Origin of the sequence: Streptomyces sp. NPDC005648 (assembly GCF_040605395.1) — a bacterium.
In the GTDB taxonomy this organism is placed as follows: Bacteria; Actinomycetota; Actinomycetes; order Streptomycetales; family Streptomycetaceae; genus Streptomyces.
Genome location: NZ_JBEXCS010000064.1, coordinates 1 through 55,655 on the forward strand (window position 1 = coordinate 1; position 55,655 = coordinate 55,655).

Here is a 55,655-nt window from a genome sequence, read left to right on the forward strand (position 1 = left end):
GCGGCTCGGAGGGGAGCCGCCGCGGCCGGCGTGCGGGGAAATCCCGTGGACGGGCCGCCTCGCCTCCATGAGGATCTGACCCATGAGTTGGCTGCCCGAGGACTTCGTCCACCCCGTCCATGTGCCCGTACCCGGCACCGCGCTCCATCTGCGGCCGATCCGCGAGGCGGACACCCCGATCGACTATCCGGCCGTGATGGGCTCCCGGGAGCGCCTGTGGGAGATCTTCGGCCCGGCATGGGGCTGGCCGAGCGAGACGATGACGTACGAGGCGGACCGCGTCGACCTGCTGCGCCACGAGCAGGAGATCGCCGCGCACGAGTCGTTCAACTACGCGCTCCTGGACGCCGGGGAGACCGCGCTCCTCGGCTGCGTCTACATCGACCCGCCCGAACGCGCGGGCGCCGACGCGGAGATCTCCTGGTGGGTGGTGGACGACCTCGTGAACAGTGCGGCGGAAAAGGCCCTCGACGCCCTCGTCCCCCACTGGATCACCACCGACTGGCCCTTCCGCCGCCCCCGTTGCATCGGCCGGGACCTCACCTGGCGGGAGTGGCTGGCACTGCCGCCCGCCTCCTAGGTCAGCGATCCGGGCCGCCGGCTCGCTTCCTCAGCTCCCCCTTCACCACCTTCCCGCTCGCGTTCCGCGGCAGCTCCGCCACGAACTCCACCGCCCTGGGGACCTTGTAGTTCGCCATCTCCCGGCGGGACCAGGCGATCAGGTCGTCGGCCGTCAGGACCGCTCCGGGCCGCCGGACCACATAGGCCCTGCCGACCTCCCCGAGCCGCGGATCCGGTGTCCCGATCACCGCGACGTCCGCCACCTCCGGGTGCAGACCGAGGAGTTGCTCGATCTCCGCCGGGTACGCGTTGAAGCCGCCGACGATGAACATGTCCTTGATGCGGTCGGTGATCCGCAGGTTCCCCCCGCCGTCCAGCACTCCCACGTCCCCGGTCCGCAGCCAGCCGTCCTCCGTCACCACCTCCGCCGTCGCCGCCGCGTCCTCGTAGTAGCCCCGCATGACGTTGAAGCCCCGCACCAGGACCTCTCCGGGCTCGCCAGGCGCCGCCTCGACGCGGACCTCCGTGCCCGGTATCGCCCGGCCGGACGTCGAGGCGATCACCGTGGGGTCGTCGCCGCGGCGGCACATCGTGACGATGCCGCTGGCCTCCGAGAGGCCGTACGCCGTCAGGACCGTCTCCACGCCCAGCTCGCCGCGCAGCCGCTCCACCAGCCGCAGCGGCACCACCGCCGCGCCCGTCACCACCAGCCGCAGGGCGGACAGGTCATGGGCGTCCCGCGCCGGATGGTCCAGCAGGGACTGGTGGAGGGTCGGCGGGCCCGGCAGCACGGACACCCGTTCGGCGGCGATGTTGGCCAGCACCGTGTCGACACCGAACACCGACTGGGGAATCATCGTCGCGCCCCGCATGAGGCACGCCAGCACACCGGCCTTGTAACCGAAGGTGTGGAAGAAGGGGTTGACGATGAGGTAGCGGTCGCCCTGCCGCAGTCCCGCCAGATCGCACCAGATCTCGTACGCCCTGAGCGTCTGCGCATGGGTGATGACCGCCCCCTTGGAGCGCCCGGTCGTACCGGAGGTGAACACGATGTCCGAGGGCATCGAGCCGTTCAACAGGCCGACGCGCGCCGCTACTTCGGCGGCGCCCACTCCCTCCCCGCCCGCCAGGAAGTCCTTCCAGGTGAGGAAGTCGGCCGGCGCGTCGTCCGACAGCACCACCACCCGCTCCAGGCCGGGCACCCCACCCCCCTCCGCGAACGCCCGCCGCAGCGACGCCACATACGACGTCCCCAGGAAGGTCCCGGTCACGAACAGCAGCCGCGCCCCGCCGCGCCGCAGCACGTCCGCCGCCTCGCCGCCCTTGAACCGCGTGTTCAGGGGCACCAGCACCGCCCCCGCCGACACCGCGCCCAGCGCCGCGACCATCCAGTCAAGGGAGTTGGGCGCCCAGACGCCCACCCGGTCACCGATCTCGACCCCGCTCGCGATACAGGCCGCCGCCGCGCGCTCGATCCGGACGCCCAGCTCCGCGTACGTGACCCGGACCCGCCCGTCCACGACCGCCTCGGCGTCCGCGTACCGCTCCACCGCCGACCGGACCAGGCCCGGAATGGTCTGCCACTCCATGTCTCCGCGCATCGCAGCCTCCCCGAACCCAGTAGCTGACTACCCGTCAGATTAGCTGTAGCCTGACGCTCTGTCAGCTGCCCATGACTGCCCCGGCATCAAGCGGAGGTCCCCCACCATGGCCGGAATCAAGGACGCCACCGCGATCGTCGGCATAGGTCAGACACCCTTCGCCAAGAACCTCCCCGACGACGAGAGAACCCTCGCCTGCCGTGCCGTCCTCGCCGCCCTCGACGACGCCGGCATCGCCCCGAGCGAGGTCGACGCGCTCGCCTCGTACACCATGGAGGAGACGGACGAGGTGGAGCTGGCGAAGGCCGTCGGCTTCGGGGACCTCACCTTCTTCAGCAAGGTCGGCTACGGCGGCGGCGGTTCCTGCGCCACCGTCGCCCATCTCGCCGCCGCCATCGCCTCCGGCCAGGCCACCGTCGGCGTCGCCTGGCGGTCCCGGAAGCGCGGCAGCGGCCCCCGCCCGTGGACCAGCACCACGGTCCAGCTCCCCACCCCCGCCCAGTGGACCCGCCCCTTCGGCCTGCTGCGCCCGGCCGACGAGATAGCCATGCTCACCCGCCGCTACATGCACGAGTACGGCGCGACCCGCGACCACCTCTTCAACGTCGCCCTCGCCTGCCGCAACAGGGCCAACCAGAACCCCGCCGCCGTCATGTACGAACGCCCCCTCACCCGCGAGATGTACATGACCTCCCGGTGGATCAGTGAACCCCTCTGCCTCTTCGACAACTGCCTGGAGACGGACGGGGCGCTGGCCTGTGTGGTGGTCGGCGCGGAGCGGGCACGGGACTGCCGGCGAACGCCCGTCCACATCCACTCCGCCGCCCAGGGCCTGCCCGCCCAGCACCACGGCATGGTCAACTACTGGAACGACGACCCCCTCACCGGACCCGCCTGGACCGCCGCCCGGCACCTGTGGAAACACGCCGACTTCACGCCCGAGGACGTCGATGTCGCCCAGATCTACGACGCGTTCACCGCCCTCATCCCGCTCTCCCTGGAGGGCTACGGCTTCTGCGGGCGCGGGGAGGGCGGGGCGTTCACCGAGCAGGGGGCCCTGGAGATCGGCGGACGGCTGCCCGTGAACACCAGCGGCGGCGGGCTCAGCGAGGCCTATGTGCACGGCTTCAACCTCATCAACGAAGGCGTACGGCAGCTCCGCGGCACCAGCACCGCCCAGGTCCCGGACGCCGCCACCTGCCTGGTCACCGCGGGCGAAGGAGTGCCCACCTCCGCTCTCCTCCTGAGGAGCTGACATGCTGACCCCCGTCACCGACGCCGACGGCGCCCCCTTCTGGGGCTACGCTCGCCAGGGCGAACTCCGCGTCCAGGCCTGCGCCGACTGCGGCGAGCTCCGCTTCCCGCCCCGCCCCTGCTGCCCGCACTGCCAGTCCTTCGTCCACGAGTGGCGCCGTATGGAGGGGCACGGGCGGATATGGTCCTACGTCCGCCCCCACCCCCCGCTCCTGCCCGCCTACGCCGAGCAGGCCCCGTACACGGTGATCGTCGTGGAGCTCAGCGACGCGCCCCGTATCCGTCTCGTCGGCAACCTGGTCTCGCGGGCCGGCGCCCGGCTGGACTCCGTACCGCCGGGGCGGCTGCGGATCGGCGCGCGGGTGCAGGTCGTCTTCACCGGGGACGGGCTGCCGCAGTGGGTCCTGGAGCGGTCGTGACGACCGTACGGGTGCTGGCCGACAAGGACACCGGTGTCGCCGTCGTCACCCTCGACCGGCCCGGGCGGCTCAACGCCATCGACCTCACCATGCGGGACGAACTCCAGTCGGTCTGGCGGGAGTTGCGGTTCGACGACACCGTACGGGCCGTCGTACTGACCGGCGCCGGAGACCGCGCCTTCTGCACCGGCCTGGACCGGGACGCGGCGGTGCCCCAGCCCAACTCCCCCTATATGGCGGACGATCCGCTCCTGCGTGTCGGCCCCAAGTCCAACGACCTGTGGAAACCGGTGGTCGCCGCCGTGAACGGCATGGCCTGCGGGGGCGCCTTCTATCTCCTCGGCGAGTGCGACTTCCTCGTCGCCGACACCACCGCCACCTTCTTCGACCCGCACACCACCTACGGGATGGTCAGCGCCTACGAGTCCGTGCTGCTCGCCCAGCGAATGCCGTACGGCGAGGTCGCGCGCATGATGCTCATGGGCACGGCGGAACGCGTCTCGGCCCGGCGCGCCCACGAGATCGGTCTGGTCTCCGAACTCACCGAGCCCGGCGGGGCGTCGGCGGCGGCCGAGCGGTGTGCCGCCGTCATCGCCGGCGCTCCGGCCGAGGGCGTCCAGGGGACCGTGCGCGCGCTGTGGGCGGCGAAGGAGAGCGCCGTCGCCGCCGGGTTCGCCCAGGCGGCCCATCTGGTGTCGCTGGGGAACCTGCCGGACGAGCGGCAGGCCGAGTTGTTCGCGGGGCGCGGAACGTCCTTCCGCACCCGGTGACTCAGCCGGCCGCCGGAGCCAGATCCCGGACGTCGCAGTGGTCGAGATGCTTGAGGAGGGCGGCACCGGCGTCGACTCGGACCGTCTCGGTGCCGTTCGCGGGCACCTCGACCTTCGGGTGCGCGACGGACAACAGGTGACCGCCTTCGTCGTCGAAGTTCACGGTGACCTCGAAGGTGCCCGCCGTGCCGTTCGGGTTGCTGACCTCGACGGTCGTGTACGGCTGCTTCACGGTCGCACAGCTCAGCAGGACCGCCATCGCCGGCGAGGCGGAAGGGGTCGAGCCGCCGCCTCCGGTCGTCGTGGTCGTGGTCGTGTGCGACGAGGTGTCGTGGTCCTGCGACGAACTGCTGCACCCGCCACCGCTGTGATGCTTGCCGATGCCGTGATGGCGGCCCGTGGCGAAGCCCGTGAGGGACAGGACCACGAAGCCGGTGACCGCCGCGAAACGAAGAGTGCGCCCCCGTGAATGCATGCCGTCACACTAGCGAACCCCTGTCACGGGCATGCCACCGCGTGGCGACCGCCCCGCACCCGGCGTACCGTCTGGGAGGACGGCCGCCGTCCACACCCCTCCGTGACATCGGTACGACGGCCGTCACCGGCACACTCAGGCGGTCCGGGCGGTTCCCGTCCCCTTCTCCGCGTCCAGCGCGTACACACAGCGGTCCTTGCTGCACGCGTACACGACGCCGTCCTTGACCACGGGTGACCCGGTGATCTCGCCGCCGGTCGCCAGCTTCCAGCGCAGCCGGCCGTCGTCGGCCTTCAGGGTGTAGAGCAGATGGTCGGTCGAGCCGAAGTGGATACGGCCCTCCGCGACGGCCGGGGCGCCCACGATGTCGCCGCCCGACTGAAACCGCCACTTGGGCGTGCCCGTGACCGCGTCCAGGGTGTAGAGCCCCTTGCCGCTGCCCACGTGGACATGGCCCGCGGCCACCAGCACCGGGTCGATCGAGGACCGGGACTCGGTGGCGATGCGCCAGCGGTCGCGGCCGTCGGCGGCGTCCAGGGCGTAGACCGTGCCGAGGTAGTCGGCGAGGTAGATGCCGCCGCCCGTGACCGCCGGGCCCGGCGCGAAGGCCGGCGGCGAGAGGAAGACCGCCGGGGCCTCGAAGTGCCACTTCACATGGCCGCTCGCGATGTCCAGGGCCAGCACCCTGGTGCCCGCCGACACATACACATAGCCGTCCGGCGCGTGGGTCACCCGGACCGGGACGCCACCGCAGGAGGCCGCGTCGCCGATCGGGTACGACCAGCGCTCCTCGGCCGTACGGGCGTCCAGGGCGCGCAGCCGGGCGTCCTGCCAGACGTAGACCGTGCCGTCGTGGACGGCGGGGCCGGCCTCGGGGGACTCGAAGTCGGTCTGCGCGCCGGTCAGCTCCCACAGCTTCTGGCCGTTGGAGGCCTCCCAGGCCTGGACACCGCCGCCGCGGGTGCCGGTGACGACCGTGCCCCGGTCGGCGTGCAGGGAGTACACCCAGGCGTCCGTCTGCAGCCGCCACAGGTCGGCGCCCTCACGGGCCTCCAGGGCGAACAGGGTGGGGCCGTCGGAGGCGTGGATACGGCCGTCCGCGACCGCCATCGACCAGGCGACGTCCCGGGTCTTGAAGCGCCGGCGGCCGGTCCCGACGTCCAGGGCGTGCACCTCGAAGGAGGTCACATAGACCAGGTCACCGGCGACGGAGGGGGTACCCCAGACGTCGTTCGACATCCGGAAGCGCCAGGGCCGCCAGCCCGCCGCCGTCTCCGGGGGCGCGGGCGGGGACGGCACGACGGCGCCCACGGCGGGGTCGGCGCCGTTGACACCGGGGCGGGGCTTGGCCCAGGAGGCGGCCAGGGCGGCCTCCGGCGGGGGTGCCTTGACGGCGGCGGCGCGGACGTCGGCGACGCGCGGGCCCGGGCCGATCGGCACCTGGGCGCCGGCCAGCCGGACCGGACCGGTGTCGGGGGCGCCGACGGGGACGGGCGCCGGGATCACCGGGTCGTGCGAGGGCGGGGGCGGCAGCTGCGGCTGGGCCGGGCGGCCGCCGGTGCTGCGGCCGGGGCCGCCCTGCGCGGGCCGGTTGGCGGGGCGGCCGCCGCGTCCGCGGTCCTCGATGAGGGTGACCGCCTTGTCGGGCAGCCAGGCCGACGCCGTACCGCTGTCGTCGGTGCCGGAGCCGAACAGATGGGGTGCCAGCTGGGCCTGGAGGTCGGCCGGGTTGGGGCGGGCGGTGGCCTCCATCTGCATGCAGGACTCGATCAGCGGGCGCAGCTCGTTCGGGAGCCCTTCGAGGTCGGGGCCCTCGCGAAGCAGCATGAAGACCGTCTCGACCGGGTTGGCGCCGTGGAAGGGCGGATGTCCGGTGGCGGCGAAGACGAGCATGGAGCCGAGCGAGAAGACATCGCTCGCGCCGGTGACGGACCGCGAGTCCTTCGCCTGTTCCGGCGACATGTAGGCGGGGGTGCCGACGGCCACGTTCGTCATGGTCAGACGTGTGTTCGAGACACCCGAGGCGATACCGAAGTCGATCACCCGGGGGCCGTCCTCGACCACCAGCACGTTCGACGGCTTGAGGTCGCGGTGGACCAGGCCGGCGCCGTGGATGGACTGGAGGGCCTCGGCCACGCCCGCCGCGAGCCAGCGCACGGCCTGGGCCGGGAGGGGCCCGCACTCGTTCACTATCTCCTCGAGCGAGGGCGCGGGAACGTAGGCGGTGGCCAGCCACGGCACGGCCGCGCGCGGGTCGGCGTCGACCACGGCCGCCGTGTAGAAGCCGGAGACCGCCCGGGCCGCCTCCACCTCGCGCGTGAAGCGCACACGGAAGAGCTGGTCCTCGGCGAGCTCCGTGCGGACCGTCTTGATCGCCACGCGCCGGCCGGACGCCGAGCGCGCGAGATAGACCAGCCCCATGCCACCGGCACCCAGCCGTCCCAGCACCTCGAACGGCCCGATGCGCCGCGGATCGTGCTGCGTCAGCTGATCGACCACTTGCCTGCCACCTCCCCGTACGGGCCCCGTCCACATACATATGTACGCGACCCCGTGCAGCGTCTCACCACCGCACCGCCATGGCGGCACGCACCCCGATTCTTCCTGGCCCCGGCACTGGTTGCGAACTCAGGATCAAATCGGGGTGTCTCATCCCAAAACGGTAGGTTTCCCGGCCCGGGATCAGTGCTCCGCCCGCTCCAGTACGGCGAACGACGCTCCTTGATTGTCGGTGACGACCGCCACCTTTCCGTACGACGTCTCGAATGGTGGCGCCTGGACCCGGCCACCGAGCCTGCTCACCGTCCCCAGGACGGCCTCACAGTCCTGGACCGCGAAGTGGACGACGAAGTGGGGCGGCATTTCGGCCGGAAACACCTCCGACACCGCCGCCCGGCCGAAGTCCGGCTCGGCGTCCGGCCCGAACAGGGCGTCGTGGAAGAGCTCGCCGTAGAAGGTGTTGGCGGCCTCGGTGTCCCTGGCGTACAGCTCGGCCCAGACGAAGGTGCCGAACTCGTGCCGCTTGCCGAAGCCGGGGTGGGTGCCCGGCTCCCAGAGGCCGAAGACGGCGCCCTCGGGGTCGGTGACCAGGGCGGTCGTGCCCAGATCGCCCACCGGCAGGGGCGCGGTGACGACCTGCCCGCCCGCCGCCCAGACCCGGTCGGCGAGCGACTCCACGTCCGGCGTCGCGAAGTACACCGTCCAGACGGTGGGCATACGCCCGTCCGCCTTGCGCGCGAGCGCGGCGACCGGCTCCCCGTGGTGCAGCGCCCAGACGGAGCCGCCGTACGGCTGCTCCCGGAAGGTCCACCCGAAGAGCTCACCGTAGAACCGCTTCCCCGCCTCTACGTCGGGAAGCTGCGCGTCCACCCAGCAGGGGACGCCCTCTCCGTATGCGGATGCCCTGTTTTCGGCCATACCGCCAAACTAACGGCGCCTTGCGCACCCCGCAGGACCAGGCACACCCGCCTCCATACACCCATGCACCCCATTTGCAGTCGGCCGAATCGCGCTCCGATCACCCCTCGGTAAGCTGACGGCATGACAGGACAAGTGCGTACCGTCGACGGCCGCGTGGCCGGCCGGCGTGGGCAGGCGACCCGGCAGAAGCTGCTCGACTGCCTCAGCGAGATGCTCAGCTCCTCCCCTTACCGGGACGTCAAAGTCATCGATGTCGCCCGGAAGGCGGGGACTTCACCCGCGACCTTCTACCAGTACTTCCCGGACGTCGAGGGCGCCGTCCTGGAGATCGCCGAGCAAATGGCCACCGAGGGCGGGCAGTTGACCGAACTGCTCGAAGGCCGCTCATGGGTCGGCAAGGCGGGCTGGCAGACCGCGCAGGAACTCGTGGACGGATTCCTGGAGTTCTGGCGCAAGAACGACGCGATCCTCAGGGTCGTCGACCTCGGTGCGGCCGAGGGCGACAAACGGTTCTACAAGATCCGTATGAAGATCCTGAACTCCGTGAACAACTCCCTCGCGGACTCGGTCGCCGAACTGCAGTCCAAGGGCAAGGTCGACAAGGACGTGAACCCGGCCGCCGTCGCCGGTTCACTGGTCGCGATGCTCGCGGCCGTCGCCTCGCACCAGAAGGGCTTCCAGACCTGGGGTGTCAAACAGGCCGAACTCAAGCCCAACCTGGCGCTGTTGGTGCACCTGGGCGTGACCGGAAAGAAACCGACCAAGTAGGACCAGCACCTTTCAGGCTCCCCGTCCTGTCTGGCAGGCGGTGGCTCACCCAGGTGGGCCACCGCCTGCTGTGTTACCGCCGTACCGCGCTGAACGGCCGACGGCCGCGTTCCGTACATATAGGGGAATACCTCGCGAAAGGAGAGGCGATCATGAACCTCCTGAAGCACTCGGCCGTCGCCGTGGCCTCGGTCGCCCTGGCCACCGGGGGCGCGGGCGTCGCCTTCGCGGGCCAGCCCGGCCAGTCCTGCGAGGACACCCCCCACCAGCCCGGGAACTCCGTCAGCGCCCCCGGCTCCGCCTTCAACCCCGACGGTATCGCCGGTACCCGTTACGCGGGGTCACCGGGCACCCCCTCCCTGAACTCGGGCAACACCCACGCGGTCTCCCAGTACGACGTGGCCTGCACCACCAACCAGTCCGACTGACACCGCGGCCGTTCATCTCCGTACGATCCTGAACAGCCGTATTTCCCGCTCCACCCGAGCCTGATATGTGGCGTAGGGCGGCCAGAAAGCGAGTGCCGTCCTCCACACCGCCGCCCGTTCCTCGCCCTCCAGCAGGAAGGCGCGGACGGGAACGTCCTCGCCCCTCCAGCTGACCTCGGCCTCGGGGTGGGCGAGGAGGTTGTGCGTCCAGTTGGGGTGGCCCGTGCGGCCGAAGTTGGAGCCGATCAGGATCCAGCTCCGGCCGCCGTCCTCGGGCATGCACGCGAGCGGCGTCCGGCGCGGCTGCCCGCTGCGCGCGCCCGTGGACGTCAGGATCACTCCGGGCAGCATCTGCGCGCTGAGCAGCACCTTCCCCCGCGTCAGCCGGTGCACGGCGCGATCCAGCGCCGGAATGACATGCGGGGCCACCTTCGCGAAGCCCCGCGTGGACGAGACCCTCTGCACCACACGTTCGCCGATCACACCGACACCTCCCGGCCCTCGAAGAGTCGCGCCGCCGCGGCCGCGTGCGCCCGCAGCCGGTGGACCGGCCCGAAGAGCAGCTCGTCGCCGGAGGCGCGCTTGAAGGAAAGATGGGCCTCGTGCTCCCAGGTGAAACCGATACCGCCGTGGAGCTGTATCCCCTCGGCGGCGGCGGAGCGCAGCGCTTCGAGCGCCTGCGCGAGAGCCAGCCCGCCCACCCTCTCCTCGTGCGCGCACGCCCAGGCCGCGTAGTACGCCGCCGAGCGCGCCGCCTGCACCTGCACATACACATCCGCCAGCCGGTGCTTGACCGCCTGGAACGATCCGATCGCCCGCCCGAACTGCTCCCGCTGCTTCACATACTCGACGGTCCGCTCCAACGCCCGGTCGGCGGCTCCGACGGCCTCGCACGCGAGGAAGGCGGCGGCCTGATCCCCGACGGCGGCGAGGGCACCGAGGACATCCGTCTCGCCGTTCCCGTCCGCCCCATCCGCCCCGGATTCCCCGTCCTGTCCATCCGCCCCGAGCAACTCCGCTTCCACGTCACGGAGTTGGACGCGCGCCTGCGGCCGGGTCGCGTCGAGCGCCGTCTGCCGTACGCGCACCACCCCCTCGGCGTCCCCCGCCACGAGGAACAGCAGCGTCCGCGACCGGGCGAACCCCCCGGCGTGCGCGGCCACCACCAGCACCCCCGCGCTGTGTCCGTCGAGCACCTGTTCGGCCTGGCCGTACAGCCGCCACCCCTGCCCCACCCGTCTCGCCTGCACTCCCCCCGCCCGGCCGCCGCCCGCCCACTCCCCGCCGTTCTCCCCGGTCAGGGCGAGGGCGGTGGCGAGCGCGGCGCCCGGGACGGCGAGGGCGGCGGTGAGGGAGCCGGCGGCGAGACGGGGCAGCAGGGCGGCGCGCTGGGCCTCGGTGCCGAGGGCCAGGATCAGGGGGCCGGCGAGGACGGCGGTGGCGAGCAGGGGCGTCGGCGCCAGCGCCCGCCCCATCTCCTCGGCCGCCAGGGCGAGTTCGGTGAACGAGCAGTCCACGCCCCCGTACCGCTCGGGAAGGGCGAGTCCGGGCAGCCCCAACTGGTCGGCGAGAAGGGTCCACAGCGCCGGGTCGCAGCCGTCCGGGGTGTCGACGGCGGCCCGCAGCTCCTTCGCCCCGCAGCGCTTGCGGAGCAGTTCGCGCAGGGTGCGCCGGATCTCGTCCTGTTCGGCGGTGAAGCTCGCGTCCATGGCTCTTCCCTCCGGATCTGACGGCCCGTCATATTAGGGGGGCCGGAACGAGATGCCCAGGGGCAGGAGACCTCTCATGACGCGCGGGAACCGCAAAGTCGCCGTGGTCGGCGTCGCCCTGTCCGACTGCGGGCGGGTGGACGACGCGACCCCGTACACGCTGCACGCCCAGGCGGCCCGCCGTGCCCTCGCCGACGCGGGCCTGGAACGCCGCCATGTCGACGGCTTCGCCTCGGCGGGCCTGGGCACCCTGCCGCCCGTCGAGGTGGCCGAGTACCTGGGCCTGCGCCCCACCTGGGTCGACTCCACGGCGGTCGGCGGCTCGACCTGGGAGGTCATGGCGGCGCACGCGACGGACGCGATCGCCGCCGGGCACGCCGACGCCGTACTGCTGGTCTACGGCTCCACGGCCCGCGCCGACATCAAGGCGGGCCGCCGTACGGGCGATCTGTCCTTCGGGGCGCGCGGGCCGCTCCAGTTCGAGGTCCCCTACGGTCACACCCTCATCGCCAAGTACGCGATGGCCGCCCGCCGCCACATGATCGAACACGGCACCACCGTCGAGCAGTTGGCTCAGGTGGCGGTACAGGCGAGGGCGAACGCCGCCCTGAACCCGGACGCGATGTTCCGCGCCCCGGTCACCGTCGACGACGTCCTGTCCGGCCCGATGATCGCCGACCCCTTCACCAAGCTGCACTGCTGCATCCGCTCCGACGGCGGGGCGGCGGTACTGCTGGCGGCCGAGGAGTACGTACGGGACTGCCGTACCGCCCCCGTGTGGGTGCTGGGCACCGGGGAGCACGTCTCGCACGCGGCGATGTCGGAGTGGGAGGACTTCACGGTGTCCCCGGCGGCGGTCAGCGGCCGGCTGGCGTTCGAGCGGGCGGGGGTGGGGGCGGCGGAGATGGACTTCGCGCAGCTCTACGACGCCTTCACGTACATGACCCTGGTGACCCTGGAGGACCTGGGCTTCTGCGCGAAGGGCGAGGGCGGGGCGTTCGTGGAGAAGGGGCGGCTCAGGGTCGAGGGCGGGGAGCTGCCGGTCAACACGGACGGGGGCGGGCTGTCGGCCCAACACCCCGGGATGCGCGGGCTGTTCCTGCTCGTGGAGGCGGTACGGCAGCTGCGGGGCGAGGCGGGGGCGCGCCAGGTGCACGCGCGGGACGGGGCGCTGCCGCGACTGGGCGTGGCCTCCGGGACAGGCGGCTGGTTCTGCTCCTCGGGCACGGTGGTCCTGGGCCGGGACTGACCCGGGCTCCCAAGCCGGAACCTGGGGCGCCGGGTCAGCTCACGCTCGTGAGGAGCTGTCCGACGGGGTGGCGCCCGTCGTAGGCGTAGACGTGGATCCGTGCCGTGGTGCCCTCCTTCACCGGGACGAGGGAGAAGTCGACGATCCGGCCGGAGCGGTCCTCGGCCACCTTCAGGAGCCGCACGGACGACACCGGGGTCACGACGACCGTACGGCCGTGGGAGCAGTCGTCGGAGAGGGAGACGATGTGGGGCGGGAGCGGGGTCGGGGACCGGGTGAGGCGGGCGGGGAGGTGGGACCAGCCGTCGGCGGGGGCGGGCGGCATGCCCCGCGTGGACCGGCTCAGGGTGTCCGCGCCGATGCCCATGGCACCGCTCCAGAAGGTGACTCCGCAGCGTTTGAAGGGGGGCGCGGCGTGCACGATCTCGGGGTTCCCGCAGCCGGAGCAGCCGATGACGACGGGGAGGAGACAGGCGGCGAACAGGGAGACCCTCGTACGGACGCTGATGTGGACGCTCATATGAAGGGGACGGAGGAGCGGGGGGATTCGTTCGCCGCCGCCGGGTGATACTCGGCGCATGAGCCACGAGCACCAGGACCATGAAGACGCCCAGGACCGGGACCTGCACGGGCTGCTGCGATCACTGCGGGTCTGGGACCCGGAGGTCACCACGCTTCCGCCCTTCGATCCGGCGTCGGCCCCCGACGCCCCGCTCCCCCTCTTCACCACCTGGTTCGCGGAGGCGGTCGCGGCCGGACAGGCCGAGCCGCACACGATGTCCCTGGCCACCTCGGACGACGCCGGCCTGCCGGACGTACGGATCGTGATGCTGCACGGCGCGGACGAGGACGGGTGGGCCTTCGCGACCCACTCCGGGAGCCGCAAGGGACGGCAGCTGGCGAGCCGTCCGTACGCCGCCCTCGGCTTCTACTGGCCGGCGCTGGGCCGCCAGGTCCGCCTGCGCGGCCCGGTGACGGCCGCCCCCGCCGCCGAGTCGCAGGGCGATCTGCACGCCCGCTCCACCGGCGCCCTGGCCGCCGCGCTCACCGGCCGCCAGAGCGAAGTGCTGGGCTCGGCCGAGGAGTTGGCGCGGGCCTCCCAGGAGGCCTGGGAGCGGGCGCGCCGCGAGCCGGACGCGCCCGTACCGAGCTGGACCCTGTACCGACTGCGGCCGGACGAGGCGGAGTTCTTCCAGGGTGACGAGCGACGACGGCACGTACGGCTCAACTACTGGCGGGAGGACGGGGGATGGGTGAGGGAGCTGCTCTGGCCGTGAGGCGCCCCGAGAGGCGGCACGGATTCAGGGGAGCCGGGGCTCCGGGTCGGTCGTCAGGCGGCCGTGCAGATGCATGTCCCGGAACGTGTCGTACCGTCCCGCCTCGAACATCGCGCCGCGCAGGGTCCCCTCGTAGCGGAAACCGCATCGCTCGGCTATCCGGCAGGACGCCTCGTGTCCGACCGCGTGGTCGAGTTCGAGCCGGTGCAGCCCCAGTTCGTTCAGGGCCCAGCGGGACGCCACGGCCAGGGCGTGGGTGGCGACGCCCCGCCCGCGGGCCTCGGGCAGCACCCAGTAGCCGACGCGGGCGTTGCTCAGCACCGGGTTGATGAGGTTGACGCCGATGTGGCCGAGGGCCGTGCCGGTCTCGGCGTCGGTCACGCAGTACGAGGCCGAGGAGCCCTCCACGGCGCTCACCACCTTGGCGCGCAGCGACTCACGGGCCGACTCCAGGTCGGTGACCGGGTGGAGCGGGGTGTTCCAGCGCCGGAAGTCCGGGTCGGTGAGGCCGCGCAGCCAGGTCCGCAGATCGGCCTCGGAGCCCGAGTCCCACAGCCGCAGCCGGAGGCCGTGGCCGTGCAGTACGGGGAAGGGGGACACCATGCGGCGCGTGTGGAGGGAGGCCATCGCTCCATTCAAGCCCGTTCCGATGGGCCGTGCGGCGCCTTTGCGGCGGGGAGGGCTGCCTCCCCCGGCCGGAACACCGGCGTGCCGTCCCGGAACGTCACCTCCAGCTCCATCCCGGCCCGCAGCCCGCCCGGCTCGCACCCCACGACCTCGGTCATCATCCGCGGCCCCTCCGCCAGATCGACCACGGCGGCGACGTACGGCGTCCGCTGCCCGAAGGGCGGCAGGTCGTTGCGGTGCACCACGGACCAGGTGTAGAGCGCGGCCCGTCCGCTCGCCGGCTCCCAGGTCACGTACTCGCTCCAGCAGTACGGGCAGAACTCCCGCGGATAGTGGTGCGCCCGTCCGCAGGCGCCGCAGCGGCGGATCAGCAGCCGGCCCTCGGCGGCGGCGTCCCAGTAGGTACGCGTGAAGGCGTCGGCCTCGGGCACGTCGAAGCGCGCGGTCATCCGAACCACCCGACCGCCGCGTCCACCGACCACACCTGCCACGACATCCCGAACAGCCCGACCACCGACATCAGGGCCATCATCGAGTTCTGCCCCTGCTCGGCGACCTCGTGGATCATGAGCGTGAAGTAGAGGACGTTGAGGAGCAGCCCGCCGACCAGCGCGACGGGCGTCAGGAACCCGGCGATCAGCCCGAGCCCGGTCGCCAGCTCCGCGTAGACCACGATGTACGCCATCGTCCGCGGCCGGGGCGCCACCATCACCTCGAAGCCGGAGCGCACGGCGTGCCAGCGGTGCTTCGCCGCGATGCCGGCCGCCCACTGGATGCCGGTGCCGCGTTCGAACCAGGCCTTGCGGTCCTTGTGCCGCCAGCTCTCCAGCCACCACAGGCCGAGGCCTATACGCAGGACGGCCAGCCATTCCGCGCCACTGAGCCAGATCGAGTCCATGAATCTGACGGTACGTCAGATGGACGTATCCCGGAAGCCGCCCGTGCGTCCGCCGTGAAGCTGTGGGGTCGCCACGAAGGGGCGACAGATTGTTGGCGATTTTGTCCGCACTCCCGCTGGATTCACAGACGCAAGCCGAGCCACAAGAAGTAACCCGGCGGTCGCGTCACCCCCAGTACGCTCTGGCTGGGGGTGACGCACAGGTGAGGGAACTGCAGTTGGTCGTCGCGGCGACCAGCGACCGCTTCGACGCCGACGACGACAGATGGCTTTCCCAGGTACGGCTGCTCCACCAGGACCTCAGCCGGGAAGGGCCGTTGACGGTCCGGACGGCGGGCGGCGGCCTCGCCGGCGCGAAGGGCGCCGGGCCGCAGGAGGTGGCCGTGGTGGTCGCCTCGGGCGCCGTCAGCGGGATCGTGGCGATCATCACGACCTGGCTCAGACTGGGCAGGGACCGCTCCATCCACGTCTCCTGGGACGACCCGGACGGAAGCCGGCGCACGTTCACCGTGGACGCCACCAACGTCGACAACGCCACGCTCCGGTCCGCGATCGAGCACGGCCTGGGCACGGCGGGCGGAGACGGCGACCCGGGTGACTGAGCAGGGCGTCTCCTACCGCGCCCTCCTCATGGGCAACGCCGACTTCCCCGACGAGCCGGGCCTACGCCCGCTGCTGGGCCCGGCGAACGACCTGCGGGCCCTGCACGACGCGCTGACCGACCCCGAGGTGGGCCTGCCCTGGGACGTGACCGTGCTGGCGGAGAGGACGTCCCAGGAGGTCAAGGAGGAGCTGGACGACTTCTTCCAGCGGGCCACGCGGCGCGACCAGTTGCTGGTCTACTACAGCGGACACGGCCTGCTCGACGCGCAGAACCGGCTCCATCTGTGCACCCGCGACACCACCGTCGAACGGCTGCGCACCCGCGCGGTACGGCACTCGGACATCACCGAGCCGATGAACGACTGCGCCGCGCCCGCGATCATCGTCGTCCTGGACTGCTGCTTCAGCGGCTGGGCCACCGCCGCCAAGGGAACCGACGCCGCGGCCCTGTTCGCCGGCCGCGGCCGGTTCGTCATGACCAGCTGCGGCCGCCTGGAGACGGCGGCCGACGCCCCGTCCCCGGACCGCCCCAGCCCCTTCACCGCCGAGCTGGTCACCGGCCTGCGGCACGGGGTGACGGGCGGGGACGGGGACTTCACGGTGGAGGACGCCTACCGCTACGTCGACGCCCGCCTCCGGGGCTCGGGCCAGCGCCCGGAGATGAAGGCGGACGGGCGGGTGGGGCAGGTGGCGCTGGCGCGGAGGCCGAAGCGGCCGGGGCCGGACGCCGTGCGGGAGACCGGGGAGCCGGACACACGGCCGTCCTTCACCGACGCCCACGGTGAGACCGTACGACCGCGTGTCGAGACCCATTTCTCGGGCGTGCTGCACGTCCTGCTCGACAAGCCCGAGGGCACCTTCAGCGTGTACGGACCGGATCTGACCGGGGCGGCGCCCGGCACCCCGCTGGAAGGCTGGTGGTTCACACCCGGGCTGCTCCGCCGACGGAGGCGGCGGCTGACCGGGGCCGCGACTGCCGACGGCGGCGTCCTGTTCACCCTGCCGGACGACGCGGGAACGTTCTCGTGGCCGGCAGGGCAGCTGGCGGATCTCAATGCGTCCTGGGCCGAAGGGCGCTGGCCGTCCTCCCCGCGGCCCACCCAGCCGGACGCGACCCACACCGTTCTCGCCGCCCGGGATCCGGTCTACGCGCAGGGGCCCGGCGACATCCGCGCGGGCCTGGTGTGTCTGGCGCTCGGCGCCATCACCGGGACGGTCTATCTGTCGTTCTTCCGCTCGGGCACGCACAACCTGGCCGGGGCGGCGGCAGTCGTCGGTCTGCTCACGGTCGCCGGTTCGTGTCTGTGGTTCCTGCCGGCCATCACGTCCGTCGCCTGGAACTCCTCCAGACTGCGCCGGTTCGTGCGGCTCCCGCCGCTCCCCGCCACTCCGATGCTGATGCGAGGCCGGATCGACCCCGGACGTCTGGTCGTCGGCAACCACGGAGCCGCGCGGATTCCGTCCTCGGCCGAGGTCATCGTCTGGTCGGAGGACTTCCGCCTCAAACTATCCGCGGAGCGCTACAGACAGGCCATCGCCGGCGGGGCTCCGCCGTTCGGCTCCGCGGAGCCCCTGGCGGTGAAGGTGATCGGCCTTCCCGCACCGGGCCAGTGGATCGCCGTACAGACCCCGCACGGAGTGCTGTGGCCGGACGGCCGGGCCGAGGCCTGCTCACCCCGCGAACTCGCCGAGGCGCTCGGCGCACCCGACCCCACCTGACCCCCACAACCAGGTGGCCTACGCCACAAGCCCCACCCACTCCTCCTACACCCGTGATCAATCCGGAACCAATTCCCCTCTTGACCGAGACCCAACAAACCGGCATGTCATTACGCTCGCGAACATGGCCGACTCCGCACCGCCCCCGACCCCCTCGCCGGGCCTCCCCGTCTACGTCGTGGGCGGCGGCCCCGCCGGGCTCTCCGTCGCGTACGCGCTGCGGGCCCGGGGCATACGGGCCGTCGTACTGGAGAAGTCCGACGCGGTGGGCGCGTCCTGGCGGCGCCACTACGACCGCCTCCACCTGCACACCACCCGCCGTCTCTCCGCCCTCCCCGGCCTGCCGATGCCCCGCCGCTTCGGCCGCTGGGTGGCCCGCGACGACGTGGTGCGGTACCTGGAGAAGTACGCCGAGGTGCACGAGCTGGAGATCGTCACCGGCGTGGAGGTCGACCGCGTCGAGCGCACCCCCGACGGCACCGCCTGGCTGCTGCACGCCACCGGCGGACGGGAACTCACCGGCGCCGCCGTGGTCGTCGCCACCGGCTACAACCACACCCCGTACGTCCCCGACTGGCCCGGCCTGGACGGCTACACCGGCGACTTCACCCACGCCTGCGACTACCGCGCCCCGGCCCCCTACGCCGGCCGGGACGTCCTGGTCGTCGGCGTCGGCAACACCGGCGCCGAGATCGCCGTGGACCTGGTGGAGGGCGGCGCCTCCCGGGTGCGGCTCGCCGTCCGCACCGCCCCGCACATCGTCCGCCGCTCGACGGCCGGCTGGGCCGCCCAGTACACGGGCGTGCTCGTACGACGGCTGCCGGCCGCGGTGGTGGACCGGCTGGCCCGGCCGATGGCGAGGCTGAGCGTGCCCGACCTGTCCGCACAGGGCCTGCCCCGCCCGGACACCGGCCTGTACACCCGCGCCAAGCAGGGCGCGATCCCGGTCCAGGACGTCGGTCTCATCGACGCCGTGCGCAAGGGCCGGATCGAGGTCGTGGCCGCCGTCGAGGGGTTCGAGGCCGGCAAGGTGGTGCTCGCCGACGGCACCCGGATCTCCCCGGAGGCGGTCGTGGCCGCGACCGGATACGTCCGCGCGCTGGAGGGCCTGGTCGGCGGCCTCGACGTGCTCGACGCGCGGGGCGGACCGGTCGCCCACGGCTCCCGCACCCCGAAGGACACCCCCGGGCTGCACTTCACCGGCTTCACCACTCCCATCAGCGGCACTCTGCGCGAGGTGGCGATGGACGCCGAGAAGATCGCGAAGGCCGTGGTGAAGCAGGGCGGGAACGCGCTGTCCCGGCTGCCCGGATGACGTAGAAAGTCACAACTCCCTTCCCTACGACTCCCGTTGCTCATGTGCCAGATGTGGCGGGAGCGTTGAAGTGTGCCCCCACGCGGGGCCAGAATCTGAACACTGCTCACTTTCTGGCTCCACATTCTCTCCACACGGAGGACGCACGTGGCACGCGAAAGACAGCACCACCCCCGCCCGGTCAACGGTCTCTCCCGGCGCTCGCTCCTCGGCGGCGCGGCCGCGGCGGCGGGCGCGGTCACCCTCACCGGCACCGCGGCGGGCACCGCCTCGGCGGCCTCCACCCGGGACGTGGACGTGGCGATCGTCGGCGGCGGGATCGCCGGACTGACCGCGGCCCGCGACCTGGTGGCCGGCGGCAGGACCGTGGCCGTCCTGGAGGCCCGCGACCGGGTCGGCGGCCGGGTCGTCAACCTCTCCCTGGCCAACGGCGGTTTCACCGAGGGCGGCGGCGAGTTCATCGGCCCCACCCAGGACCGCATCAAGGCGCTCGCCGACTCGCTCGGCGTGGCCACCTTCACGACCTACAACACCGGCAAGAACCTCCTCTACAAGGACGGCACCCGCACCCCGTACGCCACCGACGGCCTCCTCGGCGCGGTCCCGCCGATCGACGCGGCCGGGCTCGCCAACGCGGCGATCGTGCAGGCCGAGTTGGACGACATGGCCAAGACGGTGCCGGTCGACGCGCCCTGGACGGCGGCCAAGGCCGCCGAGTGGGACAAGCAGACCTTCGAGAGCTGGCTGAACGCCAACGCGGTGATCCCGTCCGCCAAGTTCCTCCTCGACCTGGCCTGTACGTCGATCTTCTCGGCGCAGCCCCGCGAACTCTCCCTGCTCTACGTCCTCTTCTACATCGCCGCGGCCGGCAACGAGTCCAACGTCGGCACCCTGGAACGCCTCACCGACACCGCGAACGGCGCCCAGGAGTCCCGCTTCGTCGGCGGCTCCCAGCAGGTGCCGATCAAGCTGGCGGCCACCCTCGGCGACCGTGTGGTGCTGAGCGCGCCGGTGCGCTCCATCGCCCTCTCCGGCGGGAAGTACGTCGTCACGGCGGACGGCGTCACGGTCACGGCCAAGCGCGTGGTGGTCGCCGTACCCCGCCCGCTCGCCACCCGTATCGCCTTCGACCCCCTGCTCCCCGCCGAGCAGGACCAGCTGGCCCAGCGTCTGCCGATGGGCTCGATCGGCAAGGCGATCGCCGTCTACGACACCCCCTTCTGGCGCGCCGACGGGCTCAACGGCCAGGCCGTCAGCGACTCCGGCGTGGTCCGCTCCACCTTCGACAACTCCCCGCCGGACGCCTCCTACGGCGCCCTGATGGGCTTCATCGAGGCCGACGAGATACGGGCCTACGACGCGGCGAGCGTCGACGACGTCAAGGCGGCCGTCCTCAAGGACTACGTCAACTACTTCGGCGCCAAGGCCAATTCGCCCTCCTCCTTCGTCCTCCAGCGCTGGGACAACGAGGGCTTCTCCCGCGGCGGCCCGGTCGCCTACGCCCCACCCGGCGTCCTCACCGAGTACGGCGCCGCCCTGCGCAAGCCGGTCGGCGGCATCCACTGGGCCGGCACCGAGACCTCCACGTACTGGACCGGCTACATGGACGGGGCGGTGCGGTCGGGGGAGCGGGTGGCGAAGGAGGTGCTGGCCGACCTCTGATCCGGTCGCCCCGGGGTGCCGGTGGCCGCTGTTCCGGAGGCCTCCGTTCCGGTCGCTCCTGTTGCCGGTTCACCAAGTTTGTGTGCACGGCGGTTCCTGACACTGTGTCAGTTCGCTTAATCTGACACAACGTCAGTTAATTGTGCTGTCACACAGGAGCGGGCGGACCGATGCTTGGATCAACCCACGGCACCCTCACCACCGACTCCCGCCGGGCCCGGGTCATCGCCTGCGGTGAACAACCCGGGCCCGCCGTTCACGGCCGGCCGGCCGAGGTCGACGATCTCGATGTCAGCGGCCGGCCGTTGTATGCCGACGTCCCCGATCTGGACCGGTTCTTCCGGCCCGAGTCCGTCGCCGTGATCGGCGCCTCGGACACCGAGGGGCGGCCGAACACCGGTATCACCCGGCAACTGGTCGCCTGGGCCGAACGGGTCGGGGCACGGCTGCACCCCGTGCACCCCACCCGCCCGTCCGTCTTCGGCATACGCTGCTTCCCCTCCGTCGCCGACCTGCCCGAGCAGATCGACCTCGCCGTCCTGCTGCTCGCCGACCCTCTCCCGGTGATCGAGCGACTCGCCGAGGCCAAGGTGAAGTTCGCGGTCGTCTTCGCCTCCGGGTTCGCGGAGACCGGCGAGGAGGGCGCCGCCGCGCAGGAGCGTCTCGCCGCAGCGGTGGCCCGCTCCGGCATCCGTCTGCTCGGCCCGAACACCAACCTGAACGCCTTCGAGCGGTTCCGGGACGACCTCGAAGGGCCCGCGATCGCGCTCATCACCCAGTCCGGCCACCAGGGCCGCCCCGTCTTCGCCCTCCAGGAGCTCGGGATCCGCCTCTCCCACTGGGCGCCCACCGGCAACGAGGCCGACCTGGAGACCGCCGACTTCCTCTCCTACTTCGCCGAGCGGCCCGAGGTCGGCGCCATCGCCTGCTATGTGGAGGGCCTGAAGGACGGCCGCTCCTTCCTGCTGGCCGCCGACCGCGCCGCCCGCCGCAAGGTGCCGGTCGTCGCCGTGAAGGTCGGCCGCACCGAGACCGGCGCCCGCACCGCCGCCTCCCACACCGGCAAGCTGACCGGAGCGGACACGGTGGTGGACGCGGCACTGCGGCAGTTCGGGGTGATCCGGGTCGACGGGCTCGACGAACTCCAGGACACCGCGACCCTGCTGGCCCGCGCCAGGCCACCCCTCGCCGACGGCGTCGTCGTCTACTCGATCTCCGGCGGCACGGGCGCGCACTTCGCCGACCTCGCGACCGAGGCGGGCCTGCGGCTTCCGACCCTCTCGGGGGCCAAGCAGGCCGAGCTGCACCAGTGGATCCCGGAGTACCTGAACGTCGCCAACCCGGTCGACAACGGCGGCCATCCGGTCGGCGACCACCGCGGCCGGAAGATCATCGACGCCATCCTCGACGACCCGTCGGTGGGCGTGCTCATCTGCCCCATCACCGGCCCCTTCCCGCCCCTCAGCGACAAACTCGTCCAGGACCTGGTGGACGCGGCCGAGCGGACGGACAAGCTGGTCTGCGTGGTCTGGGGCTCCCCGGTCGGCACCGAACCCGCCTACCGCGACGTCCTGTTGGGCTCCTCCCGCATCGCGACCTTCCGCACGGTCGCCAACTGCATCACCGCCGTCCGCGCCTACCTCGACCACCACCGCTTCGTCGCCCACTACCGCTCCCCCTTCGACGAGGCCCCGCGCACCACCTCGCCCTCCTTCCGCAAGGCGCAGGCCCTGATGCGCCCGGGCCAGCAGCTGAGCGAGCACGCGGCCAAGCAACTGCTGCGGGCATACGGCATCCGGGTCCCGCGCGAGCAGCTGGTCACCAGCGCGGCAGCCGCCGTACGGGCGGCCGGGCTGGTCGGCTACCCGGTGGTGATGAAGGCCTCCGGCGCGCAGATCGCCCACAAGACCGAACTGGGCCTGGTGAAGATGGAGTTGACCTCCGCCAGCCAAGTCCGCGACGCCTACCGCGAGTTGACGGACATCGCCCGCTACGAGGGCGTCTCGCTCGACGGTGTGCTGGTCTGCCAGATGGTCGAGCGGGGCGTCGAGATGGTCGTCGGCGTCACCCACGACGACCTCTTCGGTCCGACGGTGACGGTGGGGCTCGGCGGGGTGCTGGTCGAGGTCCTGCACGACGTCGCCGTACGCGTGCCGCCCTTCGGCGAGGAGACGGCCCGGGACATGCTCGACGACCTACGCGGACGGGCCCTGCTCGACGGGGTCAGGGGGCGGCCACCGGCCGACCTCGAGGCCCTGGTCGAAGTCGTGCTCCGGGTGGAGCGGATGGCGCTGGAACTCGGGGACGTGCTGGCGGAGCTGGACATCAACCCGCTGATGGTGCTGCCCAGGGGACAGGGCGCGGTGGCACTGGACGCGTTGGCGGTGTGCCGATGAGCGAGGGGCCGAGGGCTGAAGGGCCGAGGACTGAGGGGCCGATGAGCGAGGTGCTGTACACGGCCGAGGGGCAGGTCTCGTACGTCACCCTCAACCGGCCGGACGCCCTCAACGCGCTGACCCCGGGCGGACGGGACCGTCTGGTCGAGCTGCTGGCCGACGCCTCGGCGGATCCGGGCATACGGGCGGTGGTCCTCACCGGCGCCGGCCGGGGATTCTGTTCCGGCGCCGACCTGCGCGGCACCTCCGGCGGCGGGGACCTGATCCCCGGGGACGTGGCCCGCGTCCTGCGCCTGGGCGCACAGCGGCTGATCGCCGCCGTGCTGGACTGCGAGAAGCCGGTGATCGCGGCGGTGAACGGCACGGCCGCCGGCCTCGGCGCACACCTGGCCCTGGCCTGCGACCTCGTACTGGCCGCGGAATCGGCGAAGTTCATCGAGGTGTTCGTGCGACGCGGACTGGTCCCGGACGGCGGAGGCGCCTACCTCCTCCCCCGCCTCATCGGCCCTCACCGCGCGAAGGAGCTGATGTTCTTCGGCGACGCGCTGTCCGCCTCCGAGGCGGAACGTCTGGGCCTGGTCAACCGGGTCGTCCCGGACGCCGAGTTGGACAAGACGGCCCGCGAGTGGGCGGGCCGCCTGGCCACCGGTCCCACCCGCGCCCTCGCCCTCACCAAGCAGCTGGTCAACGCCTCCCTGGACGCCGACCGCACGACCGCCTTCGCGGCGGAGGCGGCGGCCCAGGAGATCAACATGACGACGGCGGACGCCCGGGAAGGCGTACGGAGCTTCGTCGAACGCAGAAGTCCCGAGTACAGGGGCCGTTGACCATCCACTGACCAACCACCACCCCTTCCCATCTGACGATGCGTCAGCTTCAATGAAGGGGTGATGGGACACGCAGGGGCGGCCGCAGCCGCCGTCCGGTACCTGAGGTCGGCCGGGATCCCGGCCCCCGTAGAACCGCTGCCGCGCCCGGAGTTGCGGTGCGTCGGCGCGGACGAACGGGCGCCGGTCGACCAGGCCGAGTTCCGCCGCGTCCTGGGGAACTTCGCGACCGGCGTCACGGTCATCACCGCACCTGCCACCGAAGGCTCCCCCACCCCCGCCGGCTTCGCCTGCCAGTCCTTCTCCTCCCTCTCCCTGGACCCACCCCTGGTCGCCTTCATGGTCGGCCGCACCTCGACGACCTGGCCCCGCATCGCCGAGGCGGGCGTCTTCTGCGTCAACATCCTGGGAGCCGGACAGGGCGAACTGTGCCGCGCCTTCGCGGTGAGCGGTGCGGACAAGTTCGCGGGCGTCGCGTACGACGCGGCACCGGCGTCCGGCTCACCACGCCTGACGGGCGCGGCGGCGTGGATCGACTGCACGATCCACGCCGTACACACCGGCGGCGACCACCTGATCGTGGTCGGCCGGGTGAACGCACTGGGCGCGAGCGAGGCCACCGAGGGCCCCCTGCTCTTCCACCGGGGGCGGTTCGATCGGCTGCACGCGGCGTCAGACGGGGGTTAGGCGAGGGTTAGGCGGCCGGTCCACGTCATACGCTCGGGTACTCCCCGAGCGATCTACGACCACGTCGGCCTGCTCGGTGAGGCGAAATGGGGCACCGTCATGGGGCTGGCCTGCTTCAGCGCCGCCGGGTTCAGCGACGCCTTGCGTGCCGAGGCGGCACGCGGCCGGGTGATGCTGATCGGTCTCGATGATCCGTACGAGCGGGCTTCCTGAGCTAGGACGCAGCCGCGAGCCCCGGCAGCACCGACGTCGGCCTCCGCCTGATCACCAGCGCCATCAGCGCCGCCACCGCGCACAGGGCTCCGGACGCGTACCAGACCATGTCGTAGGAGCCGAAGACGTCGCGGGCCACGCCGCCCAGGAAGGCGATCAGGGCCGCGCCCACCTGGTGGGAGGCGAGGACCCAGCCGAAGACGATCGCGCTGTCGTCGCCGTACTGCTCGCGGCACAGGGCGACGGTGGGCGGGACGGTGGCGACCCAGTCGAGGCCGTAGAAGACGATGAAGAAGAGCATCGGGGGGTGGACCGACGGGGCCAGGAGCATGGGGAGGAAGAGGAGGGAGACGCCGCGCAGGGCGTAGTACACCGCCAGCAGCCGGCGCGGCTCGAAGCGGTCGGTGAACCAGCCGGAGGCGATCGTGCCGACGACGTCGAACACGCCGATCACCGCGAGCAGCGAGGCCGCCGCCTGGATGGGCATGCCGTGGTCGTGCGCCGCGGGCACGAAGTGGGTCTGGATCAGGCCGTTGGTGGAGGCGCCGCAGATCGCGAAGGTGCCGGCCAGCAGCCAGAAGGTGCCCGTGCGGGACGCCGAGACCAGGACCTTCACCGCCCGGCGAGCCGCCCCCGTCGCGGGCTCCGGCTTCGGTACGAACTCCTTCGCCCCGTACGGCTTCACCCCCACGTCCGCCGGGTGGTCGCGCAGCAGCAGCCAGACGAACGGCACCACCGCGAGGGCCGCCAGCGCCACCGTGACCGCCGCGGGGCGCCAGCTGTGCTTCTCCACGATCCAGGAGAGCAGCGGCAGGAAGATCAGCTGCCCGGACGCGGACGCGGCCGTGAGGATGCCGGTGACCAGGCCCCGGCGCTCGGTGAACCAGCGGTTGGTCACCGTCGCCGCGAAGGCCAGCGCCATCGAGCCGGAGCCCAGGCCGACCAGCAGGCCCCAGCACAGGAGCAGCTGCCAGGCCGCTGTCATCCATACCGTCAGGCCCGAGCCGAGGGCGATCACCGTCAGGGCCACGGCGACGACCTTGCGTATGCCGAAGCGGTCCATCAGCGCCGCCGCGAACGGTGCCGTCAGCCCGTACAGCGCCAGGTTGACCGAGACCGCGGCTCCGATCGTGCCGCGTGACCAGCCGAAGTCCTCGTGCAGCGGATCGATGAGCAGTCCGGGAAGCGAACGGAAGGCGGCCGCTCCGATGATCGTCACGAAGGTGACGGCGGCGACGAACCACGCCCTGTGGATGCGGTGTCTCTTGGTCGGCTGGGGTTCCTGCGCGGTGGCCGCGGCCTCGGTTGTCTGGGTCACGACATAGAGCATCCAGGCCGGAAACGGGCGTAACGAGTGGCCCGAAGGACAGCATTCGTTAGGATCGGGCCATGAGTGGAGAGACCGAACCCGCTGAACCCGCCGAACCCGCGTTCCGGCCGCACCGTGTCGTCGTGCTCGCCCTCGACGGTCTGCTCCCCTTCGAGCTGGGCATCCCGCACCGCATCTTCGGACGCCCGAAGGACGCGCGGGGACGGCGGCTGTACGAGGTCGTCACCTGCTCGATCCGGCCGCCGGGGCCCGTCCAGACCGACGCCGACTTCGCCATCCAGGTCGAGAACGGCCCCGAGACCCTCGCCACCGCCGACACGGTCATCGTCCCGGCGTCGTACGAGCTCGGCCCGGTCTTCGAGGACGGCGTCCTCACCGAGGAGCTGGCCGTCGCCCTCGCCCACATCCGTCCGGGCACCCGGCTCGCCTCCATCTGCACCGGTGTGTTCGTCCTCGCCGCGGCCGGCTATCTCGACGGCCGGCCCGCGACCACGCACTGGGCGGAGACCGAGCAGCTCCAACGGCTCTTCCCGAAGATCGACGTCGACCCGAACGTGCTGTTCATCGACGACGGTGACGTCCTGACCTCGGCCGGTGTCGCGGCCGGCATCGACCTGTGTCTGCACATGGTGCGCCGCGACCACGGCACGGCCGTCGCCAACGAGGTGGCCCGCCGCACCGTCGTACCGCCGCACCGGGACGGCGGACAGGCGCAGTACATCGAACGGCCGGTCCCGGAACCCCAGTTGGCGACCACCCGGGGCGCACGCGCCTGGGCCCTGGGGCGCCTGCACAAGCCGATCCAGCTGCGGGACATGGCCGTTCAGGAGTCCATGTCCGTACGGACCTTCACGCGCCGCTTCCGTGAGGAGGTCGGCGTCAGCCCCGGGCAGTGGCTCACCCAGCAGCGCGTCGAACGGGCCCGGCACCTGCTGGAGTCCACCGACCTGTCCGTGGACCAGATCGCCCGCGACGCCGGCTTCGGCACGGCCCAGTCGATGCGCCAGCATCTACAGACGGCTCTCGGGGTCACACCGACCGCGTACCGCCGCACGTTCAGAACCGGGAGCGGGGCTGGGAGCAGCGGGACCGGAAGCGAGGTCTGGGGTGAGACCGGGACTGACACCCGGGCCGGGGCCGGGGCCGGGAACGGGGTCAGGACCTGGCCCGGGGAGGACTGAGGACGGCACGCGCCTTCCCGACCGTCGGTCGTGGCCTCCCGACCGCCCGACGTGCCGCCCCGCCCGTCGGACCTCGCCCCGCCAGCCGATGCCCGCCAGCGCCAAGGTCAGGGCGGCGCCGGCCAAGATCGCTCTGGAGGGTGTCGTCGTGTCGAGCAGGGCGCCCGCGAGGGAGCCGGTGGCCGCGTAACCCGTGCCTCCGGCCGCGTACATGACCGAGTAGCCCGCCGCCAGGGCGCTGGGTGGGAGGGCCTCCCGGAGGGCCAGGTTGCGGTTGATCAGGGCCGCGGACTGGAGGACGCCGCCCACCGCCAGCGCCACCGCGATCCCCGCCGTGTTCGGTATCAGCGCTACGCAGGTCACACACGCCGTCATCGCGCAGATCAGCACGACGCTCCGGGTCCGCGGCAGCCCCGGCCAGCCGCGCAGCCCGTAGAGGAACGCGCCGAGTCCGGCGGCCACCGCGAGCCCCGTCAGCAGGGGCCCGGACCAGCGGACCTCGATGCCGCGCTGTTCGAGCAGCGCGGGCAGGACCAGTTCGGAAAGGCCCATCAGGGCGACGCACGCCGCACCCGTGACGTACACCGGCCAGATGCCGAGCAACAGCCGCGCCCGCGACTTCCCGCCCGGTGACGCATCCTCCCCACCCGCACCCCCCACATCCCCGCCGGACGACACACCCGCCCCACCCGCGCCCCCAACATCCTCGCCGGACGACACACCCGCCCCGCCCGCGCCCCCCACGTTCCTGCCCGCGCCCTTCCCCTCCTCGGCGGACAACTCGCCCTCCCCACCCCCGTCCTCCGCCTCCCAACCCGCTGGCAGGAGGAACAGCCCGCCGACCGAGGACGCCATCAGGGCGGCCGCCAGCAGCAGCGGCACATACGGGGCCACACCCAGGGCCAGTCCGGTGACGGCGGCCGGAGCGACGGCCCATACGGCCGAGTTCAGCATCGACTCCGTGGACATCGCCTGCGCCACCGCCCGTTGGGGGACGAGGTCGGTGAGCAGTGACCGTAGACCTCCTGTCGCCGCGGCGGGGGCGGCCCCGGCGACGAATCCGAGCACGGCCTGCACCACGGGATGCGCGCCCGGCCACGCGCCGAGCCCCGTGAACCCCGCGGCGCCCACCACGAGCCCGACGACGAGCTGCGGCCGGGCGTGCTGGGCCCGCAGCCGCATGCCCAGTACGGGGGCCCCGACGATCTCCCCCAGCACATACGCGGCGGCCAGAACCGCGCCCAGCGCATAGCCGCCCGGTCGTTCGCGCACCAGGAAGACCAGGGCGAGCGGGGCCATGGCCACCGGCATTCGGGCGCCGACGGACGTGCAGGCCCACACGAGGACCTGTCGGGAGACGACGTCGCGGTAAGTCATGCGCTCGACGTTAGGCGGCACCACCGACAACGCCCGAAAGGTTTTCCAGACCCTGTGGAAAACCTCCGCCGCCGCGCCGCGCTCCGATCCGCCCCGCTCCGGATCCGCCCCACTACCCTCCGCCCCCTCAGAACGTCAGCACACCCCTCGCCACCCGTCCCGCCTCCGCGTCCCCCACCGCCTTCTCGAAGTCCTCCACCGGATAGGTCGTGGTCACCAACTCGTCCAGCAGCAGACGCCCTTGGCGGTACAGCTCCGCGTACAGCGGGATGTCCCGCTGCGGCCGGGACGACCCGTACCGGCAGCCGAGAATCGACTTGTCCAGGAACATCGAGGAGACGAGGAAGGACGCCTCGGCGGTCGGGGACGCCGTACCGAGCAGCACGGCCTGACCGTGCCGGTCCAGCAGATCGACGGCCTGCCGCACCAACTCGACCCGTCCCACGCACTCGAAGGCGTGGTCCACCCCGGTCGGCAGCAGGTCCCGCACCCCTTCCGTGGACGTCAGGAAGTCGGTCGCCCCGAACTGCCGGGCCACCGCCTCCTTCCCCGGATTGGCGTCCACGGCGACGATCCGCGAGGCCCCCGCGATCCGCGCTCCCTGGATGACGTTGAGCCCGATGCCCCCCGTGCCGATGACCAGCACGGACTCCCCGCGGTCCACCTTGGCCCGATTGAGCACCGCGCCCACCCCGGTCAGCACCCCGCAGCCGATGAGCGCGGCGGACGGCATCGGGATGTCCTTGGGGATCCGCACGGCCTGTACGGCCTTCACCACGGTCCGCTCGGCGAAGGCGGAGTTGGAGGCGAACTGGTAGACCGGGCGCCCGCCCCGTGTGAACGGCTGTCCCGGCCGCCCGATCGCCTTCCGGCACATGGTCGGCCGCCCCCGGTCGCAGTCCGCGCAGGTGCCGCAGTTGGCGAGCGTGGACAGCGCCACATGGTCCCCGACGGCGACATGACCGACACCGTCCCCCACGGCCTCGACCACTCCCGCGCCCTCATGTCCCAGCACCACCGGAACGGGGAAAGGTATGGTCCCGTCCACCACCGACAGATCGCTGTGACACAACCCGGCCGCGGACAGGGACACTTGGACCTCCCCTGGGCCCGGCTCCCGTACCTCCAGGTCGTCCACGACCTCGACCCGCTTCCCGTCGAACACCACTGCGCGCATCAGACGACTCCCTTGGGCTCCCTGGGCAGACCGAGCACCCGCTCGGCGACGATCGTGCGCTGAACCTGATCCGAGCCGCCGTAGATGGTGTCGGCCCGGGAGAAGAGGAACAGGTGCTGGTCCCGGTCGAGTGCGTACGGCGTCGAAGGCGACCAGTCCCCCGGCCCGGCCGACGCCCCGGCCCCCCGCACCAGTACCGCCAGCTCCCCCAGCCGCTGATGCCAGTTCGCCCACAGCAGCTTCGCCACACTCGGCGCGCCCGCGTCACCCGATCCCCCGAGCGTGCGCAGGGCGTTCCACCGCATGACCCGCAACTCGGCCCACAGCCGCACCAGCCGCTCCCGTACGACCGGATCCCCTACCGCACCACTGCGCAGAGCGCCCCGCACGACCTCCGTCAATTCCTGGGCGAAACCGATCTGTTGGGCCAGGGTCGACACCCCCCGCTCGAACCCCAGCAGGCTCATCGCCACCTGCCAGCCGCGTCCCTCACCCCCGACCAGATGCTCCACCCGCGCGCGTGCCCCGTCGAAGAAGACCTCGTTGAAGTCACTGGTCCCGGTCATCTGCCGGATGGGCCGCACCTCGATCCGCCCGGGCTGGTCCATGGGTACGAGCAGAAAACTCAGGCCGTGATGCCGACGCGACCCGACTTCCGTCCGCGCGAGCACGAAGCACCAGTCGGCTTCATGGGCGAGCGAGGTCCAGATCTTCTGTCCGCTGATCCGGAACTCCGCCCCTTCCCGCACGGCGGAGGTCCGCACCCCGGCCAGATCGGACCCGGCCCCGGGTTCGCTGTACCCCTGGCACCACAACTCGTCCCCGGCGGCGATCGGCGGCAAGAACCGTGCCTTCTGTTCCTCCGTCCCATGCACGATCAGGGTCGGCGCCAGCAGGTTCTCCCCGATGTGCCCCGACCGCGCAGGCGCTCCCGCCCGCGCGTACTCCTCGGCCCAGGCGACTTGTTGGGTGAGCGTGGCGACACGATTCCCGTAACCCCCCTCGGCCCACCCCACCCCGACCCAGCCGGCCTTTCCGAGAGTACGTTCCCAGGTACGCCGGTCCAGATCGGGTTCCAGGTGCTCCCGCAGCCATGCCCGCGCCTCACCCCGGAACGCCTCGTCCTCGGCACTGAATCCAAAGTCCACGCGGGTCTCCTCTCAACTCCGCTGGGTGTGACGCCTCAAGGGGCGCGGGGAACTGCGCGACAAGCCCCCACCGGCCCGCAGCCGCCCCACCACCTGCCACACCGAGCTATTGGGCGTTCGGCCTCTCTCCGGCCCGCGCCGCCTTTTCCATCTCCCGCAACCGCTCAAGCATCGGCATCGGATCCACCCCCACCGACCCCGGCAGGAACTCCGCGATCCGTTCCGGTGTCCAGGAAGAGCCCTCGGCATACGCGGCGCGCAGCTCCCGCGGCTGTGCCCACACCGCGATCTTCGGCCCGGCGACCGTGTACACCTGCCCCGTCACCCCCGCCTCCCGAGCCTTCTCGGACAGCAGATACACCACCAGAGCCGCCACATCCTCCGGCTCCCCGATCTCCGCCAACTCCATCGGCACGTTGGCCGACATCCGGGTACGCGCGACCGGCGCCACCGCGTTCGCGGTCACCCCGTACTTGTTCAGGCCCAGCGCGGCGCTCCGCACCAGCGAGATGATCCCGCCCTTCGCCGCGCTGTAGTTGGCCTGCGAGACGGACCCCTGGTGGTTGCCGCTGGTGAACCCGATCAACGTCCCGGCCCGCTGCTTCCGCATGACGGCGGACGCGGCGCGAAAAACAGTGAACGTGCCCTTCAGATGCGTGGCGACCACCGGGTCCCACTCCTCCTCGGACATGTTGAACAGCATCCGCTCCCGCAGGATCCCGGCGACGCAGACCACCCCGTCCAGCCGTCCGTACGACGACAGCGCCACCTCCACGACCCGCGCGCCGCCGGTCATCGTGGAGACGTCGTCGGCGACCGCGACCGCCTCCCCGCCGGCCGCCTCGATCTCCTTGACGACCGCTTCGGCGACCTCGCTGGTCGGTGACGCGCCGTCCATCGAGACGCCGTAGTCGTTGACCACGACCCGTGCTCCCTCGGCCGCCGCGGCCAGCGCCACCGCCCGGCCGATGCCTCGCCCGGCACCGGTCACGGCGACGACCTTGCCTGCCAAGAAGTTCCCCACGCCCGGCCCCTTCCCGCGGTTTCTGACGGACCGTTAGATTTTATGGCGCGTCAGATACCTGGAGACAAGCCCCGGGGAGGGCCGATGTCGTTGCCCGCCGAGTTCCATGAGATCGCCAAGCGCGTGAACAACTGGGGGCGTTGGGGAGCCGACGACGAGATCGGCACCCTCAACCTGATCACCGACGAGGTCGTCCGGGAGGCCGCCGCGACCGTCGGCACCGGCCGCCGGATCCCGCTCGCCCTGCCCCTGAAGCACGACGGCGTGCAGTCGGGGATGATCCCCGGCCGGGTCAATCCGCTGCACGCGATGGTGCAGATCAACCAGGAGCTGTTCGGCCCGGGCACGGTGGCGTGCAGCGACGACGCCGTGACGATGGGGCTGCAGGCGGGCACCCACTGGGACGCGCTGACCCATGTCTCGCACTCGGGGAAGCTCTACAACGGCCGCCCCGCCGACACCGTGACCGCGCACGGCGGCGCCGAGTTCGCCGGCATCGACAAGGCGCGGCACATCGTGTCGCGCGGGGTGCTGCTCGATGTCGCCCGGGCCCTGCACAAGGACCGGCTCGACGGCTCGTACGCCGTCACCCCGGAGGACCTGGAGGCCGCCGAGGACCTCGCCGGTACCCGGGTGCGCGCCGGCGACGTGGTGCTCGTACGAACGGGGCAGGTCCAGGTGTATCTCGCCGGGGACCGGGAGAGGTACGGCTACCCGTCGCCGGGTCTCTCGGTCCGCACGCCGGAGTGGTTCCACGCGCGCGATGTGGCGGCCGTGGCCAATGACACGCTCACGTTTGAGATTTTCCCACCCGAGATCGAGGATCTGTGGCTGCCGGTGCATGCGCTCGACCTGGTGGAGATGGGGATGCTGCAGGGCCAGAACTGGAATCTCGAAGAGTTGTCCACAGCCTGTGGAGAAACCGGCCGGTATGCGTTCCTGCTGTCCGCGATGCCCGAGCCCTTCGTCGGCGGGACGGGAACTCCGGTGGCCCCCGTCGCCGTTCTCTGACGGATTCCCGAGCCGGAGGAACTCCGCCCGGGAGCGTCGTCTGGCGGCGCGGCTTCCCCAACCGCCCCGACACGGCATGACGCGCCGCCATCCGACCCCGGCGTACCGCCCCAGCTCCCTCTGGCCCTGAAAGAGCCGACGCCGAACCGCGACCCGCGCTCGTCGAGGGTTTCCGTCACCGAATCCCTCGTCGTCCCCTCACGGCGAGCCGCTGGACACCAGCGTGATCAAACGGTCACGGCGCGTCAACACCCGTGCGGCGATTTATCACTTACGCCCCTTTCGCAGTGACCGCGCACAGGAGCACACCCCGGCGCACCGCACCCCGTCGGCCCTGACCCGACGGCGTTCTCTGCACCTGTGCCCCGGACGTGACGACAGCGGTGACAGCGGCGACAGCCCCTGGCGGCCGGCCCCGCGCTCACACCGTCTCGAACGCCAGCCCCTCATAGGCCGCTACGCCGGCATGACAGGCCTCGGAGGCCTCGCGAGGCTGCGTACAACGGTCGAGTTCGCACCAGATGCGCTTGCCCGCACCCTCGGGGCTCCAGCCCCAGCGGTCGGCGAGGCCGTCGACGAGGGCGAGTCCCCGACCGCCGGTCGCGTCCCCGTCGGCACACCGGGGCACGGGTGCGCGGTCGCTGCTGTCGGCCACCTCCAGGCGGACGGTGGCCGCGTCGGCCGCCCCCTCGGGCAGGGAGAGTCTGAGCACGGCCGGACGACCGGTGTGCACCACGGCGTTGGTGACGAGCTCGGAGACGAGCAGGATCAACGTCTCGGCGAGCGGCTCGTCCGGAGCTATCCCGGACCCGGCGAGGCGCGACCGGGCCCACCTCCGGGCTCGACCCACCTCAGTGGGGTCGGGCCGGATCTCCAGCTGCACTTGAAGCACCTGCACCGCTCACACCATCCGAACCGGCGGACACATGACCTCGTGCCACATGGGCCTCGGGAGAGGCGCCACAGCGAGGGCCACGATCGTAGCCATTTTCTGCATGGCCAGAACAACAGCCAGCGCAGAGCCCAGGGCAGGGGTCACGGAACGTGAATCCCTTAGGAGACAGCATGGTTGACGTACAGTCACCCCAACAAGCGCTTCGGGCATATTCCAGCGCGAAGGAGTACCCGTGCGGCATACTGTGCGACGCTCACCGCGAGGAGTCGAACAGGCCGGAAGCGGGGCTGCCTCGGGGGCAACACCGGCATGGCTCACGCTCCGAACCACTCGCATCCCACAGAAGGTACCGGAGCACGCCACCGACTCCAGGACGTGACGGGTCACGCATAGGACACAACCCGATATCAACGCTCCGTGATTCCGGTATGCCACAATCCGCGACATCCGCGCGGGCGCCTTCCGGGAAAGTCCAGGCCCGCCGGGCTCACGCCACCAGATCCGCCGCGAGCAGCTCCTCACTCTCCGTACCGCCCCCGCCACGCTGAGCCCGCACCCACGCCCGTTTCAACAGCAGATGGACCTCGGACTCCCAGGTGAAGCCCATACCGCCGTGCACCTGGAGACAGTCGCGCCCACCCCGCGTCGCGGCCTCGTCGGCCAGCAGCCGGGCCGTGGCGATGTCGGCGCGGTCCTGTGTGACGGCGGCCGCGTACACCGCGGCGCGGGCCACCTCCACCCGCACCAGCATCTGCGCGCACAGGTGCTTGACCGCCTGGAACCCTCCGATCGGCTGCCCGAACTGCTCCCGGGTCCGGGCGTGTTGCACGGCAAGCTCGCAAGCCCGTGAGGCGGTGCCGAGCTGCTCGGCCGCGGTCAGCAGGACGGCCACGGGATCGGTCCGGGCAGGCGCCGGCACCCGGTGCAGAGGAGTCAGCGGATCGACGGACTTCAGAGGTACGGCCCCTTCGGCCCCCTTCCGCACCACGTCGGCCTCATCCATCCACTCCACGATCCGCCCATCGGCAGCGGCGACGACAACCTCCCCTTCCGCCGCCCCCGGCACGACCCCGGCAGCAAGATGACTGGCAACGAGGGGCCCGGGCACCAGAGCCCGCCCAGCCTCCTCAAACGCCAACACGGCTTCGGGCAGCCGCAGTCCGGCCCCACCGTCCCCTTCGGACAACCGCAACGAAAAGAACCCCAACTCACCGAGAGCCCGCCACAAGCCCCGGTCAAGACGGATCTTGAAATCACCGGCCTGGACATCGCCGTCAAGGGGCGCGGGGCTGTGTCCATGTGCGGCTCCGCCGCGGGGCGCGACCAGCCACGACGAACCGTTCGACGCCCGACGACCCAGCGCGTCCCGCACCGCGTCGCGCAACTGTGCCTGTTCCACGGTCAGTCGAAAGCGCACGACACAACTCACCCCCGCCCCTTCGGCAGGCCGAGAATCCGCTCGGCCACGATGTCGCGCTGTATCTGCGAGGTGCCGGCCGCGATGGTGTACGACAGTGACGACAACCGGTCGACGACCCAGGGCCCGCCCAGATCCAGCGCCCCCGCCCCCAGCACCTCCGCCGCCGCGTCGTACAACTCCTGCCGGGCATGCGAGTACCGGAGCTTGAAGACCGAACCCCCCACCCCCGGCACACCGCCGGAGGCCTCCGCCTCGCTCACGTTCCACTGGGTGAGCCGCCACAGCGCCCGGAACTCCGCGTTCAACCGCCCCAGCCGCCGCCGCAGCGCCGGATCGTCCCATCGCCCGTTCCGCCGCGCCTCGGCGCCCAGTTCACCCAGCACTCGCCGGCACGCGACCACCTCCCCGACGAACGCCGTACCGCGCTCGAAGGAAAGCGTCACCATCGTCACGCGCCAGCCGTCGTTCTCGTCCCCGACCCGGTTCGCGGCCGGCACCCGCACCTCGTCGAGGAACACCTCGGCGAACTCGTCCGACCCGGCGAGCGTCTTGAGCGGTCGTACGGTGATCCCCGGGGCGTCCATGGGCATCGCGAGCCAGGTGATGCCCCGGTGCTTGGGCGCCCGCGGGTCCGTCCGCACCAACAGCTCGCACCAGTCGGCGACTTCGGCGTGCGAGGTCCAGATCTTGGACCCGGTGACCACATAGTCGTCACCGTCCCTCCGCGCGCGGGTGCGCAGCGAGGCCAGGTCGGAGCCCGCGTCCGGTTCGCTGAACCCCTGGCACCACACCTCCTCGCCGCGCAGGATCGGCGGGAGCCAGCGCGCCCGCTGCTCCGCCGTGCCCTCCGCCTCGATCGTCGGCCCGGCGTGCAGCAGCCCCACGAATCCGGCGCCGACATAGGGCGCGCCGGCCCTCTCGGTCTCCTCCAGGAAGATCAGCCGGATCGTCGGGGAGGCGCCCCAGTGGACGTCGGCGTACCCGGCGTCGTACAGCATCCGCTGCCATCCGAGGTCGTACGCCCTGCGCCCCGGCCAGTCGTCCGGTGAGGGCTTCGGCGGCAGGGTGGGCAGCACCTTGCCGAGCCACTCCCTGAGCCCGGCCCGGAACTCCTCCTCCTCGGGCGTGTACGACAGGTCCACTAGCGGTCCAGGTCCAGTTCGAGCATGCGGATCGCGTTGCCTCGCATCAGCTTGTAGACCGTCTCGTCGTCGAGGCCCTTCACATGGTCGAGGGCGACCTCCTTGGTGTGCGGGAAGGTCGAGTCGACGTGCGGGTAGTCCGTCTCGAAGGTGGCGTTGTCACGGCCGACCACGTCGAGTGAGGCGACGCCGTGCTTGTCGCGGAAGAAGCAGCAGAACATCTGCCGGTAGTAGTACGTGGACGGCGGCTCGGGGACCAGGTCGCGCACGCCTCCCCAGGCCCGGTGCTCCTCCCAGACGTCGTCGGCGCGTTCGAGCGCGTACGGGATCCAGCCCATCTGCCCTTCGGAGTACGCGAGTTTGAGCCGGGGGAACTTCACCAGCACCCCGCTGAAGAGGAAGTCCATCATCGAGGCCATGGCGTTGTTGAAGCTGAGGGAGGCCTGGACGGCGGGCGGGGCGTCCGGGGAGGCGGCCGGCATCTGGGAGGACGAGCCGATGTGCATGTTGATGACGGTCCCGGTCTCCTGGCAGATCGCGAAGAACGGGTCCCAGTAGCCGGAGTGGATGGACGGCAGCCCCAGATAGGTGGGGATCTCGGAGAAGGTCACCGCCTTCACGCCGCGTGCCGCGTTCCGGCGGATCTCCGCGACCGCCAACTCCACGTCCCAGAGCGGGATGAGGCACAGCGGGATGAGCCGGCCGCCGCTGTCTCCGCACCACTCCTCGACCATCCAGTCGTTGTAGGCGCGCACGCACGCGTGGGCGACCTCCTTGTCGTGCGCCTCGGCGAAGGTCTGACCGCAGAAGCGCGGGAAGGAGGGGAAGCAGAGGGACGCCTCGACATGGTTGAGGTCCATGTCCTCCAGGCGGGCCTTGGGGTCCCAGCAGCCGCGCCGCATCTCCTCCCGGGTGATGCCCTCCAGGGTCATCTCGTCGCGGTCGAAGCCGACGGCGGCGATGTTGCGCTTGTACGGGAACTTCAGGTCCTCGTAGATCCACCAGTCGGTCGGCGGGCCCTGTGGGTCCATCGTGATCTGGTACTTGCCGCCGACGTAGGCGAGTTCGCCGATCCCGGCGGTGAGGGCCTGCGGGCCCCGGTCGCGGTACTTCTCCGGCAGCCAGGTGTCGAAGAGGTGCGCGGGCTCGATCACATGGTCGTCGACGCTGATGATGCGGGGCAGTTCGCTGTCCATGGTGCTGGTCCCCTCCGCCGGACGAAGTTCTCCTGACAGTTCTCATGACAGGCGCTGCACTATCTGATGGGTCGTCAGATAGCATGTCACCTGACGAGTCGTCAGCCAAGCAGGGGGCAACCGTGACCGAGACCCCGCACTCCCTGAGCTCCGCCCGCACCCTGTGGGACCTGGTCGTCCGCCGCGCCGGCCTGACCCCCGACCGCCCGGTCCTCCTCCAGGACGACCGCTCCCTGAGCTTCGGCGAGCTGCGCGCGCGTGCCGAGCGCGTCGCGGCCGGCCTGTACGACATGGGCGTACGCCCCGGCACGGTGGTCGCCTGGCAGCTGCCCACCCGCATCGAGACGGCCGTGCTCTCCTTCGCGCTGGCCCGTCTGGGCGCCGTACAGACTCCGGTCATCCCGTTCTACCGGGACCGCGAAGTCGGCTTCGCCCTGCGGGAGTCGAAGGCGGAGTTCTTCGCGGTGCCGGGCACCTGGCGCGGCTTCGACCACACGGAGATGGCGCGCCGGCTCGGCGCCAAGGGGATCTTCGAGGCGTACGACCGCCTTCCCGACGGCGATCCGGCGGTACTGCCCGCCCCGCCCTCCGAGGGCACCTCCGTCCGGTGGATCTACTGGACCTCGGGGACCACCTCCGACCCCAAGGGCGTTCTGCACACGGACCGTTCACTGATCGCGGGCGGTTCCTGCCTCGCGCACGCGCTGCACCTGTCGGCCGAGGACGTGGGGTCGATGGCGTTCCCGTACGCGCACATCGCGGGACCGGACTACACGGTGATGCTCCTGCTGTACGGCTTCCCGGCGGTGATGTTCGAGCAGTTCGCGCTGCCGGAAGCGCTGGAGGGGTATCGCCGGCACGGGGTGACGGTCGCGGGCGGGTCGACGGCGTTCTACTCGATGTTCCTGGCCGAACAGCGCAAACAGCCCGGGACGAAGGTCATTCCCTCGCTACGGCTGCTCGCCGGCGGCGGTGCGCCGAAGCCGCCGGAGGTGTACCACTGCGTCGTACGGGAGATGGAGGTGCAGCTGACGCACGGGTACGGCATGACCGAGGTGCCGATGATCACCATGGGTTCGCCGGACGACACCGTGGAGAACCTGGCGACGACCGAGGGACGGCCGCCGGAGGGGATGGAGATACGGATCGTGGGCGGGGAGGTGCGGTTGCGCGGGGAGGCCGTGTGCCAGGGGTACCTGGACCCGGCGCAGACCGCCGAGGCCTTCGACGAGGAGGGGTTCCTGCGCACCGGCGACCTGGGGTTCGTCAAGGACAGCGGGCATCTCGTGCTCACCGGGCGGCTCAAGGACGTGATCATCCGCAAGGGGGAGAACATCTCGGCGAAGGAGATCGAGGATCTGCTCGCCGCGCATCCGGCCGTGGGCGACGTGGCCGTCGTCGGACTGCCGGACGCCGAGCGGGGGGAGCGCGTGTGCGCGGTCGTGGAGCCGGAGTCGGGCGCCGGTGAGTTGACGCTCGAAGCGCTGACGTCCTATCTGCGGGCGGAAGGGCTGTCCGTGCACAAGCTGCCGGAGCAGCTGGAGGTGGTGGACGCCCTTCCGCGCAACGAGACGCTGCGGAAGGTGCTCAAGTACAAGCTGAGGGAGCGGTATTCGGGGACCGCCACCGCGGGGAGCGCCACCACGGGGACCGCCACCGCGGGGAGCGCTACTCAGGGACCGTGAAGTAGCGGGCGAAGGCCGGGACGATCTCCGCCTCTCCGACCCGGCCGTCGCCGTCGGTGTCGAGGGAGGCGGCGGCCGTGAGGGCGATGTCGTCCGGGATTCCCAGGATGCGCAGCACGCGCGCGGTGTCGGCGACATCGGCCGTTCCCCGGCCCTCGGTGTCGGCCAGGTCCAGGGCCGCGTGCAGGAAGGGGCGGGCGATCTCGGCGAACCGCTCGGGGTTGTCGCGCAGCCGCTTGACCGCGCCGGTGACGAACTCCTCGCGCGTGATGCGCTGGTCGCCGTCCCGGTCCGCGATCCCGGCCATGCCCTGCCAGAACGCCTCGGCCCCCGCGTACAGCGCCTGCCCCTTGTCGGAGCGGGCCGCCACGGCGAACTCGGCGAGCAGCGCCTTGGCCGCCGTGCTGAAGTCCGCGCGGTCGATGTATCCGTTGCCGTCCTGGTCGAAGGTGGCGAACCGGGCGGCGATCCTGCGCTCGTACTCGCTGCTGACCATGTCTCTCGGGCCGCCTCACGTCACGTCGGGGTGTCTCTGCTCGGAGCGTACGACGCGGCGGGGTCCGTGGGCACGGGAAAGCGGCCCTTGTGCCAAGACCGGGGGAATTCCGGGACAACAGTGTGGCAATGACCCCCGTGTCGTCCGTACCGCTCTACGCCGACAGCGGCCCGGCGTCCTCCGTGACGGCCTCCTCCAGGCCCGGATACACGTCGAACAGGCGTCGGACGCCGAGGGCGCCGAGCACCCGGTTGACGTGGGAGCCGTCGACGGCGCCCCGGGCCGGGAGGATCAGCCGCAGACTGCCCTGGCAGGAGCGGATCAGCCGGCGGGCGGCGATCAGCACCCCCACCCCGCTGGAGTCGCAGAAGAAGACCTCGGAGAGGTCCAGGACGACACTGTGACGGCCCTCGGCCACCACGTCGTGAAGGCGCTGCCTCAGCGTCGGGGAAGTCATCAGATCCAGTTCCCCCGACACCGCGAGCACGGCCCATTCGCCCTGATCGACACAGATCACCTTGAACGCCACCACCATGCCCCTTGCTCGCCGGAATCCCCGCAACCGGAAGTCGTCCCTACGCTTCCTTGCAGCGCGGCTGCCCAGCGGCCGTTCCCTGAAACACAGCGCCAGAAACGGAAAACGGTCGGAAGAGGCTTGTTTTAGTCGCCTTCGATCCTGTTCGATCAGATCTGAACCGGGTAAGCGAAGGTCCACTATCACCCGCGGCTCCTCGGGGAGCGCACATTGCGACAAAGGGGCGTGCGCTGTCAGAGGTGCCGACTACATTCGAGATGACGGTGGGCGCACGCTGGTCACAGGCACGGAACAGGGGTGAGGGGGGCCGCATGGCGAAGAAGGACGCACCGCCTCGCTGGGACCGCAAGATGCAGCAGCGACTGGCCCGCGGCGAGGCGGCCGCCCTCGGCGAGCTCTACGACCGCTTCGCCTCGCTCGTGCACGGCCTGGCCCACCGCGTCCTGGGCGACGAGCGCGCCGCCGACGGCATCACGCGCGATGTCTTCGCCCACGTCTGGGAGCACCCCGAGACCTACGACCCCAAGCAGGGCCCCCTGCGCTCCTGGGTCGCCACGCTGACCCACCGTCTCGCCGTACAGCGGCTGCGCGTCACCGAGACCGCCGCCCTCGCCCAGGGCGACTCCACCGAGGAGCTGGAGAGCAAGGTGCGCCGCGCCTCGGTCGCCGCCCGCGCCGACTACATCGTCACCTCCATGCCCTCGCCGCTGCGCGCCGCCCTGGAGCTGGCCTACTTCCAGCGCCGCGACTACCGCCAGACCGCCGCCGACCTCGGCGTCACCGAGGACGAGGCCCGTCGGCGCCTGCGCCTGGGCCTGCAGCTCCTGTCCACCGCCCACGACGCCGGCGCGCCCGGCGCCCCGCCCGGCTACGGGGGTGCGGTGTGAGCCGATTCGAGGCCTACGACGAGGACGGCGGCCGGGGAGGCCCGGACGACCACGAGGACAAGGACGACCACGAGGAGAAGGACGACCAGGACGAGAAGGACGGCCAGGACGAGAAGAGCGAGGCGGTGGGGCAGCGGCGCGACCAGGGCGCCCAGGGGCCGGCGGGGGGCGACGGCGGTGACGACGGTCAGGGCACCGGCAACGGGCGGGGTCCCGGGCAGCCGCCGCCCCGCATACCCATGCCCCGTGCCTCCGTCGAGGACGGCGAAGGGCCGCTGCCGGTCCTGGAGGAGCACGGAGAACCGCCGGCGCGGGCGAGCGCCCCGTCCGCGACCGCCCCGCTCGTCCTGGAGCACCACGTACTGAAGTCGCTGCTCGGGGCGTGGGCGCTGGCCGCCTGCTCCGCGGAGGAGTCCGCGGCCGTGGAGGAACACCTCGGCGGCTGCGGCACCTGCGCCGACGAGGCCCTGCGGCTGCGGGACGCCGTGGGCCTGCTGCATCCGCCGGAGAGCCTCGATCTCGACCCGGCGCTGCGCACCCGCGTCCTGGAGGGCTGCCTCGGCCGGCGCCCGCCGCGCATCCCGGTGCCGCGGTGGGCGACCCCGTACGACGCGGAGACCGCCCGGCTCGACGCCCTGCTGCAGGACATAGGGGAGGCCGAGTGGCACGCGCCCGTGCGGCTGCGGTGGTTCGAGGGCGAGGGGCCCACCAGCCGCCGTACCACGGTCGCCGGCGTCATCGCCCATCTGCTGTCCGTCGACGGGCTGGTCGCGATCGCCCTGGGCCTCGACGACCCCCTGGGCGGCATCGCCGCGGACGGCCCCGACCCGGCGTCCCGCACCGAGACGTACTGGCGGGCCTCGTACTTCCCGCCGACGCGGGGCGTGCGGGGGCCGTGGCGCGAGCAGACCCACGACCTCGTCCGCACGGTGTCCTTCACCGGCGGCTCGGGGGCGGGTCCGGGACGGCCGGCGGTCTCCTACGGCTCCTTCGAACTGCCGCTGCACGACGCGATGCTGGACCGGGCCTTCGAGTGCTGGGTCCACGCGGAGGACATCGCGGAGGCGGTGGACTATCCGTACGAGCCGCCCGCGCCACGGCATCTGAACAGCATGATCGACCTCGCCGCCCGTATGCTGCCGACCGTCCTGGCGGGCCGCCGGCAACGGGGACTGGCGTCACCGGCCCGGGGCCGGCACCTCGGGGTCGCCGGGGAGCCCGGCCGCAGCCTGCGGCTGGAGATCGAGGGCCTGGGCGGAGGTGAGTGGCTGATCCCGCTGGACTCACCCGCGGCGGTCGGCTCCGCGGAGCACGAGGTGGCCCATGTCGCCCTGGACGGCGTGGAGTTCTGCAGGTTGGCCGCAGGCCATGTTCCTCCGGAGGAGGCGGCGGCCGGTCAGGTGGGCGACCGCGAGGCGATCAGGGACGTACTGTTCGCGGCGGCGTCGCTGAGCCGGATGTAGGGGTTGGCGCGTACCGCCCCGCGCCCCTGACAGACGTGCAGTGGACGTACCTCAGGGGCGCGGGGAACTGCGCGAGCAACCACGAACTACCTGCACCCGCCGACGAACCGAACCCCCCGGGCTCTCAGGCGAACACGACGGTCCGCCGACCGTTCAGCAGGATCCTCCGCTCCGCGTGCCACTTCACGGCCCGCGCCAGCGCCTGGCACTCCACGTCCCGCCCGACCGCGACCAGCTGATCCGGTGTGACGTCGTGCCCCACCCGCTCGACCTCCTGCTCGATGATCGGCCCTTCGTCGAGGTCGGCGGTGACGTAGTGCGCCGTCGCCCCGATCAGCTTCACACCCCGCGCATGCGCCTGGTGGTACGGCTTCGCGCCCTTGAAGCTCGGCAGGAAGGAGTGGTGGATGTTGATGATGCGGCCGCTGAGCTGCTTGCAGAGGTCGTCGGAGAGGACCTGCATATAGCGGGCCAGCACGACCAGTTCGACGTCGTTCTCCCGGACGATCTCGAGGATCCGCGCCTCCGCGTCGGCCTTCGTCTCCTTCGTCACCGCAATGTGGTGGAAGGGAATGTCGTAGGAGCCCACCAGCTCGGCGAAGTCGGTGTGGTTGGACACCACGGCGGCGATCTCGACCGGCAGCGCGCCGATACGGGCGCGGAAGAGAAGGTCGTTCAGGCAGTGCCCGAACTTGCTGACCATCAGGACGATCCGCATCTTCTCGTCGGCCCGGTTGATCTGCCAGTCCATGTGGAAGGAGTCACCGATCGCCGCGAAGCTCGCGCGCAGCTTGTCCACCATCACCGGCGGCTCCGCCGAGAAGTGGACGCGCATGAAGAACAGACCCGTGTCGTGGTCGCCGAACTGCTGGCTGTCCTCGATGTTGCAGCCGGTCATGAAGAGGTAGCTCGACACGGCGTGCACGATGCCCTGCTTGTCGGGGCAGGAGAGGGTGAGGACGTACTGGTCGGCGGGGGTCGCCGCGGCTCGGGTGGACTGCTCGTTCATGCAGGACAGGGTCCCATAAGCGGGCCCCGGCCCGAACCGGCGTCCGCTCCGCGGACCGCTGGACCGGCCGGTGAGCCGACCGCTCGGCCGACCGCTAGGCCGACCGCGTCATGATCCGCAGGATCTCCAGGGTGCGCGGCGGGATGTCCGGGTCCTCGCCGTCGGCCATCGCCATCCGGACATGCGCCTCCCGTGCCGCCCGCACCGCCTCCGGCCAGCCCTCGTGCGCGAGGTACGTGGAGACCGGCGCGTCCGGGCCGACCTGGTGCATGATCCGCAGCACCCGCAGCACGGCCGTGTCGACGAGGGCCGCCTCCTGGGAGTCCCGGAAGATCGTGCCGACGTACTTCTCGGCGGACCAGTTGTCCAGCCAGGTGTCCTCGACCAGGCGGTACACGGCGTCGGTGACGTCCCCGTACCCGTCGACGCCGGCCAGCCAGACGTTCTGCTGGAACACCGGGTCGGAGAGCATGTGCAGCGCGGAGCGCACATTGCTGCGCCAGCGCCACCACGGCATGTCGTTCAGTGGCATACCACCCATGGTGGAGGAGCGACGACCGCGACGGGAAGAGCTGTCCGAACCTTGCACGGTCATCAATCGTACGTTCTTCCGATCAGCCGACTCACCGGCCCCTGTAATTCACCTCGGCGTCACTGGTCGATAACCGAGGGTCACCCACGGGTTGGCGATGTGACGGAAGCGTGTGTGCCCATGACCGGACGGCGACGCATCCGCAGCACCTTCCTCCCCACGCTGGCCGCATGCACAGCGCTGGCCGGCTGCGGGGTCATCCCCGGTACCACGGGGGGTTCCGGGGACGACTCGATCACCGTCATGACCTGGGCGCCGCAGGACACCAGCGCCACCAACAAGCCCGGCATGCCGGCCTTCGCCCAGGCCTACGCCCGTTACGTCAACGCCCACGGCGGTCTCAACGGCCGTAAGCTCAAGGTCCTGACCTGCAACGACCACAACGACAGCGTGGCCGCGGCGACCTGCGCCCGCGAGGCGGTCAAGAACGACGCCGTCGCGGTCGTCGGCTCCTACAGCCAGTACGGCGAGTCCTACCTCCCCGACCTGGAGGGCGCCGGCATCCCCTACATAGGCGGCTACGGCGTCACCGCCGCCGAGTTCACCAGCCCGCTGTCCTATCCGGTCAACGGCGGCCAGCCCGCCCTGCTGGCCGGTCTCGGCAAGGAACTCGCCGCGGGCTGCGGTCCCGTGGCGCTGGTACGGCCCGACACCATCGCCGGCGACGAGCTGCCGCCGATGCTGGACGCCGGCCTCAAGGCGGGCGGGCACAAGGCCGCGGACGACCAGCGGGCCGCGGACGACACCACCGAGTACTCGGAGCCCTCGCAGAAGGCCCTCAGGACCGCCACCGGCGACACCGCGAGGAAGGGCTGTGTGATCCCCACGCTCGGCGACCGCACCAGCACCTTCATGGACTCCTTCCAGCGCGCCCGCGGCGAGTACCGCGCGGTGAAGACCGCCGCCACCCTCGACAGCGTCGACCAGACCGTGATCAACGAGTCCGGCGCGGCCAGGGGCCCCTACGAGGGCTCGTACGTCACCGGCTGGTACCCGCCGGCCGGTGACGCCCGCTGGAAGCCGATGAAGAAGGTGATCAGCGAGCAGGCCTTCGGCGACAACCGGATCGACGCGGCCGACGTCGGCGTACAGACGACCTGGATCGCCTACACCGTGTTCACCGAGGTCGTCCGGTCGCTGGGCGGCGGGGACATCACCTCCGACGCGATACGCCACACCCTCGACGACGGTCTGAAGATCACCACCGGTGGGCTCACACCGACGCTGCGCTGGGGCTCCCAGGGCCCGCTCGCCGCCATCGGCCTCACCCGGATCGTCAACACGGACGTGACCCTCCAGGTCGTCCGCCAGGGCCAGTTGGTGGCGGCCCGCAAGGGGTTCGTGGACGTGACGCGGACCTTGCAGGGCGCGGACGTCGACTGACCGTCCGCGCCGCCGCGTTCAGAGCTGGGTGGGCTGGCGCTCGGTCAGTCCGTAGGTCTTCGCGATGGCGTTCCACAGCTGGGCCGCCTTGGCCTTCTGCTGGCTGGCGGTGCCGCTCGCCGCGTTGCCGGCCCGGGTCTGGCCGGTGATCCGGGCCTGGCCCTTCCTGCAGCCCTTCTTGCCGCCGACCTGGTCGGCCCAGGCCGCGTAGTGGTTGTCGGCGGCGGCGGACGCCTCCCAGGCCTTGGTCAGGGCGGCGGTCAGGGCGGCGTGGTCGGCCAGCTTGTCGACGCTGAGACCGGCCAGCCGGTTCACCAGCTCGCCCCGCTGCTTGGCGGCGGCGCGCAGGTCGGAGGCCGCGCCGTCGAGGTTGTCGCAGCCCTTCACGCTGCCGACCGCGCTGATCACCGACGCCCGGCTGTCACCGCTGTCGGCCAGCAGCTGGTCCAGGGCGACGGCCTGCGCCTTCGCCCCGTCGGCGGCCGGTGCGGAGCCACCGGTGGCGGGCGCGGTGGCCGACACGGTCTGGTTCTTGTCCTTGCCGTCGCCCCCGCCGCCACCGCCGCCGAGCAGCGCACCGGCCCCGACACCGAGCACGACGATGCCGATGCCGATCCCGGCGATGAGCGGCACCCGGGACCGCTTGCGGCCACCGCCGTTGTCGTCGTCGTCCCGCCCGGGCGGGAAGTACGAGGCCTGGGGCTGCGCGTACGACGGCTGCTGCTGTCCGTAGGCCTGCTGGGGCTGCCCGTACGACGGCTGGGGCTGGGCGTAGGGCGGCTGGGGCTGGGCGGGCGGCTGCTCGAACCGCGGCAGGTGCTGGGTGGCCCCGGCCGGAGCGTCGGCGCCCGGACCGCTGCGGAACAGGCTGTCGAACTCGGCCGGCGGCTGCCGGTGGTCGGTCACGGGCGGGATGTACTGGGTGGCCTGCGCGTCGGGATGCGCGGCGGGAGGCAGCGGCCCGGCACCGAACTGGGGGGCGGCAGGTGCCTGGTGGCCGCCGGGCTGCCCCGGGTACTGGGGCGCCTCGGGCGGCAGGGCGCCGGGGCCCACGGGCGGGATGTACTGCGTGACCCCTTCACTGCCCTGGGCCGGGACGGGCGGGAGGTACTGCGTGGCTCCCTCGACGCCGGACGCCGCCGGGACGGGCGGGAGGTACTGCGTCGCCCCCTCGCTGCCGGGCATGGCGGCGACGGGCGGTATGTACTGGGTGGCGCCTTCGTCGACGGCCGGGGGCAGGGGGGCGCTGTAGGGGTGCGCGGGCGGCAGCGCCTGGGCAGGGGCGCCGTAGGGCGAGGGCGGGTTCTCCTGGGGCAGCGGCTGCGACGCGGCCGGGCCGGGGTGACCGGCACCGGTCGGCGGGGTGCCCCACTGGTCCGGGGCCGGCGGCTGGAACGGGGCGGGGGTGTCCCAGGTCTGGGTCGCCGGCTCGTCCCAGGTCTGGACGGGGGTCTGGGGCTGGTCGGGTCCCCACGGCGTGCCCCAGGACTGGCCGCCCGGCGGGGCCGCCGGGGCGGGGGGCTGCGGAGCGGGTTGGGCGGGCGGCTGCTGACCGGCGTACGGGCCGCCGTCCGGGCGGCCCAGCATTCCCGGCAGCAGCGGTTCGCCGCCGTCGGAGGGCAGCACGATGCCTTCGCGCGCCTGGCGCTGCGAGGGCTCCTCGCCCTGTCCACTCTGCGTCACCGGGACTCCTACTAATGGGGGACCTTGTGAATCGTCGGCTCACGCTACCGGGTCCCCCGAGCCAGGTGCCACGCAGCTCAGTCCGCGACCTCCTCACCTGTGACGGCAGTAACAGACGCGGTCTACACCACGCCCTGAATGTCCACCTCCGGTCTCAGGCGGCCGCCTGCAGCTCCACCCGCGCCCCGAACTCCCGCACCACCGCCTCCTCCCGGTACGGCTCCAGCCGCTGCTGGAAGTCCTCCAGGTACTCGGCGCCCCGGTTGGAGCGCACGGACTCCAGCAACTCGACCGCTTTCAGCGCGGTGTTGCAGGCCTGTTCGATCTCCCGCTGCTGCACCTGGGCCGTGGCGAGGAGGACGTAGCCGATCGCCCGCCTGCGGGCCTTCGTCTCGGGCAGCCCGGCCAGCGACTCCTCGGCCCGCCGTGCCGCGGACTCGGCCTGGCCGAGGTCCCGGTGGCAGTGCGCCAACTCGTCGGCCAGATAGGCCTCGTCGAAGTGCGTGATCCACGCCGGGTCGTCCCCGGACGACGCGTCGGCCGACTCCAGCGCGGTCACCGCCCGCCCGGACGCGAGCTGCGCCGCCCGTACGTCACCCATCAGGGCATGCCCGCGCGCCTCCGCCGCGTAGAACATGGCCTCCGCGCGCGGGGTCACGCGCCCACGCGCCCCCTCCTGCGCCGCCCGGGCCAGCTGCGCGATCTCGCGCGGGTTCCCGAGCTGGGCGGCGAGATGGCTCATGGAGGCGGCCAGCACATATCCGCCGTATCCGCGGTCTCCCGCCGCCTGGGCCAGTCGTAGCGCCTGGATGTAGTACCGCTGGGCCAGGCCCGGTTGACCGGTGTCGATGGCCATGTACCCGGCGAGTTCGGTGAGTCGGGCGACCGCGGCGAACAGATCGCGGCCGACGGCCTCCCGGTACGACCCCGCCAGCAGCCCGGAGACGACGCTGTTGAGGTAGTGCACGACGACCGGGCGCACATGCCCGCTGCCGTACTGGTGGTCCAGGTCCACGAGGGCCTGGGTCATCGCCCGCACGGCCGCCACGTCGGACTGTCCGACCCGGGGCCCGGCCGAGCGCGCCACCTGCGAGTCCGGCGACGAGATCAGCCAGTCGCGGCTCGGCTCGACCAGCGCGGACGCGGCGACCGACGAGCCGGACAGGAAGTCCCGCCGGCCCACGTCACTGCGCCACAGCTCACACACCTGCTCGATGGCTCCCAGCACCGTCGGCGAGAACTGGAGCCCGACACCGGAGGCGAGGTTCTTGCCGTTGGCCATGCCGATCTCGTCGATCGTGACCGTCCGGCCCAGCTTGCGGCCCAGCGCCTCGGCGATGATCGCGGGCGCCCGGCCCCGCGGCTGCTGTCCGCGCAGCCAACGGGCCACGGACGTCTTGTCGTAGCGCAGGTCGAGGCCGTGCTCGGCACCGCACATGTTGACCCGGCGGGCGAGCCCGGCGTTCGAGCACCCCGCCTCCTGGATGAGCGCCTGCAGCCGTTCGTTCGGCTGCCGCGCGACAAGAGGCCTTGCGGCCATGGCGTACCCCCTGGGAACAACCCCTGAAGCGAAAAGATCCGGCCTTGAAGATCAATGCCCCGCAGAGATACGTAAAATGCGAGGCTTGCGCGGATTGCCGGGGTAAAGGCTGTTGCCGCCCCCACTCCTGGCTACCCGGCTCACGCCCGGGTTCCTCCTCTGCGCCCCCACCCGTGCATCCATGCGCCCCAGCAACGGAAACGATGCCCCTCCCCCGCGCGCGGTACGCCCGTAACTCCAGGTGGGTGCGGGAGTTGTGTTCATCGTGGAAGAGACGATCGCGGGCACCGAAGCCGCTCAGATCCCGAAGCAGCGCGGCGAATCGCTGCTGGAGACCGCCGTACGCTACGCCGAGGAGCGCCACTGGGACGTCTTCCCCGGGACCTGGCTGGAAGCCGTCGACGGCGTGCAGCGCTGCTCGTGCGGCGAGGCCGCGTGCGACGCGCCGGGGGCGCACCCCGCGCGTGAGGACTGGGCGACGCAGGCCACGGGGAGCGCGACGGTGGCCCGCCGGATGTGGCAGAAGCAGCCGGGAGCCTCGATTCTCCTGCCGACCGGGCGCACGTTCGACGCGATCGAGGTGCCCGAGACCGCGGGGTTCCTCGCGCTGGCCCGGATGGAGCGCATGGAGTTGACGCTCGGTCCCGTGACGTTGACGCCGGACCGCCGGATGCACTTCTTCGTGCTGCCGGGTGCGTCGGTGAAGGTGCCGGACCTGGTGCGCAAGCTGGGTTGGACGCCGTCGTCCCTGAATCTCGTCGCGCTCGGCGAGGGAGCGTATGTGGCCGCGCCTCCCACGCGCTTCGGTTCGCGGGGGGCCGTGCAGTGGGCGTGCCGGCCGACGCCCGCCAACCGGTGGCTGCCGGACGCGGAGGAGTTGATCTCACCGCTGGCCTACGCGTGCGGCCGGGACCGCTAGACCGGCGGCCGTGGGCCGTGTGTGGTTGCCCGCGCCCCTCAGGCGGGCCTTCTGACCGTAGGGTTCGGTCATGACGTCAGCCGCCGTACGCGTACAGGGCCTCTGGAAGCGGTTCGGGCAGCAAGTGGCCGTTGCCGGGATCGATCTGGAACTGCCCGCCGGGAAGTTCATCGGGCTGGTCGGACCCAACGGGGCCGGGAAGACGACCACCCTCTCCATGATCACCGGGCTGCTGCGGCCCGATCAGGGCTCCGTCGAGGTCGTCGGGCACGACGTCTGGCGGGACCCCGTCGAGGTGAAGGCACGTATCGGCGTCCTGCCGGAGGGACTCCGTCTCTTCGAGCGGCTGTCCGGGCGGGAACTGCTGGTCTACAGCGGGCGGTTGCGGGGGCTGCCCGGTGGTGAGGTCGAGCGGCGGGCCACTCAGCTCCTCGATGTGCTCGACCTGGCCGGGGCCCAGCACAAGCTCGTCGTGGACTACTCGACGGGTATGCGCAAGAAGATCGGACTCGCGGCGGCGCTGCTGCACAACCCCGAAGTGCTCTTCCTGGACGAGCCGTTCGAGGGTGTGGACCCGGTGTCCGCGCAGACCATCAGGGGCGTGCTGGAGCGGTACACGGCCTCCGGGGCCACCGTGGTCTTCTCCTCCCATGTGATGGAGCTGGTCGAGTCCCTGTGCGACTGGGTGGCCGTGATGGCCGCCGGCCGCATCCGCGCCCAGGGCACCCTCGCCGAGGTCCGCGGCGACGCCCCCTCGCTGCAGAAGGCCTTCCTCGAACTCGTCGGTGCCGGCGGTCGGGACGCCGGCTCGGACCTCGACTGGCTGGGCGGCGGCGCGCGATGACGGCCGCCGACCTCACCGCCGTCGTCGTACGGCTGAAGCTCTCGCTGCTCAGGAACGGGCTGCGGCAGTCGGGAGGGCGGCGTGCCGCCTACGTCGTTTCCGCCGTCGTCGTGCTGCTGTTCGGGGCGCTGCAGCTGCTCGGGCTGGTCGCGCTGCGTGGGCACGCGCACGCCGAGTCGGTGGTCGTGCTGCTGGTGGCCGTGCTGGCGCTGGGCTGGGCCGTGATGCCGCTGTTCTTCCCCAGCGGCGACGAGACCCTCGATCCGACCCGTCTGGTCATGCTGCCGCTGCGCCCCCGGCCTCTGGTACGGGCGCTGCTGGCGGCCTCCCTCGTCGGTATCGGCCCGCTGTTCACCCTGCTCCTGCTGACCGGCTCGGTGATCACGGTCGCGCACGGCGGTCCGGCCTACGCCGTCGCGGTCGTCGCCGTCCTGCTCGCGCTGCTGGTGTGCGTGGCCCTCGCGCGGGCCGTCGCCGCCGCCAACATCCGGCTGCTGACCAGCCGCAAGGGCCGCGATCTGGCGGTGCTCAGCGGCCTCGTCATCGCGATCGGCGTCCAGCTGGTCAACTTCGGCGCCCAGCGGCTGGGTTCGAGCGGCCTGGCGCAGTTGCAGCCGGTGGGTGACGTACTGAAGTGGCTGCCGCCGGCGTCGGCGATCGGGGCGGTGGATTCGGTGAGCGAGGGCTCGTACGGCATCGCCGTCCTCCAACTGGCGCTGAGTATCGGTGCGTTGGCGGCGCTGATCGCCGTGTGGTCAGGGCACCTGACCCGTCTGATGACCTCGCCCGACGGGTCGACCCTCCAGGCCGCCGGTGACACAGCGGCCCGCGAGCGCGGCGGCTCCGGCCTGGCCCGGCTGCTGCCCGCCGGCCGTACCGGCACCGTCATGGAGCGCGGTCTGCGCTATGTCTGGCGCGACCCCAAGACCAAGGCGGCGTGGGTGACTTCGCTGGCCATCGGACTGATCGTGCCCGTCTTCAACGCGCTCCAGGGGACCGGCTCCGTCTACTTCGCGTGCTTCGCCGCCGGAATGCTCGGCATCCAGATGTACAACCAGTTCGGGCAGGACACGTCCGCGTTCTGGATGGTCGCCACCACCATTTCCTCCGGGCACGACGCCTATGTCGAACTGCGCGGCCGGGCCCTGGCGTTGCTGGTGATCACCTTGCCGTACGCCACCGTGGTGACGGTCGTGACCACGGCCATGCTCGGCGAGTGGGTCCGTCTCCCCGAGGTGCTCGGCCTCTCCTTCGCGCTCCTGGGCGCGATGCTGGCGACCGGCGCGTGGACGTCGGCTCGCTTCCCGTACTCCATCCCGCAGGAGGGCTACAAGAACGTGGCCCCCGGCCAGACCGGCCTCGCCTGGATCTCCATCTTCGGCGGCATGGTCTCGGCGGCCCTGCTCTCCGCCCCGGTCATCGCCGCCACGATCCTGGTGAACGTGGCACAGAACGGCGACGACTGGGGATGGGTGCTGCTGCCGGCGGGCGCGGCCTACGGGGCGGCGGTCACCTGGGCGGGCCTACGGCTGGCCGCCCCGCGCACGGCGGCCCGGCTGCCGGAGATCCTGGCGGCGGTGAGCAAGGGGTGAGCGGCGGCCGGCGCACCCGCGCGACCGCGCACCGGCTCACCCGCACGACCGCACGACCGCACGACCGCACGCCGCCACGACCGCACACCGGGGCACTCACACCATCACGGCATCAAGAAAAGGCTCGATCGCCGCGCGCCACGCCTCCGGCTGGTCGTAGTGCACGAGATGCCCCGCGTCCGCGACCTCCGCGTACTCCCCCCGGGGAAGGACCCGCACCATCTCCTGGGCCTCCGCGCGCCCGAGCTCGCCGTCGAGGCCCCGGACGACCAGTGCCGGGCACCGGACCTGCGCCAGCTCCTCCCAGTGCGCGTCGTACACCCAGGTCTCGCGGGACTTCAGCATCTGGTCGGGGTCGAAGACGGGCCGCCAGCCGTCGGCGCACTCGTGCATCACCTCGGCGTAGAACTCCCCGCGCGCCGGATTGGGCCGCTCCACCCAGGGGTCGTCCTCGCCGAACCACTTCCGTACGTCGGCCAGTGTGGCGAAGGGGACGGGCCAGGCCTTGAACCAGTCGGCCCACTCCCGCTGGGAGGCCGCGCCGAGTGCGGAGGCCCGCATGTCGCAGATGACCACTCCGCGCACCAGGTCGGGGCGTTTGGCGGCGAGCTGCCAGGCCGTCAGGGCACCCATGGCGTGCCCGATGAGGACGGTCGGGGCGAGGCCGAGCTGTTCGAGGGCGGCCTCCGCGTCCTCGACGTACGCCTCACGGGTGAAGGAGGCCTGCGGGGGCTTGTCGCTCTGGCCGTGGCCGCGCTGGTCGAGTGCGACGGCGCGGTGCCGCTCGGAGAGCCAGCGGGCGGTGGAGGCCCAGTGCGAGGCGCGGCCCATCAGGCCGTGCAGTAACAGGACGCCTGGGGCGCGCTCGATCGCGGGATGCCCGACCTGGGGATGCTCGGCCCGCGCCCCGGAGAACTGTGCCGGGATGATGGACTGCGGCCCGGTCTTCGCGGGGTCGGTCTTGGGAGGGTCACCGAACTCCCAGGCCGCGAGGCGTACGCCATCCGCCCCGGTCACGTCGATGCGTCGCGCCATGGTCCTGGCACCCCCCTAGCTCAGCGTCCAGCCTTGCCGTGCACTCACTCCTGAAGAAGCGCAGACTCCGCGTCCCCCGTCACCCACAGGGACCCCCCGTCACCCGCAGACTATCGAATGGGTATTCGAAAATACGTCTTCTGCGGACAACACCCCTCGTTCGAGTGACCACACTCAAGGAATGATCGCCGCAGCCGAGGGGAGATCTTCAGCGGGAGGCGGACCGCTCGGGGAAACCGGTCCGAGGGGAATGACCCTGAGAGCTCGGGGCTCCGGGTCAGCACAGGGGAGGACAGGCCCCGGCGCCGCAAGGTGCCGGGGCCATCCACACGTCTGCGGCACATCCTCCCGCCCCCTCCGGTCATATGCCTCACGCGACAGCCTCGCACGCAATACGTCCGAGCGCTGCGATTCGACGCACAGAATCTGGACGGCAGCGCCCGGCGCCCGCGTCAGCGCTTGGCGACGAACACATGGGAGGCCACGTCCGCCTCCAGCTCGGCCGCCTCCCCGCCGCTGCCGACCAGCACACCGCCCGCCGACTCCGTCACGCTCACCACCGAACCGGGCTGCACCCCCGCGCGGCGCAGCGTGTACATCAGCTGCGCGTCCGTCTGAATGGGCTCGCCGATCCGGCGCACGACCACCGTCTTGCCGTCGGACCCCGGGTCCAGGTCGGCGAGGGAGACCATGCCCTCGTCCAGGAACGGGTCCGCGCCGTCCTTCTCGCCCAGCTCCTCCAGGCCGGGGATGGGGTTGCCGTACGGCGACTCGGTCGGGTGGCGCAGCAGCTCCAGCACACGCCGCTCCACGGCCTCGCTCATCACGTGCTCCCAGCGGCAGGCCTCCGCGTGCACCTGCTCCCACTCCAGGCCGATCACATCGACCAGCAGACACTCGGCGAGCCGGTGCTTGCGCATCACACGCGTCGCCAGCCGGCGGCCCTCGTCCGTCAACTCCAGATGCCGGTCGGCGGCCACCGCGACCAGTCCGTCCCGCTCCATCCGCGCCACCGTCTGGCTGACGGTCGGCCCGCTCTGGTCGAGCCGCTCCGCGATCCGGGCGCGCATGGGGACCACACCTTCCTCCTCCAGCTCGAGGATGGTGCGGAGATACATCTCCGTCGTGTCGATCAGTCCGGACATACGTGCCCCTCGATGAGATCTGCCGGAAGCACGAACAGCTTCCCGGCGCGTGCGCTGGCCCTGGATTCAATTCTGACGCATACCACTGACAACCGTGCCGCGCCGTTGAAACCACTGGGTTACGGCCCGTCCGACGCCCGTATTGACACAGCAGTGGTCCAGACCGCACGGTGATCCGCGGCACAGACCCCGACCCCGTTCCGTCCCGGAGGGACCCGCATGAGCGACGGCACACCGGCCGAGCAGTTCTTCGACGCCGCGATCGGCCTGCTGCAGCGGGTCCGGGACGAGGAGGCGGAGACCATCGAGGCCGCCGGCACACTGCTCGCCGACACCGTCGCCGCCGGCGGCCGTCTCTTCGCCTTCGGTGCCGGACACTCCTCGCTCGCCGCCCAGGACGTCGTCTACCGCGCGGGCGGCCTCGCCCTGATGAACCTGCTCGCCGCGCCCGGTCTCGTCGGGGTCGACGTGATGCCCGCCACCCTCGGCTCCCGCCTCGAACGCGTCGACGGCCTCGCCACCGCCGTCCTCGACACCTCGCCGCTCCTCGCGGGCGACACCCTCGTGATCATCTCCCTCTCCGGACGCAACGCCCTCCCCGTCGAGATGGCCGCCGAAGCCCGTCGCAGGGGCGTCAGGGTCATCGGCGTGACATCCGTGGCGTACGCCACGCAGACCACGGCCCGGAACTCCACCGGCACCTTCCTCAAGGACCACTGCGACGTCGTACTCGACTCGAAGATCTCCATCGGCGACGCCGAGCTGACCCTCGACACCATCCCCGCGCCCTTCGCGCCCGCCTCCACCGTCGTCACCAGCGCCCTGCTCCAGGCGGTCCTGGCCACCACCGCGGCCACCCTCGCCGCCCGCGGCATCGAACCCCCGCTGCTGCGCTCCGGCAACGTCGACGGCGGCCACGAGTGGAACGCCCGCGTGTTCGAGGAGTACCGGGACCGGATCTTCTACCAGCGCTAGGGCCCTTCTGGTGGATCTCCGCGGAGGAAGGAGCGGCGTCCGGTGCGTGCGATCGGCGTGCGGTGTGAAGGGTCATGTGGCGGAGCCACCTGT

General features: G+C 71.7%; 51 protein-coding genes and 1 pseudogene. 25 read left to right on the forward strand and 27 right to left on the reverse strand.

All coding sequences use genetic code 11. The features are described from left to right. Positions 1-82 precede the first annotated feature (82 nt). Entirely contained in the window at positions 83-580 is a 498-nt protein-coding gene (locus ABZT17_RS30345) for a GNAT family N-acetyltransferase (protein ID WP_356353389.1), read from the forward strand. Between the two features lies 1 nt (position 581). On the opposite strand, the gene ABZT17_RS30350 is transcribed toward ABZT17_RS30345, so the two are convergent. Then, the gene (locus ABZT17_RS30350; protein ID WP_356353391.1) at positions 582-2,162 is read right to left on the reverse strand and encodes a FadD3 family acyl-CoA ligase; all 1,581 of its coding nucleotides are present in this window, start codon (positions 2,160-2,162) and stop codon (positions 582-584) included. Between the two features lie 106 nt (positions 2,163-2,268). On the opposite strand from ABZT17_RS30350, the gene ABZT17_RS30355 reads away from it, so the two are divergent. Genes ABZT17_RS30355 through ABZT17_RS30365 form a run of 3 tightly spaced genes read left to right on the forward strand, consistent with a single transcriptional unit; the run spans position 2,269 to position 4,605 of the window. After that, on the forward strand, positions 2,269-3,417 hold the full coding sequence (locus ABZT17_RS30355) for a lipid-transfer protein (protein WP_356353393.1): 1,149 nt from the start codon (positions 2,269-2,271) through the stop codon (positions 3,415-3,417). Position 3,418: 1 nt separating this feature from the next. Next, positions 3,419-3,835, forward strand: coding sequence for an OB-fold domain-containing protein (locus ABZT17_RS30360; RefSeq protein ID WP_356353394.1), 417 nt, complete (start codon positions 3,419-3,421; stop codon positions 3,833-3,835). Continuing rightward, on the forward strand, positions 3,832-4,605 hold the full coding sequence (locus tag ABZT17_RS30365) for an enoyl-CoA hydratase/isomerase family protein (protein WP_356353395.1): 774 nt from the start codon (positions 3,832-3,834) through the stop codon (positions 4,603-4,605). Before ABZT17_RS30360 ends, ABZT17_RS30365 begins: the two co-directional genes overlap by 4 nt. A 1-nt stretch (position 4,606) precedes the next feature. On the opposite strand, the gene ABZT17_RS30370 is transcribed toward ABZT17_RS30365, so the two are convergent. From ABZT17_RS30370 to ABZT17_RS30380, 3 genes are all read right to left on the reverse strand, one after another. Beyond that, a complete protein-coding gene (locus ABZT17_RS30370; protein ID WP_356353396.1) occupies positions 4,607-5,080 on the reverse strand; it encodes a hypothetical protein in 474 nt (157 codons plus the stop codon). A 135-nt stretch (positions 5,081-5,215) separates the two neighbouring features. Further along, on the reverse strand, positions 5,216-7,579 hold the full coding sequence (locus ABZT17_RS30375) for a serine/threonine-protein kinase (RefSeq protein ID WP_356353398.1): 2,364 nt from the start codon (positions 7,577-7,579) through the stop codon (positions 5,216-5,218). Between the two features lie 183 nt (positions 7,580-7,762). Continuing rightward, positions 7,763-8,497, reverse strand: a complete 735-nt coding sequence (locus tag ABZT17_RS30380; RefSeq protein ID WP_356353400.1) for a VOC family protein — start codon at positions 8,495-8,497, stop codon at positions 7,763-7,765. A 135-nt stretch (positions 8,498-8,632) separates the two neighbouring features. On the opposite strand from ABZT17_RS30380, the gene ABZT17_RS30385 reads away from it, so the two are divergent. Continuing rightward, positions 8,633-9,268, forward strand: a complete 636-nt coding sequence (locus ABZT17_RS30385; RefSeq protein WP_356353471.1) for a TetR family transcriptional regulator — start codon at positions 8,633-8,635, stop codon at positions 9,266-9,268. A gap of 152 nt (positions 9,269-9,420) precedes the next feature. Beyond that, on the forward strand, positions 9,421-9,696 hold the full coding sequence (locus tag ABZT17_RS30390; RefSeq protein ID WP_356353402.1) for a hypothetical protein: 276 nt from the start codon (positions 9,421-9,423) through the stop codon (positions 9,694-9,696). A 12-nt stretch (positions 9,697-9,708) separates the two neighbouring features. Here ABZT17_RS30390 and ABZT17_RS30395 read toward each other — a convergent pair whose 3' ends face one another. Then, a complete protein-coding gene (locus ABZT17_RS30395) occupies positions 9,709-10,179 on the reverse strand; it encodes a nitroreductase family deazaflavin-dependent oxidoreductase (protein WP_356353404.1) in 471 nt (156 codons plus the stop codon). Further along, positions 10,176-11,405, reverse strand: coding sequence for an acyl-CoA dehydrogenase family protein (locus ABZT17_RS30400; protein WP_356353405.1), 1,230 nt, complete (start codon positions 11,403-11,405; stop codon positions 10,176-10,178). Before ABZT17_RS30400 ends, ABZT17_RS30395 begins: the two co-directional genes overlap by 4 nt. Before the next feature lie 76 nt (positions 11,406-11,481). Between ABZT17_RS30400 and ABZT17_RS30405 the strand changes: the two genes are divergently transcribed. Then, the gene (locus tag ABZT17_RS30405; RefSeq protein WP_356353407.1) at positions 11,482-12,654 is read left to right on the forward strand and encodes an acetyl-CoA acetyltransferase; all 1,173 of its coding nucleotides are present in this window, start codon (positions 11,482-11,484) and stop codon (positions 12,652-12,654) included. Between the two features lie 34 nt (positions 12,655-12,688). Here ABZT17_RS30405 and ABZT17_RS30410 read toward each other — a convergent pair whose 3' ends face one another. Continuing rightward, on the reverse strand, positions 12,689-13,174 hold the full coding sequence (locus ABZT17_RS30410; RefSeq protein WP_356353408.1) for a hypothetical protein: 486 nt from the start codon (positions 13,172-13,174) through the stop codon (positions 12,689-12,691). A 58-nt stretch (positions 13,175-13,232) separates the two neighbouring features. On the opposite strand from ABZT17_RS30410, the gene ABZT17_RS30415 reads away from it, so the two are divergent. Next, positions 13,233-13,931 carry a pyridoxal 5'-phosphate synthase gene (locus ABZT17_RS30415; protein WP_356353410.1) on the forward strand — a complete coding sequence of 233 codons (699 nt, stop codon included), beginning with the start codon at positions 13,233-13,235 and terminating at the stop codon, positions 13,929-13,931. 24 nt (positions 13,932-13,955) lie between these two features. Here ABZT17_RS30415 and ABZT17_RS30420 read toward each other — a convergent pair whose 3' ends face one another. The 3 genes from ABZT17_RS30420 to ABZT17_RS30430 are packed head-to-tail and all read right to left on the reverse strand — an operon-like array spanning position 13,956 to position 15,456. After that, positions 13,956-14,558 (reverse strand): GNAT family N-acetyltransferase, encoded by a 603-nt coding sequence (locus ABZT17_RS30420; RefSeq protein WP_356353412.1) that lies wholly within the window; start codon positions 14,556-14,558, stop codon positions 13,956-13,958. 8 nt (positions 14,559-14,566) lie between these two features. Beyond that, positions 14,567-15,007 (reverse strand): Zn-ribbon domain-containing OB-fold protein, encoded by a 441-nt coding sequence (locus ABZT17_RS30425; protein WP_356353414.1) that lies wholly within the window; start codon positions 15,005-15,007, stop codon positions 14,567-14,569. Next, positions 15,004-15,456, reverse strand: a complete 453-nt coding sequence (locus ABZT17_RS30430) for a DoxX family protein (protein WP_356353415.1) — start codon at positions 15,454-15,456, stop codon at positions 15,004-15,006. Before ABZT17_RS30430 ends, ABZT17_RS30425 begins: the two co-directional genes overlap by 4 nt. A gap of 203 nt (positions 15,457-15,659) precedes the next feature. Between ABZT17_RS30430 and ABZT17_RS30435 the strand changes: the two genes are divergently transcribed. From ABZT17_RS30435 to ABZT17_RS30465, 7 genes are all read left to right on the forward strand, one after another. Beyond that, positions 15,660-16,058, forward strand: coding sequence for a hypothetical protein (locus ABZT17_RS30435; RefSeq protein WP_356353417.1), 399 nt, complete (start codon positions 15,660-15,662; stop codon positions 16,056-16,058). Next, positions 16,051-17,778, forward strand: a complete 1,728-nt coding sequence (locus ABZT17_RS30440; RefSeq protein WP_356353419.1) for a caspase family protein — start codon at positions 16,051-16,053, stop codon at positions 17,776-17,778. The genes ABZT17_RS30435 and ABZT17_RS30440 overlap by 8 nt, the downstream gene beginning before the upstream one ends. 124 nt (positions 17,779-17,902) lie before the next feature. Further along, the gene (locus ABZT17_RS30445) at positions 17,903-19,093 is read left to right on the forward strand and encodes an NAD(P)/FAD-dependent oxidoreductase (RefSeq protein ID WP_356353421.1); all 1,191 of its coding nucleotides are present in this window, start codon (positions 17,903-17,905) and stop codon (positions 19,091-19,093) included. A gap of 147 nt (positions 19,094-19,240) precedes the next feature. Next, entirely contained in the window at positions 19,241-20,755 is a 1,515-nt protein-coding gene (locus ABZT17_RS30450) for an FAD-dependent oxidoreductase (protein WP_356353423.1), read from the forward strand. 170 nt (positions 20,756-20,925) lie between these two features. After that, a complete protein-coding gene (locus tag ABZT17_RS30455) occupies positions 20,926-23,151 on the forward strand; it encodes an acetate--CoA ligase family protein (protein ID WP_356353425.1) in 2,226 nt (741 codons plus the stop codon). A gap of 41 nt (positions 23,152-23,192) precedes the next feature. After that, entirely contained in the window at positions 23,193-23,978 is a 786-nt protein-coding gene (locus ABZT17_RS30460; RefSeq protein WP_356353427.1) for an enoyl-CoA hydratase-related protein, read from the forward strand. Positions 23,979-24,041: 63 nt separating this feature from the next. After that, positions 24,042-24,665, forward strand: a complete 624-nt coding sequence (locus tag ABZT17_RS30465) for a flavin reductase family protein (RefSeq protein ID WP_356353429.1) — start codon at positions 24,042-24,044, stop codon at positions 24,663-24,665. A 214-nt stretch (positions 24,666-24,879) separates the two neighbouring features. Here the strand turns inward: ABZT17_RS30465 and ABZT17_RS30470 are convergent, their stop codons facing one another. Beyond that, positions 24,880-26,196, reverse strand: a complete 1,317-nt coding sequence (locus ABZT17_RS30470) for an MFS transporter (protein ID WP_356353431.1) — start codon at positions 26,194-26,196, stop codon at positions 24,880-24,882. Between the two features lie 71 nt (positions 26,197-26,267). Between ABZT17_RS30470 and ABZT17_RS30475 the strand changes: the two genes are divergently transcribed. Then, the gene (locus ABZT17_RS30475) at positions 26,268-27,389 is read left to right on the forward strand and encodes a helix-turn-helix domain-containing protein (RefSeq protein WP_356353432.1); all 1,122 of its coding nucleotides are present in this window, start codon (positions 26,268-26,270) and stop codon (positions 27,387-27,389) included. A gap of 54 nt (positions 27,390-27,443) precedes the next feature. Here ABZT17_RS30475 and ABZT17_RS30480 read toward each other — a convergent pair. The 4 genes and pseudogenes from ABZT17_RS30480 to ABZT17_RS30495 form a co-directional block, all read right to left on the reverse strand. Beyond that, positions 27,444-28,766: pseudogene (locus ABZT17_RS30480) on the reverse strand (hypothetical protein); the annotation flags it as partial. A 127-nt stretch (positions 28,767-28,893) separates the two neighbouring features. After that, on the reverse strand, positions 28,894-29,943 hold the full coding sequence (locus tag ABZT17_RS30485) for a Zn-dependent alcohol dehydrogenase (protein WP_356353434.1): 1,050 nt from the start codon (positions 29,941-29,943) through the stop codon (positions 28,894-28,896). Further along, the gene (locus ABZT17_RS30490; RefSeq protein ID WP_356353436.1) at positions 29,943-31,091 is read right to left on the reverse strand and encodes an acyl-CoA dehydrogenase family protein; all 1,149 of its coding nucleotides are present in this window, start codon (positions 31,089-31,091) and stop codon (positions 29,943-29,945) included. Before ABZT17_RS30490 ends, ABZT17_RS30485 begins: the two co-directional genes overlap by 1 nt. Positions 31,092-31,197: 106 nt before the next feature. Then, the gene (locus ABZT17_RS30495; RefSeq protein ID WP_356353437.1) at positions 31,198-32,115 is read right to left on the reverse strand and encodes an SDR family NAD(P)-dependent oxidoreductase; all 918 of its coding nucleotides are present in this window, start codon (positions 32,113-32,115) and stop codon (positions 31,198-31,200) included. Between the two features lie 84 nt (positions 32,116-32,199). Here ABZT17_RS30495 and ABZT17_RS30500 point away from each other — a divergent pair, with 84 nt between their 5' ends. After that, complete coding sequence (locus ABZT17_RS30500; RefSeq protein ID WP_356353439.1) at positions 32,200-33,126, forward strand: cyclase family protein; 927 nt, start codon at positions 32,200-32,202, stop codon at positions 33,124-33,126. A 421-nt stretch (positions 33,127-33,547) separates the two neighbouring features. On the opposite strand, the gene ABZT17_RS30505 is transcribed toward ABZT17_RS30500, so the two are convergent. From ABZT17_RS30505 to ABZT17_RS30520, 4 genes are all read right to left on the reverse strand, one after another. Then, positions 33,548-34,009, reverse strand: coding sequence for an ATP-binding protein (locus ABZT17_RS30505; RefSeq protein ID WP_356353473.1), 462 nt, complete (start codon positions 34,007-34,009; stop codon positions 33,548-33,550). A 499-nt stretch (positions 34,010-34,508) separates the two neighbouring features. Continuing rightward, complete coding sequence (locus ABZT17_RS30510) at positions 34,509-35,438, reverse strand: acyl-CoA dehydrogenase family protein (protein ID WP_356353441.1); 930 nt, start codon at positions 35,436-35,438, stop codon at positions 34,509-34,511. Between the two features lie 8 nt (positions 35,439-35,446). Beyond that, on the reverse strand, positions 35,447-36,583 hold the full coding sequence (locus ABZT17_RS30515) for an acyl-CoA dehydrogenase family protein (RefSeq protein WP_356353443.1): 1,137 nt from the start codon (positions 36,581-36,583) through the stop codon (positions 35,447-35,449). Then, a complete protein-coding gene (locus tag ABZT17_RS30520; protein ID WP_356353444.1) occupies positions 36,583-37,779 on the reverse strand; it encodes an amidohydrolase family protein in 1,197 nt (398 codons plus the stop codon). Before ABZT17_RS30520 ends, ABZT17_RS30515 begins: the two co-directional genes overlap by 1 nt. 122 nt (positions 37,780-37,901) lie before the next feature. On the opposite strand from ABZT17_RS30520, the gene ABZT17_RS30525 reads away from it, so the two are divergent. Beyond that, on the forward strand, positions 37,902-39,464 hold the full coding sequence (locus ABZT17_RS30525) for an AMP-binding protein (protein WP_356353446.1): 1,563 nt from the start codon (positions 37,902-37,904) through the stop codon (positions 39,462-39,464). On the opposite strand, the gene ABZT17_RS30530 is transcribed toward ABZT17_RS30525, so the two are convergent. Further along, positions 39,448-39,960: an EF-hand domain-containing protein gene (locus tag ABZT17_RS30530; protein WP_356353448.1), complete on the reverse strand. Its 513-nt coding sequence runs from the start codon at positions 39,958-39,960 to the stop codon at positions 39,448-39,450. The genes ABZT17_RS30525 and ABZT17_RS30530 overlap by 17 nt on opposite strands. A 154-nt stretch (positions 39,961-40,114) precedes the next feature. Continuing rightward, positions 40,115-40,495, reverse strand: coding sequence for an STAS domain-containing protein (locus ABZT17_RS30535; protein ID WP_356353450.1), 381 nt, complete (start codon positions 40,493-40,495; stop codon positions 40,115-40,117). Positions 40,496-40,806: 311 nt separating this feature from the next. Here ABZT17_RS30535 and ABZT17_RS30540 point away from each other — a divergent pair, with 311 nt between their 5' ends. Both ABZT17_RS30540 and ABZT17_RS30545 read left to right on the forward strand, forming a co-directional pair. Continuing rightward, positions 40,807-41,382, forward strand: a complete 576-nt coding sequence (locus ABZT17_RS30540) for a sigma-70 family RNA polymerase sigma factor (protein WP_356353452.1) — start codon at positions 40,807-40,809, stop codon at positions 41,380-41,382. A gap of 233 nt (positions 41,383-41,615) precedes the next feature. Then, entirely contained in the window at positions 41,616-42,845 is a 1,230-nt protein-coding gene (locus tag ABZT17_RS30545; RefSeq protein ID WP_356353475.1) for a zf-HC2 domain-containing protein, read from the forward strand. 124 nt (positions 42,846-42,969) lie between these two features. Here the strand turns inward: ABZT17_RS30545 and purU are convergent, their stop codons facing one another. Further along, positions 42,970-43,854, reverse strand: a complete 885-nt coding sequence (gene purU / locus ABZT17_RS30550) for a formyltetrahydrofolate deformylase (RefSeq protein ID WP_356353454.1) — start codon at positions 43,852-43,854, stop codon at positions 42,970-42,972. 94 nt (positions 43,855-43,948) lie between these two features. Beyond that, complete coding sequence (locus ABZT17_RS30555; RefSeq protein ID WP_356353455.1) at positions 43,949-44,449, reverse strand: hypothetical protein; 501 nt, start codon at positions 44,447-44,449, stop codon at positions 43,949-43,951. Positions 44,450-44,566: 117 nt separating this feature from the next. Between ABZT17_RS30555 and ABZT17_RS30560 the strand changes: the two genes are divergently transcribed. Continuing rightward, positions 44,567-45,829 (forward strand): ABC transporter substrate-binding protein, encoded by a 1,263-nt coding sequence (locus ABZT17_RS30560; protein WP_356353457.1) that lies wholly within the window; start codon positions 44,567-44,569, stop codon positions 45,827-45,829. 18 nt (positions 45,830-45,847) lie between these two features. On the opposite strand, the gene ABZT17_RS30565 is transcribed toward ABZT17_RS30560, so the two are convergent. Continuing rightward, positions 45,848-47,512 carry a hypothetical protein gene (locus tag ABZT17_RS30565; protein ID WP_356353459.1) on the reverse strand — a complete coding sequence of 555 codons (1,665 nt, stop codon included), beginning with the start codon at positions 47,510-47,512 and terminating at the stop codon, positions 45,848-45,850. Between the two features lie 154 nt (positions 47,513-47,666). Then, complete coding sequence (locus ABZT17_RS30570) at positions 47,667-49,052, reverse strand: transcriptional regulator (RefSeq protein WP_356353461.1); 1,386 nt, start codon at positions 49,050-49,052, stop codon at positions 47,667-47,669. Between the two features lie 256 nt (positions 49,053-49,308). On the opposite strand from ABZT17_RS30570, the gene ABZT17_RS30575 reads away from it, so the two are divergent. From ABZT17_RS30575 to ABZT17_RS30585, 3 genes are all read left to right on the forward strand, one after another. Beyond that, on the forward strand, positions 49,309-49,971 hold the full coding sequence (locus ABZT17_RS30575; protein WP_356353462.1) for a bifunctional DNA primase/polymerase: 663 nt from the start codon (positions 49,309-49,311) through the stop codon (positions 49,969-49,971). Between the two features lie 70 nt (positions 49,972-50,041). After that, the gene (locus tag ABZT17_RS30580) at positions 50,042-50,815 is read left to right on the forward strand and encodes an ABC transporter ATP-binding protein (RefSeq protein WP_356353464.1); all 774 of its coding nucleotides are present in this window, start codon (positions 50,042-50,044) and stop codon (positions 50,813-50,815) included. Continuing rightward, positions 50,812-52,407, forward strand: coding sequence for a transporter (locus tag ABZT17_RS30585; protein ID WP_356353466.1), 1,596 nt, complete (start codon positions 50,812-50,814; stop codon positions 52,405-52,407). The genes ABZT17_RS30580 and ABZT17_RS30585 overlap by 4 nt, the downstream gene beginning before the upstream one ends. 96 nt (positions 52,408-52,503) lie before the next feature. On the opposite strand, the gene ABZT17_RS30590 is transcribed toward ABZT17_RS30585, so the two are convergent. Together ABZT17_RS30590 and ABZT17_RS30595 are read right to left on the reverse strand one after the other, a co-directional pair. Further along, positions 52,504-53,442: an alpha/beta hydrolase gene (locus ABZT17_RS30590; RefSeq protein ID WP_356353468.1), complete on the reverse strand. Its 939-nt coding sequence runs from the start codon at positions 53,440-53,442 to the stop codon at positions 52,504-52,506. A 452-nt stretch (positions 53,443-53,894) separates the two neighbouring features. Next, positions 53,895-54,587 (reverse strand): metal-dependent transcriptional regulator, encoded by a 693-nt coding sequence (locus ABZT17_RS30595; protein WP_054216870.1) that lies wholly within the window; start codon positions 54,585-54,587, stop codon positions 53,895-53,897. A 219-nt stretch (positions 54,588-54,806) separates the two neighbouring features. Here ABZT17_RS30595 and ABZT17_RS30600 point away from each other — a divergent pair, with 219 nt between their 5' ends. Then, positions 54,807-55,562 carry an SIS domain-containing protein gene (locus ABZT17_RS30600; RefSeq protein WP_356353470.1) on the forward strand — a complete coding sequence of 252 codons (756 nt, stop codon included), beginning with the start codon at positions 54,807-54,809 and terminating at the stop codon, positions 55,560-55,562. The last annotated feature ends 93 nt before the right edge of the window (positions 55,563-55,655 follow it).

Bases quoted from the DNA above. Each gene is read 5' to 3' on its own strand.
- ABZT17_RS30460 (WP_356353427.1), top strand. From the start codon at position 23,193: ATGAGCGAGGTGCTGTACACGGCCGAGGGGCAGGTCTCGTACGTCACC.
- ABZT17_RS30360 (WP_356353394.1), top strand. From the start codon at position 3,419: ATGCTGACCCCCGTCACCGACGCCGACGGCGCCCCCTTCTGGGGCTAC.
- ABZT17_RS30570 (WP_356353461.1), bottom strand. From the start codon at position 49,052: ATGGCCGCAAGGCCTCTTGTCGCGCGGCAGCCGAACGAACGGCTGCAG.
- ABZT17_RS30390 (WP_356353402.1), top strand. From the start codon at position 9,421: ATGAACCTCCTGAAGCACTCGGCCGTCGCCGTGGCCTCGGTCGCCCTG.
- ABZT17_RS30380 (WP_356353400.1), bottom strand. From the start codon at position 8,497: ATGGCCGAAAACAGGGCATCCGCATACGGAGAGGGCGTCCCCTGCTGG.
- ABZT17_RS30355 (WP_356353393.1), top strand. From the start codon at position 2,269: ATGGCCGGAATCAAGGACGCCACCGCGATCGTCGGCATAGGTCAGACA.
- purU (WP_356353454.1), bottom strand. From the start codon at position 43,854: ATGAACGAGCAGTCCACCCGAGCCGCGGCGACCCCCGCCGACCAGTAC.
- ABZT17_RS30555 (WP_356353455.1), bottom strand. From the start codon at position 44,449: ATGACCGTGCAAGGTTCGGACAGCTCTTCCCGTCGCGGTCGTCGCTCC.
- ABZT17_RS30595 (WP_054216870.1), bottom strand. From the start codon at position 54,587: ATGTCCGGACTGATCGACACGACGGAGATGTATCTCCGCACCATCCTC.
- ABZT17_RS30345 (WP_356353389.1), top strand. From the start codon at position 83: ATGAGTTGGCTGCCCGAGGACTTCGTCCACCCCGTCCATGTGCCCGTA.
- ABZT17_RS30560 (WP_356353457.1), top strand. From the start codon at position 44,567: ATGACCGGACGGCGACGCATCCGCAGCACCTTCCTCCCCACGCTGGCC.
- ABZT17_RS30430 (WP_356353415.1), bottom strand. From the start codon at position 15,456: ATGGACTCGATCTGGCTCAGTGGCGCGGAATGGCTGGCCGTCCTGCGT.
- ABZT17_RS30500 (WP_356353439.1), top strand. From the start codon at position 32,200: ATGTCGTTGCCCGCCGAGTTCCATGAGATCGCCAAGCGCGTGAACAAC.
- ABZT17_RS30410 (WP_356353408.1), bottom strand. From the start codon at position 13,174: ATGAGCGTCCACATCAGCGTCCGTACGAGGGTCTCCCTGTTCGCCGCC.
- ABZT17_RS30405 (WP_356353407.1), top strand. From the start codon at position 11,482: ATGACGCGCGGGAACCGCAAAGTCGCCGTGGTCGGCGTCGCCCTGTCC.
- ABZT17_RS30540 (WP_356353452.1), top strand. From the start codon at position 40,807: ATGGCGAAGAAGGACGCACCGCCTCGCTGGGACCGCAAGATGCAGCAG.
- ABZT17_RS30455 (WP_356353425.1), top strand. From the start codon at position 20,926: ATGCTTGGATCAACCCACGGCACCCTCACCACCGACTCCCGCCGGGCC.
- ABZT17_RS30465 (WP_356353429.1), top strand. From the start codon at position 24,042: ATGGGACACGCAGGGGCGGCCGCAGCCGCCGTCCGGTACCTGAGGTCG.
- ABZT17_RS30585 (WP_356353466.1), top strand. From the start codon at position 50,812: ATGACGGCCGCCGACCTCACCGCCGTCGTCGTACGGCTGAAGCTCTCG.
- ABZT17_RS30425 (WP_356353414.1), bottom strand. From the start codon at position 15,007: ATGACCGCGCGCTTCGACGTGCCCGAGGCCGACGCCTTCACGCGTACC.
- ABZT17_RS30445 (WP_356353421.1), top strand. From the start codon at position 17,903: ATGGCCGACTCCGCACCGCCCCCGACCCCCTCGCCGGGCCTCCCCGTC.
- ABZT17_RS30535 (WP_356353450.1), bottom strand. From the start codon at position 40,495: ATGGTGGTGGCGTTCAAGGTGATCTGTGTCGATCAGGGCGAATGGGCC.
- ABZT17_RS30590 (WP_356353468.1), bottom strand. From the start codon at position 53,442: ATGGCGCGACGCATCGACGTGACCGGGGCGGATGGCGTACGCCTCGCG.
- ABZT17_RS30600 (WP_356353470.1), top strand. From the start codon at position 54,807: ATGAGCGACGGCACACCGGCCGAGCAGTTCTTCGACGCCGCGATCGGC.
- ABZT17_RS30580 (WP_356353464.1), top strand. From the start codon at position 50,042: ATGACGTCAGCCGCCGTACGCGTACAGGGCCTCTGGAAGCGGTTCGGG.
- ABZT17_RS30415 (WP_356353410.1), top strand. From the start codon at position 13,233: ATGAGCCACGAGCACCAGGACCATGAAGACGCCCAGGACCGGGACCTG.
- ABZT17_RS30400 (WP_356353405.1), bottom strand. From the start codon at position 11,405: ATGGACGCGAGCTTCACCGCCGAACAGGACGAGATCCGGCGCACCCTG.
- ABZT17_RS30370 (WP_356353396.1), bottom strand. From the start codon at position 5,080: ATGCATTCACGGGGGCGCACTCTTCGTTTCGCGGCGGTCACCGGCTTC.
- ABZT17_RS30485 (WP_356353434.1), bottom strand. From the start codon at position 29,943: ATGCGCGCAGTGGTGTTCGACGGGAAGCGGGTCGAGGTCGTGGACGAC.
- ABZT17_RS30420 (WP_356353412.1), bottom strand. From the start codon at position 14,558: ATGGCCTCCCTCCACACGCGCCGCATGGTGTCCCCCTTCCCCGTACTG.
- ABZT17_RS30530 (WP_356353448.1), bottom strand. From the start codon at position 39,960: ATGGTCAGCAGCGAGTACGAGCGCAGGATCGCCGCCCGGTTCGCCACC.
- ABZT17_RS30520 (WP_356353444.1), bottom strand. From the start codon at position 37,779: ATGGACAGCGAACTGCCCCGCATCATCAGCGTCGACGACCATGTGATC.
- ABZT17_RS30475 (WP_356353432.1), top strand. From the start codon at position 26,268: ATGAGTGGAGAGACCGAACCCGCTGAACCCGCCGAACCCGCGTTCCGG.
- ABZT17_RS30350 (WP_356353391.1), bottom strand. From the start codon at position 2,162: ATGCGCGGAGACATGGAGTGGCAGACCATTCCGGGCCTGGTCCGGTCG.